The sequence below is a fragment of the Flavobacterium sp. UBA7663 genome, from assembly GCF_002483315.1.
GTDB lineage: Bacteria > Bacteroidota > Bacteroidia > Flavobacteriales > Flavobacteriaceae > Flavobacterium.
Window position 1 is genome coordinate 1 of sequence record NZ_DLHR01000001.1, and the last position, 57,671, is coordinate 57,671.

General features: G+C 31.7%; 64 protein-coding genes and 1 other RNA gene. 27 read left to right on the forward strand and 38 right to left on the reverse strand.

Annotated features, from left to right (window positions below; all coding sequences use genetic code 11):
• Positions 1 to 50 precede the first annotated feature (50 nt).
• Positions 51 to 890 (reverse strand): site-specific integrase, encoded by an 840-nt coding sequence (locus B2741_RS00005; protein ID WP_291134106.1) that lies wholly within the window; start codon positions 888 to 890, stop codon positions 51 to 53.
• A 246-nt stretch (positions 891 to 1,136) separates the two neighbouring features.
• Positions 1,137 to 1,534, reverse strand: a transfer-messenger RNA (tmRNA) gene (ssrA, locus tag B2741_RS00010).
• A gap of 153 nt (positions 1,535 to 1,687) precedes the next feature.
• Between ssrA and B2741_RS00015 the strand changes: the two genes are divergently transcribed.
• Together B2741_RS00015 and B2741_RS00020 are read left to right on the forward strand one after the other, a co-directional pair.
• A complete protein-coding gene (locus B2741_RS00015; protein WP_291134109.1) occupies positions 1,688 to 2,911 on the forward strand; it encodes an NAD(P)-dependent oxidoreductase in 1,224 nt (407 codons plus the stop codon).
• Between the two features lie 76 nt (positions 2,912 to 2,987).
• Positions 2,988 to 4,643, forward strand: a complete 1,656-nt coding sequence (locus B2741_RS00020; RefSeq protein WP_291134111.1) for an MFS transporter — start codon at positions 2,988 to 2,990, stop codon at positions 4,641 to 4,643.
• Between the two features lie 69 nt (positions 4,644 to 4,712).
• On the opposite strand, the gene creD is transcribed toward B2741_RS00020, so the two are convergent.
• From creD to B2741_RS00055, 7 genes are read right to left on the reverse strand one after another with little or no spacing between them, the layout of a single operon-like run.
• Positions 4,713 to 6,008, reverse strand: coding sequence for a cell envelope integrity protein CreD (gene creD / locus B2741_RS00025; protein ID WP_291134114.1), 1,296 nt, complete (start codon positions 6,006 to 6,008; stop codon positions 4,713 to 4,715).
• A 35-nt stretch (positions 6,009 to 6,043) separates the two neighbouring features.
• Entirely contained in the window at positions 6,044 to 6,343 is a 300-nt protein-coding gene (locus tag B2741_RS00030) for a hypothetical protein (protein WP_291134117.1), read from the reverse strand.
• Positions 6,325 to 6,450, reverse strand: a complete 126-nt coding sequence (locus B2741_RS00035; RefSeq protein ID WP_291134120.1) for a hypothetical protein — start codon at positions 6,448 to 6,450, stop codon at positions 6,325 to 6,327. Before B2741_RS00035 ends, B2741_RS00030 begins: the two co-directional genes overlap by 19 nt.
• Position 6,451: 1 nt before the next feature.
• A complete protein-coding gene (locus tag B2741_RS00040) occupies positions 6,452 to 6,907 on the reverse strand; it encodes a hypothetical protein (protein ID WP_291134123.1) in 456 nt (151 codons plus the stop codon).
• A gap of 57 nt (positions 6,908 to 6,964) precedes the next feature.
• A complete protein-coding gene (locus B2741_RS00045; RefSeq protein ID WP_262318167.1) occupies positions 6,965 to 7,261 on the reverse strand; it encodes a winged helix-turn-helix domain-containing protein in 297 nt (98 codons plus the stop codon).
• Between the two features lie 16 nt (positions 7,262 to 7,277).
• Positions 7,278 to 7,904 (reverse strand): YiiX family permuted papain-like enzyme, encoded by a 627-nt coding sequence (locus B2741_RS00050; RefSeq protein WP_291134126.1) that lies wholly within the window; start codon positions 7,902 to 7,904, stop codon positions 7,278 to 7,280.
• Between the two features lies 1 nt (position 7,905).
• Positions 7,906 to 8,529 carry a hypothetical protein gene (locus tag B2741_RS00055; RefSeq protein ID WP_291134129.1) on the reverse strand — a complete coding sequence of 208 codons (624 nt, stop codon included), beginning with the start codon at positions 8,527 to 8,529 and terminating at the stop codon, positions 7,906 to 7,908.
• An 11-nt stretch (positions 8,530 to 8,540) separates the two neighbouring features.
• On the opposite strand from B2741_RS00055, the gene B2741_RS00060 reads away from it, so the two are divergent.
• The 21 genes from B2741_RS00060 (at position 8,541) to hisIE (ending at position 31,064) form a co-directional block, all read left to right on the forward strand.
• Positions 8,541 to 8,966, forward strand: a complete 426-nt coding sequence (locus tag B2741_RS00060; RefSeq protein ID WP_291134132.1) for a DUF1801 domain-containing protein — start codon at positions 8,541 to 8,543, stop codon at positions 8,964 to 8,966.
• Between the two features lie 130 nt (positions 8,967 to 9,096).
• Positions 9,097 to 11,055, forward strand: coding sequence for an LTA synthase family protein (locus B2741_RS00065; protein ID WP_291134135.1), 1,959 nt, complete (start codon positions 9,097 to 9,099; stop codon positions 11,053 to 11,055).
• Between the two features lie 135 nt (positions 11,056 to 11,190).
• Complete coding sequence (locus tag B2741_RS00070) at positions 11,191 to 11,628, forward strand: thioredoxin family protein (RefSeq protein WP_262318571.1); 438 nt, start codon at positions 11,191 to 11,193, stop codon at positions 11,626 to 11,628.
• Positions 11,625 to 12,608: an FAD:protein FMN transferase gene (locus B2741_RS00075; protein ID WP_291134140.1), complete on the forward strand. Its 984-nt coding sequence runs from the start codon at positions 11,625 to 11,627 to the stop codon at positions 12,606 to 12,608. The genes B2741_RS00070 and B2741_RS00075 overlap by 4 nt, the downstream gene beginning before the upstream one ends.
• Positions 12,609 to 12,818 carry a DUF4266 domain-containing protein gene (locus tag B2741_RS00080; protein ID WP_262318573.1) on the forward strand — a complete coding sequence of 70 codons (210 nt, stop codon included), beginning with the start codon at positions 12,609 to 12,611 and terminating at the stop codon, positions 12,816 to 12,818.
• A gap of 9 nt (positions 12,819 to 12,827) precedes the next feature.
• Positions 12,828 to 14,150, forward strand: coding sequence for a DUF3570 domain-containing protein (locus B2741_RS00085; protein ID WP_291134143.1), 1,323 nt, complete (start codon positions 12,828 to 12,830; stop codon positions 14,148 to 14,150).
• Between the two features lie 11 nt (positions 14,151 to 14,161).
• Entirely contained in the window at positions 14,162 to 14,827 is a 666-nt protein-coding gene (locus B2741_RS00090; RefSeq protein ID WP_291134147.1) for a response regulator transcription factor, read from the forward strand.
• Between the two features lies 1 nt (position 14,828).
• Positions 14,829 to 15,713 (forward strand): cation diffusion facilitator family transporter, encoded by an 885-nt coding sequence (locus B2741_RS00095; RefSeq protein ID WP_291134149.1) that lies wholly within the window; start codon positions 14,829 to 14,831, stop codon positions 15,711 to 15,713.
• Between the two features lie 2 nt (positions 15,714 to 15,715).
• Positions 15,716 to 17,104: a sensor histidine kinase gene (locus tag B2741_RS00100; RefSeq protein ID WP_291134152.1), complete on the forward strand. Its 1,389-nt coding sequence runs from the start codon at positions 15,716 to 15,718 to the stop codon at positions 17,102 to 17,104.
• Positions 17,105 to 17,186: 82 nt separating this feature from the next.
• Complete coding sequence (locus B2741_RS00105; RefSeq protein ID WP_291134155.1) at positions 17,187 to 17,561, forward strand: hypothetical protein; 375 nt, start codon at positions 17,187 to 17,189, stop codon at positions 17,559 to 17,561.
• 91 nt (positions 17,562 to 17,652) lie between these two features.
• Positions 17,653 to 21,990, forward strand: coding sequence for a CusA/CzcA family heavy metal efflux RND transporter (locus B2741_RS00110; protein ID WP_291134158.1), 4,338 nt, complete (start codon positions 17,653 to 17,655; stop codon positions 21,988 to 21,990).
• A gap of 7 nt (positions 21,991 to 21,997) precedes the next feature.
• Positions 21,998 to 23,110 carry an efflux RND transporter periplasmic adaptor subunit gene (locus B2741_RS00115; RefSeq protein ID WP_291134160.1) on the forward strand — a complete coding sequence of 371 codons (1,113 nt, stop codon included), beginning with the start codon at positions 21,998 to 22,000 and terminating at the stop codon, positions 23,108 to 23,110.
• A 12-nt stretch (positions 23,111 to 23,122) separates the two neighbouring features.
• Positions 23,123 to 23,623, forward strand: a complete 501-nt coding sequence (locus B2741_RS00120; RefSeq protein ID WP_291134163.1) for a hypothetical protein — start codon at positions 23,123 to 23,125, stop codon at positions 23,621 to 23,623.
• A 253-nt stretch (positions 23,624 to 23,876) separates the two neighbouring features.
• Positions 23,877 to 24,734, forward strand: a complete 858-nt coding sequence (gene hisG / locus B2741_RS00125; RefSeq protein ID WP_291134166.1) for an ATP phosphoribosyltransferase — start codon at positions 23,877 to 23,879, stop codon at positions 24,732 to 24,734.
• A 35-nt stretch (positions 24,735 to 24,769) separates the two neighbouring features.
• The gene (gene hisD, locus B2741_RS00130) at positions 24,770 to 26,044 is read left to right on the forward strand and encodes a histidinol dehydrogenase (protein WP_291134168.1); all 1,275 of its coding nucleotides are present in this window, start codon (positions 24,770 to 24,772) and stop codon (positions 26,042 to 26,044) included.
• Entirely contained in the window at positions 26,041 to 27,090 is a 1,050-nt protein-coding gene (gene hisC / locus B2741_RS00135) for a histidinol-phosphate transaminase (RefSeq protein WP_414655290.1), read from the forward strand. The genes hisD and hisC overlap by 4 nt, the downstream gene beginning before the upstream one ends.
• Positions 27,083 to 28,219 (forward strand): bifunctional histidinol-phosphatase/imidazoleglycerol-phosphate dehydratase HisB, encoded by a 1,137-nt coding sequence (hisB, locus tag B2741_RS00140; RefSeq protein WP_291134174.1) that lies wholly within the window; start codon positions 27,083 to 27,085, stop codon positions 28,217 to 28,219. Before hisC ends, hisB begins: the two co-directional genes overlap by 8 nt.
• A complete protein-coding gene (gene hisH, locus B2741_RS00145; protein WP_291134176.1) occupies positions 28,219 to 28,800 on the forward strand; it encodes an imidazole glycerol phosphate synthase subunit HisH in 582 nt (193 codons plus the stop codon). Before hisB ends, hisH begins: the two co-directional genes overlap by 1 nt.
• Positions 28,801 to 28,889: 89 nt before the next feature.
• Positions 28,890 to 29,612, forward strand: a complete 723-nt coding sequence (hisA, locus tag B2741_RS00150; RefSeq protein ID WP_291134179.1) for a 1-(5-phosphoribosyl)-5-[(5-phosphoribosylamino)methylideneamino]imidazole-4-carboxamide isomerase — start codon at positions 28,890 to 28,892, stop codon at positions 29,610 to 29,612.
• 28 nt (positions 29,613 to 29,640) lie between these two features.
• Positions 29,641 to 30,396, forward strand: a complete 756-nt coding sequence (gene hisF, locus B2741_RS00155) for an imidazole glycerol phosphate synthase subunit HisF (RefSeq protein ID WP_291134182.1) — start codon at positions 29,641 to 29,643, stop codon at positions 30,394 to 30,396.
• A gap of 68 nt (positions 30,397 to 30,464) precedes the next feature.
• Entirely contained in the window at positions 30,465 to 31,064 is a 600-nt protein-coding gene (hisIE, locus tag B2741_RS00160) for a bifunctional phosphoribosyl-AMP cyclohydrolase/phosphoribosyl-ATP diphosphatase HisIE (RefSeq protein ID WP_291134184.1), read from the forward strand.
• Between the two features lie 5 nt (positions 31,065 to 31,069).
• On the opposite strand, the gene B2741_RS00165 is transcribed toward hisIE, so the two are convergent.
• Entirely contained in the window at positions 31,070 to 31,486 is a 417-nt protein-coding gene (locus B2741_RS00165; protein WP_291134186.1) for a hypothetical protein, read from the reverse strand.
• A gap of 92 nt (positions 31,487 to 31,578) precedes the next feature.
• Between B2741_RS00165 and B2741_RS00170 the strand changes: the two genes are divergently transcribed.
• Both B2741_RS00170 and B2741_RS00175 read left to right on the forward strand, forming a co-directional pair.
• The gene (locus tag B2741_RS00170) at positions 31,579 to 31,968 is read left to right on the forward strand and encodes an acyl-CoA thioesterase (protein ID WP_291134188.1); all 390 of its coding nucleotides are present in this window, start codon (positions 31,579 to 31,581) and stop codon (positions 31,966 to 31,968) included.
• A 73-nt stretch (positions 31,969 to 32,041) separates the two neighbouring features.
• Positions 32,042 to 32,707, forward strand: coding sequence for a DUF2461 domain-containing protein (locus B2741_RS00175; protein WP_291134190.1), 666 nt, complete (start codon positions 32,042 to 32,044; stop codon positions 32,705 to 32,707).
• Here the strand turns inward: B2741_RS00175 and B2741_RS00180 are convergent.
• The 20 genes from B2741_RS00180 to B2741_RS00275 form a co-directional block, all read right to left on the reverse strand.
• Positions 32,704 to 33,090, reverse strand: a complete 387-nt coding sequence (locus B2741_RS00180) for a glyoxalase (protein WP_291134192.1) — start codon at positions 33,088 to 33,090, stop codon at positions 32,704 to 32,706. The two genes, B2741_RS00175 and B2741_RS00180, sit on opposite strands and share 4 nt — an antisense overlap.
• Before the next feature lie 89 nt (positions 33,091 to 33,179).
• Positions 33,180 to 34,418: an OmpA family protein gene (locus tag B2741_RS00185; protein WP_291134195.1), complete on the reverse strand. Its 1,239-nt coding sequence runs from the start codon at positions 34,416 to 34,418 to the stop codon at positions 33,180 to 33,182.
• Between the two features lie 80 nt (positions 34,419 to 34,498).
• The gene (locus B2741_RS00190; protein WP_291134198.1) at positions 34,499 to 35,740 is read right to left on the reverse strand and encodes a mechanosensitive ion channel family protein; all 1,242 of its coding nucleotides are present in this window, start codon (positions 35,738 to 35,740) and stop codon (positions 34,499 to 34,501) included.
• 3 nt (positions 35,741 to 35,743) lie between these two features.
• Positions 35,744 to 36,028: a DUF3817 domain-containing protein gene (locus B2741_RS00195; protein WP_291134200.1), complete on the reverse strand. Its 285-nt coding sequence runs from the start codon at positions 36,026 to 36,028 to the stop codon at positions 35,744 to 35,746.
• A complete protein-coding gene (locus tag B2741_RS00200) occupies positions 36,025 to 36,633 on the reverse strand; it encodes a YqaA family protein (RefSeq protein WP_291134203.1) in 609 nt (202 codons plus the stop codon). Before B2741_RS00200 ends, B2741_RS00195 begins: the two co-directional genes overlap by 4 nt.
• Positions 36,634 to 36,751: 118 nt before the next feature.
• On the reverse strand, positions 36,752 to 37,120 hold the full coding sequence (locus B2741_RS00205) for a hypothetical protein (protein WP_291134205.1): 369 nt from the start codon (positions 37,118 to 37,120) through the stop codon (positions 36,752 to 36,754).
• A gap of 225 nt (positions 37,121 to 37,345) precedes the next feature.
• Positions 37,346 to 37,771, reverse strand: a complete 426-nt coding sequence (locus tag B2741_RS00210) for a hypothetical protein (protein WP_291108219.1) — start codon at positions 37,769 to 37,771, stop codon at positions 37,346 to 37,348.
• 320 nt (positions 37,772 to 38,091) lie between these two features.
• Positions 38,092 to 38,469 carry a hypothetical protein gene (locus B2741_RS00215; protein WP_291134209.1) on the reverse strand — a complete coding sequence of 126 codons (378 nt, stop codon included), beginning with the start codon at positions 38,467 to 38,469 and terminating at the stop codon, positions 38,092 to 38,094.
• A gap of 4 nt (positions 38,470 to 38,473) precedes the next feature.
• Positions 38,474 to 38,995 (reverse strand): hypothetical protein, encoded by a 522-nt coding sequence (locus B2741_RS00220; protein WP_291134211.1) that lies wholly within the window; start codon positions 38,993 to 38,995, stop codon positions 38,474 to 38,476.
• Positions 38,995 to 39,099: an LPXTG cell wall anchor domain-containing protein gene (locus B2741_RS00225; RefSeq protein ID WP_291108222.1), complete on the reverse strand. Its 105-nt coding sequence runs from the start codon at positions 39,097 to 39,099 to the stop codon at positions 38,995 to 38,997. Before B2741_RS00225 ends, B2741_RS00220 begins: the two co-directional genes overlap by 1 nt.
• Positions 39,100 to 39,101: 2 nt before the next feature.
• Entirely contained in the window at positions 39,102 to 39,683 is a 582-nt protein-coding gene (locus tag B2741_RS00230) for a hypothetical protein (protein ID WP_291108224.1), read from the reverse strand.
• Entirely contained in the window at positions 39,673 to 39,816 is a 144-nt protein-coding gene (locus B2741_RS00235; RefSeq protein WP_291108226.1) for a hypothetical protein, read from the reverse strand. The genes B2741_RS00230 and B2741_RS00235 overlap by 11 nt, the downstream gene beginning before the upstream one ends.
• 46 nt (positions 39,817 to 39,862) lie before the next feature.
• Positions 39,863 to 40,078 carry a hypothetical protein gene (locus B2741_RS00240; protein ID WP_291134213.1) on the reverse strand — a complete coding sequence of 72 codons (216 nt, stop codon included), beginning with the start codon at positions 40,076 to 40,078 and terminating at the stop codon, positions 39,863 to 39,865.
• Complete coding sequence (locus tag B2741_RS00245; RefSeq protein WP_291108231.1) at positions 40,078 to 40,281, reverse strand: hypothetical protein; 204 nt, start codon at positions 40,279 to 40,281, stop codon at positions 40,078 to 40,080. Before B2741_RS00245 ends, B2741_RS00240 begins: the two co-directional genes overlap by 1 nt.
• The gene (locus tag B2741_RS00250) at positions 40,281 to 40,733 is read right to left on the reverse strand and encodes a hypothetical protein (RefSeq protein WP_291108232.1); all 453 of its coding nucleotides are present in this window, start codon (positions 40,731 to 40,733) and stop codon (positions 40,281 to 40,283) included. Before B2741_RS00250 ends, B2741_RS00245 begins: the two co-directional genes overlap by 1 nt.
• Before the next feature lie 14 nt (positions 40,734 to 40,747).
• Positions 40,748 to 41,503 (reverse strand): hypothetical protein, encoded by a 756-nt coding sequence (locus B2741_RS00255; protein WP_291134215.1) that lies wholly within the window; start codon positions 41,501 to 41,503, stop codon positions 40,748 to 40,750.
• A 110-nt stretch (positions 41,504 to 41,613) separates the two neighbouring features.
• Positions 41,614 to 41,781, reverse strand: a complete 168-nt coding sequence (locus B2741_RS00260; protein WP_291134218.1) for a hypothetical protein — start codon at positions 41,779 to 41,781, stop codon at positions 41,614 to 41,616.
• A 52-nt stretch (positions 41,782 to 41,833) separates the two neighbouring features.
• Positions 41,834 to 42,013 (reverse strand): hypothetical protein, encoded by a 180-nt coding sequence (locus B2741_RS00265; protein ID WP_291134221.1) that lies wholly within the window; start codon positions 42,011 to 42,013, stop codon positions 41,834 to 41,836.
• Between the two features lie 45 nt (positions 42,014 to 42,058).
• On the reverse strand, positions 42,059 to 42,259 hold the full coding sequence (locus B2741_RS00270; RefSeq protein ID WP_291134223.1) for a hypothetical protein: 201 nt from the start codon (positions 42,257 to 42,259) through the stop codon (positions 42,059 to 42,061).
• Entirely contained in the window at positions 42,253 to 43,380 is a 1,128-nt protein-coding gene (locus tag B2741_RS00275) for a hypothetical protein (RefSeq protein ID WP_291134226.1), read from the reverse strand. Before B2741_RS00275 ends, B2741_RS00270 begins: the two co-directional genes overlap by 7 nt.
• 132 nt (positions 43,381 to 43,512) lie before the next feature.
• On the opposite strand from B2741_RS00275, the gene B2741_RS00280 reads away from it, so the two are divergent.
• Together B2741_RS00280 and B2741_RS00285 are read left to right on the forward strand one after the other, a co-directional pair.
• Entirely contained in the window at positions 43,513 to 45,432 is a 1,920-nt protein-coding gene (locus tag B2741_RS00280; protein WP_291134229.1) for a DUF294 nucleotidyltransferase-like domain-containing protein, read from the forward strand.
• Between the two features lies 1 nt (position 45,433).
• Entirely contained in the window at positions 45,434 to 46,042 is a 609-nt protein-coding gene (locus B2741_RS00285) for a 3'-5' exonuclease (protein WP_291134231.1), read from the forward strand.
• A gap of 61 nt (positions 46,043 to 46,103) precedes the next feature.
• Here B2741_RS00285 and acs read toward each other — a convergent pair whose 3' ends face one another.
• The 8 genes from acs to B2741_RS00330 all read right to left on the reverse strand — a co-directional run bounded on the left by acs (position 46,104) and on the right by B2741_RS00330 (position 57,563).
• A complete protein-coding gene (gene acs / locus B2741_RS00290) occupies positions 46,104 to 48,011 on the reverse strand; it encodes an acetate--CoA ligase (protein WP_291134233.1) in 1,908 nt (635 codons plus the stop codon).
• Between the two features lie 225 nt (positions 48,012 to 48,236).
• On the reverse strand, positions 48,237 to 50,138 hold the full coding sequence (locus B2741_RS00295) for an acetate--CoA ligase (protein ID WP_291134276.1): 1,902 nt from the start codon (positions 50,136 to 50,138) through the stop codon (positions 48,237 to 48,239).
• Positions 50,139 to 50,391: 253 nt separating this feature from the next.
• Positions 50,392 to 50,754: a response regulator transcription factor gene (locus B2741_RS00300; RefSeq protein WP_291134235.1), complete on the reverse strand. Its 363-nt coding sequence runs from the start codon at positions 50,752 to 50,754 to the stop codon at positions 50,392 to 50,394.
• Entirely contained in the window at positions 50,751 to 53,453 is a 2,703-nt protein-coding gene (locus tag B2741_RS00305; RefSeq protein ID WP_291134238.1) for an ATP-binding protein, read from the reverse strand. Before B2741_RS00305 ends, B2741_RS00300 begins: the two co-directional genes overlap by 4 nt.
• 286 nt (positions 53,454 to 53,739) lie before the next feature.
• Positions 53,740 to 55,488, reverse strand: coding sequence for a sodium:solute symporter family protein (locus B2741_RS00315; RefSeq protein ID WP_291134242.1), 1,749 nt, complete (start codon positions 55,486 to 55,488; stop codon positions 53,740 to 53,742).
• Positions 55,489 to 55,512: 24 nt separating this feature from the next.
• Positions 55,513 to 55,773, reverse strand: coding sequence for a DUF4212 domain-containing protein (locus B2741_RS00320; RefSeq protein WP_262318614.1), 261 nt, complete (start codon positions 55,771 to 55,773; stop codon positions 55,513 to 55,515).
• 24 nt (positions 55,774 to 55,797) lie between these two features.
• A complete protein-coding gene (locus B2741_RS00325; RefSeq protein WP_291134245.1) occupies positions 55,798 to 57,045 on the reverse strand; it encodes a hypothetical protein in 1,248 nt (415 codons plus the stop codon).
• Between the two features lie 98 nt (positions 57,046 to 57,143).
• Positions 57,144 to 57,563: an IS1/IS1595 family N-terminal zinc-binding domain-containing protein gene (locus B2741_RS00330; RefSeq protein WP_264549721.1), complete on the reverse strand. Its 420-nt coding sequence runs from the start codon at positions 57,561 to 57,563 to the stop codon at positions 57,144 to 57,146.
• Positions 57,564 to 57,671: the final 108 nt, after the last annotated feature.

A 57,671-nucleotide genomic window follows, 5' to 3' on the forward strand; every position in this document is an offset into this window, starting at 1 on the left:
TTTGAATTGGAATCAGGTGGTCACTTTAAATTGGAATTGGGTTGTCAATATCACTGGAATTTGCAATCTATGCCAATTACAATATTAGATTTTGTTAAATTGAAGACATCAATGTACGCAAGTCCAGTGAAACATGAGAATATAAACATATCGCGAACTAACTCTAATCGTTTTATTTTAAATTCTTTATTAAGCAAAGATTCAATTTCATCTTCTGATAAATAAGTTCTTTCAATTTCTTTTACTTTACCTTTATAATTTAAGAAAGGGTCTTTTTCAATCCAACCATTTACATAACACTGCTTAACTATTTTGCCAAAGTTTCTAATGTATTTTATGGTTGAATTATTATTGCAGTTTTTAGTGTTTCTCAAGTAGAAATCAAAATCGTTGATGAAAGCAATATCTACTTGTTTTATAGAAATATCATTAAGGTTATATTGATATTTTAAAAAATCTTTAGTGTGGCTTAACGCTGTTTCATACTTCTTATAAGTGTTTATTGCGAATTCTTTTCCAATTAGTTCTTTCATTCGTTTGTTATGGTCTTCAAAAATAACCATTAGTTTACGCTGTCTTTCCTCAACTCCTAAGAATTTATTTTTGAATGTTTGAGCATTAATTTCCAAGTTATTGTTTACCATCCATTTTTCAGTTTCATATGCTTTTGCATTTAAAATGTCTAGGTAACTATTAATTAGTCTAGCTTCTTCAGAATTACCTTTTATTTTACCTGCTGAGGTATTCCATTTTGATTTTTCTACAAACTTAGATGTGCTTAATTCAATACGAGTGCCGTTAATTGTTATTCTTTGATAAATGGGAAGTAAGCCATTTTTTGAAGCTTTAGAACTTTTCACGTAGAAAAGTATAGACATTTTGTGTTTCATTTTGTGGTGACTTTAATGTTATTCAAATTAATTATTTAATCCTTATTTGTCAAGATGTTCATCTTTTGAACTGCTTGCTATCATTGGTTTTGTGAGAAATTCGGTTACCCTAATTTTAATTTTTTTCGGGTAACCGATTTTACCACCAATGGTTTGAGATTTAATAGATAATTTGAATAGTACCAAAAACAAAAAAGCCTGTAAATCATACGATTTACAGGCTTTTAGTCTGTTTTGAATTTGTTTTAGTGGAGTCGGAGAGAATCGAACTCTCGTCCAAACAAGCAATCAAAAAGCTTTCTACACGCTTAGTTTCTTCTTGAATTTTCGACCAAAAGCAAGGCTAGAAACTGCCACTTTTAGCTTAGCTTTATCAGTGTCAAGAAGGATTTAAAGCATTACCTTCTCTAGGTTTACTTTTACGGTTCTCCTAAACCAACCGCCATAAACCAAGGCTTTTGAGGAGAATCCAGCTTTCCTACCTAGTAGGAACTTGGCAAATCTTACTATAATTCAGATTAAGCAGCTAAAGCGTAATTATTTTCGCCGTTTATAGGTTTGTACATTTGGATTTACGAGCTAAACATACAATGCTCGACGTGCTTACTAATCAATTCCACTCGCTGTCAAAACCAGTCGACCCCATGTGTAATAAGTAGTGTTTTTGAATAATGTTTTACTCAAAAAGTGAGCCAAAAATACTACCAATTTTTCAATAAAAAAACTATTGTGCAAACTAAAGTAAAAAGTTATATTTGTAACATTAAATCAATATTCAGTTATAAATACTGTTGACTATGAAGTTTGGAATCATCAAAGAAAGAAAAAATCCACCGGATAGAAGAGTAGTTTTTACTCCAGAAGAGTTAGTACGCTTACAATCAGAACATCCAGAAGCAGAAATAAAAGTGGAAAGTTCAGATATCAGAATTTTCTCTGATGACCAATATCGTAATTTAGGACTTAATGTCACTACCGATTTATCAGATTGTGACGTGCTTTTTGGAGTAAAAGAAGTGCCAGTAGATGCTTTAATTCCAAATAAAAAATACTTTTTCTTTTCGCATACGATCAAAAAACAGCCATACAACCGCAAATTGTTAAAAGCTATTTTAGATAAAAATATCGAATTATACGATCATGAAACTATCGTAGATGCTACCAATCACAGATTAATTGGCTTTGGTCGTTATGCTGGTTTAGTAGGGGCTTTTAATGGATTCAGAGGATTCGGAATCAAATATGATTTATTCACTTTACCAAAAGCAGAAACCTTAAGTGGTAAAGAAGATTTAATCGCACGTTTAAAACGCCAAACGCTTCCAAATATTAAAATTGTACTTACAGGTCACGGAAAAGTAGGAATGGGAGCAAAAGAAATTTTAGATGGAATTAAAATCAAGCAAGTTAATGTTGACGACTTTTTAAATAAAAACTATACAGAGCCTGTTTACACTCAAATCGACGTATTGGATTATAACAAACGTATTGATGGTCAGGTTTTAGATAATACTGATTTTTATAAAAACCCACAAGATTACATTTCTAATTTTGAACGTTTTACGAAAGTTGCTGATATGTACATCGCTGGACATTTTCACGGAAACGGTTCGCCAGATATTTTAACTCGTGAAATGCTTCGTGCTGCTGATAATAAAATTCAAGTAGTTGCCGATATTTCTTGTGATGTAGATGGACCAGTAGCTTGTACAATTAAAGCATCAACAATTGCAGATCCATTTTTTGGATATTTACCAAGCGAACACAAAGAAGTTTCGTATACACATCCGGCTTCTATCATGGTGATGTCAGTTGATAATTTACCTTGTGAATTACCTAAAGACGCTAGTGAAGGTTTTGGCGAAATGTTTATGAAACATGTAATTCCAGCTTTCTTCAACGGAGATAAAGACGGAATTCTTCAAAGAGCCAAAATTACAGAAAAAGGTCAACTTACAGAACGTTTTAAATATCTACAAGATTACGTTGACGAAAAACAAGAAGCTATAGCTACTAATTAATAAAAAGCCCGATGTGAATCGGGTTTTTTGTTTTTATAATAAAACGTATATATTTGTTAAAACTAATCAAAAACTAATGAGCAATCAAATCAAAACCAATTATCCTGCATTATATACACTAATTACAGTGTTTTTCTTTTGGGGATTTATCGCAGCTGGAAACAGTATTTTTATTCCTTTTTGTAAAAGTTATTTCTCACTAGATCAATTTCAATCACAGTTGGTTGATTTTGCTTTTTATACCGCTTATTACATAGGAGCCTTATTATTGTTTGCTTTGGGTGATTTGTCTGGAAAAGATATCGTAGGAAAATGGGGTTATAAGAAAAGTATTGTTTACGGATTATTATTTTCGGCTCTAGGAGCTGGCGCCATGATTATTGCCGTTGAAGCAAGTGTTTACGCCGGAATGTTAGTAGGATTATTTATAGTAGCTTTAGGTTTTTCATTGCAACAAACTGCAGCCAATCCTTTTGCTATTTTATTAGGTGATCCAAAAACGGGAGCGAGTAGAGTAAATCTTGGAGGCGGAATCAATTCTTTTGGAACTACGATAGGTCCTATTATTGTGGCATTAGCATTATTTGGTACAGCTGCATCCGTTTCAGACGAACAGATTAAAACATTAGAACTTAATAAAGTAGTATTACTATATGTTGGAGTAGGCTTATTATTTGTAGCTGCTGCAGCTTTATTTTGGTTTTCAAAAAAAGTACCTAGCGGAATTGCAAACGAACCAATGGAAAAGGCTAATAAAGCATTAAGAACATTAGTTATTATGACAGTTTTATTAGCTGCTTGTTTTGTGCCTATTTTTAAAACCTATCAATTAGATACAACTAATTATTCTCCAGCTGATTTTTCAGATTTAGAACAATACAGAATGCTTTGGCTTTCAGGTGCTTTATTAGTAGTTGTAGGTGGTTTGATGTTTTCTTACACATCCGCAAAAAAGAAATCGGAAGGTTGGGGAGCAATGCAATATCCTCAATTGGTTTTAGGAATGTTAGCGATATTTACCTATGTTGGAGTAGAAGTTGCTGTTGGAAGTAATTTAGGTGAATTATTAAAATTAGATGAATTTGGAGGTTTACAATCTTCAGAAATTGCACCTTACATTTCAATGTATTGGGGAAGTTTAATGATTGGAAGATGGGCAGGAGCTATCAGTGTTTTCAATTTGCAAGGAATGAAGAAAACATTAGCTTTACTTATTATACCAATTATCGCATTCGGAATTATTTTAGGAGTGAATATCATTTCTGGAAAAGATATGAAACCCTTGTATTGGTATATCGTTTGTGTGATTATTCAAATTATAGCTTTCTTTTTGAGTAAAGATAAACCGGCAAGAACCTTAATGATTTTTGGAACTTTTGGTGTAATTGCTATGTTAATTGGATTATTTAGCACAGGAACAATTGCTATTTATGCCTTTTTATCTGGTGGATTGGCTTGTAGTATTATGTGGCCTTCTATTTTTAGTTTGTCAATTATTGGATTAGGAAAATATACTTCGCAAGGTTCAGCTTTCTTGGTAATGATGATTTTAGGTGGTGGAATTATTCCTCCCTTACAAGGAAAATTATCTGATATTATAGGAATTCACCAATCGTATATTGTAGCGGTTGTTTGTTTCGCTTATTTGACTTTATTTGCTGTATTAGTAAAAGGTATTTTGAAAAAACAAAACATCGATGTAGATGCTATTGAAGCGGAGGGAAGTCATTAGAAATATAAAGTAAAAAGAACAAAGTATAGAACTCCGTCAGAATTTAAAACTCTGACGGAGTTCTGTTTTTTATTTATTCCATTCAATCTTTCTCGAGAAATACATCACAGCAGCTAATATTAAGAACAATCCAATGCTGCCAACTAACAACGCATAATCTTCTAATTGGATAATTACATAAATAAAAGTATATAAAACACTCAACGAAGCTCCAATGAACATTGGGAATTTTTTATCCTTTAAAATGGAAATCGAATAAAGCGAAATCATAATGATTACCGATGCTCCAGCAATCAAGTAAGCAAATGAAAACGTACTGTGTTCAGTAATCGAAATCAATAAGGTATAAAACATAATCAAAGCAATTCCAATCATTGAATATTGAAAAATATGAATGTTGATTTTACTTATCGACTGAATTAAAAAGAAAATCAAAAACGTTAATCCAATAACTAAAAAACCATATTTAGAAGCACGTTCGTTTTGTTGATATTCGTCAACTGGCGTAATGAAATCTACTGCAAAAGCGTATTTTCCTAATTCAGGTAAAACTTCAAAATAGTTTTGTGCAAACGGACGATTGAAGTGTAATATTTTCCAATTAGCTTCAAAACCGTTATCTGTAATTTCTCTTGAAATAGGTGAGAAGTTTCCGTTAAAGTTCGGCGAATTCCAATTAGAGGTTATCTTGGCATCAGTAGTTTTTCCAATCGGAACCATTTTTACTTGCTTACTTCCATTGAACGAAATGGTAAAGTTGTATTTTGCTTCGTTTTGAATATTTTGGTAATTAAAATAATTGGTTTCTAGGCTTTCAATGCTATCATTCGAACTGCTTGCTACCGATTCAAAAGCCAAATTCTGATTCCCAATTTTCATTTTTACTTCATCTTTCAGACTTTTCAAGTTGGTAGTACGAATTAAAATTTTAGCACGATTCCAATAAATATTTTCAGCAGGAATTCCTTTTGAAGCGAAATTTGGATTGGTATAATTTCCATCAAATTGCATTTTGGTGGTAAACACATTCGATTTGTAAATACTTCTTTCCAAAGGTTTTACCATGGTAACTTCGGTTTTGTTGTTCAAGGTTTCTGGAAAGAAATAGGCATAATTATTAGCACCCGACATTGGGTCTTTGTAAGGTACTTTTAAAATTGGTCCGTAAAAATAAACGGAATTTCCCCATTTGGAAGTGGTTTCGGTAATGACTTCTTTTTGACGTTGACTTCTCTCTACAATTAATTCTTGCACTAAAGCAAGCGGAATGATTAATACTATGGTTAGAATCCCAACCATAATCATTTTAGCGGTTGTGGTTTGAAAGAACGGTACTTTTGGTTCTTGTTGAAATTGTGTTTCCATGATGTTTGATTTATAATTTTATTAAGTTAATGTGTTTAAAGAGTTGAGATTACAATTAGAAAGTAGACGAATGAGATAGGTACATTAGCAAATAGAATTAATGCTTGTCTTTCGATTTTATGCCTACTTTGAATCTCAGTAAACCAATCAATTATAAGTTTCAAAAACATTAATCCGTTTACAAGAAATGCAATCAATACATAATAAATTCCGATTACTATTATTATATCCGATTTTTTAAATATAAAATGAAGTAATAATAATACTGTACCAATTCCAAACGATACAATTGCCATTTGAATAGCAAGAGGAAGCTTTAAAAAATCTTTTTCCATGTGGTTTTTATTTTTGTTTTAGCCTCAGTACTGATGTTTTTTGTGATTTCAATTCCGATAAAGAATAAAATTCCGATCGTCATACTAATGTTAATGAGTTTGTTCATGTTATTGAATATTAAATGTTTGTTGAATAGTTGAAAGCGGCATTGAAAGCATTTTAAAAAAGTCTAAATCATAAAACTGATGTGCTTTTTTACCTCTTTTATAATTATTGTAAAAGCTTTTATATTCAAAAGGGTAGAAGAGTATACCAGTACCAATCACAATAAAAACAAACGGACTTCTTTTTCCATTTCCTAATAATATAAATTGCATATCAATTTCATCTTTAACTGAAATTCCTGTATTGGTCAACACATGAAAAACATCATGTTCTTCCAAAGTAGCTTGAATATTGAAATTGTATTTTAGCAAAAAACAACCATAATGAAATCCCAAACTGTCTTGAGGAAGTTTTAGAAAATCTTGAAATGAAATATCCCAAGCTTTAGTTTGTTTAAACAAAAACTGATAAGGAACTTTGATGATTCGGTACAAGGTTTCAATTATGATTTCTTTCATTTTTTATTAAATTTAAAAGTACTTTGAATTTCAAAGTAAATAGATAAAAAAATAGATTTAACTTTTTTTGATTAATTTTTCAAGCGCCTCGATGTGAGAAGTAAAAGCAATTCTTCCTTCTTTTGTAGCACTATATTTTGTGTTGGGCTTTTTGCCAATAAACTGTTTCTCAATTTGAATGTAATTTTCTAATTCTAATGCTTTAGTATGCGAAGCTAAGTTGCCATCGGTTACGCCTAAAAGTTCCTTTAGCATATTAAAATCAGCACTTTCATTGACCATCAATATCGACATAATCCCCAAACGAATTCGGTGATCAAAGGCCTTGTTAATATTTTGGATGATGTTAAGCATGATTTAGTTTAAAAGGTTAATAGTTATCGAATATAGTTTCAACCATATTTGATTCATATAATTGAGAAGGCGCAACAACTGCCTCGTTATAAGGAATTTTATTACCATATCTTTCCTTCATAATACTTTTTACAATCGGACTATCGAGATTAAAATCCTTAAGTTTTTTGGTTTTACATAATTCAATATTAGCTCCACTTTTATAAATTTTCCAAACCAATTCAGAACAATATATTTTATCATCACTCCATTCAAAGTATAAATCATAATCTTTGTTATTCATTGATTTTCCGTAAGACTTCATTTTTAGTAAAACTTCATTAGTCAATATTTTATCTGAGTTTCTTAATCTTTTTACAGCATATTTAGCATCTTTTCCATGAGAAATCCAATCTTCAAGCAAAGTCATTTTAACAGGTTGAACCGCTTCATATACGTAAGTTTTACCATTTTCAATAAAGATGATTCCACAATGAGAAAATTTTGAATTAGTTGCAATTTTAACTGCTTCACATTGTTTAGATTGTGAAGTTTGAAAAATGATATCACCATTTTGAAAAGCAACTTCTTTACTATTGATTTCTTTACAATTAAATGAAATAAAAATTAAACCAAAGAAAAGCGATACAATTAGATTTTTCATCTTATTTTCTCTCGTATTTAAAATACATTAAACTTCCATATAAAATGTGGCAACCTCCAAAACCTAATGCCCAGAATAATAATCCATAACCTAAGAACCAAGTCGATAATAAGCCTAAAGCTATCATAGTAATTCCTAAATAACGAACATCTCCCAAAGTATATTTACTTGCATTTACGCAAGCTAATCCGTAGAATATCAAAGTTAATGGAGCAACTAAACCCAACATGTTTTTTTCGATTAAAAAGATAATTAAAAATCCACCAGTTGCCAAAGGAATCATAAAGTTGATAACCAATCTTTTTGAAGCGGTATTCCATACATTTTCATGACTTTTTCTCGCTTTACTGATACTTAAAACAATCCCAGTTACAATTGACAACACCAAAACGGATGTTGCTATTATCAATAATCGAATTACAGCAGCTTCAGAAATGATTAAATCACGATAAGCACCCATTGTTGAAGTATCAAAGTAAATGGTTTTATAAGCTAACCATGCTCCAATTAAAGCATAAATACCGGCTAAAATTCCCGATAAACCACTCAAAGATATGAAACGTGATGATTTGTTCATCAAATTTTTGATTTCGGTAATGTCGTTAAGATATTTCTCGTTTTTCATTTTAAAGTACTTTGAAATACAAAGTAAATAATAAATATTTTGTTGACCAAACATTTTTTGCATTATTTTTGAAAAAATCATTTTTAATGAAACCTACAGAAGCATATATACTCCGTCAACCTGAACTATATCAATCAATGATGCTACATGTATTAGCAGTAGTAGAGCAGGAGCTTTCGCAATCTGAATTGCTTTTTAAATGGGGCATTCCGTATGTTTATTATAACAAAAAACCATTTTGTTATTTGGCACCCAATCTTAAAAAAGGCTTTTTGGATGTTGGGTTTGCCAAAGGTTTTCAGTTAAAAAGGAATCAAGCAACTTTAATTGATGAAAAGAGAAACACAGTAAAATCCTTGCGTTATTTTTCTATTGAAGAAATAGATAATACTGTTTTAATTGATGTTATTTCAGAAGCGAAATTACTCTATAAATGATTTCAATTAATATCAAAGGCAAAACTATTTACTTAAAACACTTTAGTTTAAGCAAAATTTAAGAAGCAATTAAGCCATACTTAAGATAAATTAAATCACTTAAATTCAACTTTGTATAAAATTAGTTTTTATGCAAGTTGTCTCATTTTTTTCAAAAAGATATAGTCTTCTATTTGGATTTTCAAGTTGGTATTTATTGTTTTCGTTGCTACTTAGAATAATTTTTTTGGTTTGGCAATTAAATGATATAGAGCTTTCTGTATTTAGTTTAGCTAAAATTTTAGGAGTTGGATTGTTTTATGACTTTGGTGTGCTGTCGTTTTTGTTTGTGATTAGCACCTTTTATATTTTATTAATTCCTCAAAAATGGATAGGTAGTAAGCTAGATAAACTTCTAATTCATTCAGGTTTATCTTTAACATTGCTCATTTTTGTTTTTACTTTTTTTGCCGAAATCACATTTTGGGAAGAATTCAAATGCAGATTTAATTTTGTTGCGGTAGATTATTTAATTTACACATTTGAAGTCGTACAAAACATTCACGAGTCGTATCCATTATATATATTAATTCCATCAATGCTTTTGATAACTGGAGTTATTTTTTTCTATTTCTGGAAAAAACAGTTTTTCATTGAAACATTTAGCTCTAGAATTTCTTTCAAAAAACGAATAATTTCTTTTTGGGTATCTATAATTGTGATGTCTTTTTACACATTATTCATTACTAATTCAAATGCAGAATGGTCAACAAATCGTTACAATAATGAAATTTCTAAAGCTGGAATTTACTCTTTCTTTGCAGAATTAAGAAATAATAAATTAGATTTTAAAACATTCTATACCTCAATTTCCGACGAAGAAGCATTTAAAATTGTTAGAACAAACTTACAAGAAGAAAATGCAAGATTTATAGCAAATGACTTTTCAATAAAACGAAAAATAACAGATAGTTTAGACACGAATAAAAAGCCAAACGTAGTTTTTATTTTGATTGAAAGTATGAGCGGAAGTTTTATGAGTGAATTTGGGAACGAAGAAAAAATCACACCATTTTTAGACAGCATTGCCAACGAAAGTTTATTCTTTAAAAATCTATATGCAACGGGAAATAGAACTGTTAGAGGTATGGAAGCGGTAACCTTATCAATTCCACCAACACCAGGTCAAAGTATTGTAAAAAGACCAAATAATGCTAATTTATATACGATTTCAAATGTATTTAAAAGCAAAAATTATCAATGTAATTTCTTTTATGGTGGTGATGGTTATTTTGACAACATGAATGCCTTTTATGGCGGAAATGGTTTTGATATCTATGATAGAGGTAGAGGTAGCATTTTAAGTGATGCAATTAAAACTACACGTCATAATATTGAAGATAATGAGGTTACATTTGAAAATGCTTGGGGAATTTGTGACGAAGATATTTACAATAAAATGATTAAAGTTGCAGATGAATATCATCAAAAAAACAAACCTTTTTTAAATTTTATCATGACAACATCAAACCACAGACCTTATACCTATCCAAATAATAAAATTGATATTCCTTCAGGAACTGGTAGAAATGGTGCTGTAAAATACTCCGATTATGCATTGCAACAAATGTTTGCCAAAGCAAAAAACAAGCCTTGGTTTAAAAATACAATTTTTGTTTTTGTAGCAGATCATTGTGCAAGTAGCGCTGGAAAAGACGAAATTGATGTCAAAAATTATCAAATTCCAGCAATTATTTATGGACAAAATTTAATTCAACCTCAAAAGGTAACAAAATTATGTAGTCAAATAGATGTTTTTCCAACACTTTTTGGTCAATTGCATTGGAATTATACGTCAAACTTTTTTGGAACAGATGTTTTATCAAATAGTTATAAAGAAAGAGCTTTAATGGGAACATATTTAAAATTAGCTCAAAAAAGCAATAATAATATTACCATTTTATCAAACCAAAAAAAGAGTGCAAATTATAAATGGAATCCAATTTCTAATCAATTGTTTATATCACCTATAAGTAAATCAAAACTTTATGAAACAATTGCATGGTATGAAACTGCTGATTATCTATATTTGAATAATAAATTGAAGTAAACTTAATTTTTACTTAAACCCGAAACACGAATGCAATATGTAATCATTTTTGCTGTTATTTTGTAATAGTATTAAAGTAAAAATTATAAAAGCTATTCTCCCTATATAGTTAATGAATTAAAAAGCATGAAAAAGATGAAAAAAATCGCAATAATAACTTTCGTTTTCTTATCCAGTTTTAGTTTTGCTCAAGAATGGCAAACTAATTTTGAAGAAGCAAAAAAAATAGCAACCGAACAAGATAAAAATGTAGTAATCGTTTTTTCAGGTTCAGATTGGTGTGCTCCATGTATCAAATTAGATAAAAATATTTGGCAATCAGAAGCTTTTAAAAAAGAGGCAAAAGAAGAATGGGTTTTAGTTAAAGCCAATTTTCCAAGAAAAAAAGCCAATGAATTACCAAAAGAGCAAACGGAACATAACAGAAAATTAGCCGAAAAATATAATGTAGAAGGCAGTTTTCCATTGGTTGTAGTTTTGGATAAAAATGGAAAAGTATTAGGAAAAATGGGATTCAAGAACGTTTCTCCTGAAGAATATATCAAAATGATTCACGCATTAGAGAAAAAATGAGAGTAGTAACAATTCTTTTATTTGCTTTAGCAACAAGTAGTTCATTTGGTCAACAAATTTTTAAGAAAAAACAAAATTTGTTAGGAAGTCCATTTGAAATTACGGTTGTCGCTACAGATTCAATTCAGGGAAATCAATACACTGATTTGGCCATAGCCGAAGTAAAACGAATTGAAAATTTAATTTCTGATTGGATTCCGACGACTCAAATTTCAAAAGTGAATCAAAATGCTGGAATTACACCAGTTAAAGTAGATAAAGAAGTATATGATTTGGTTGAAAGAGCTACAAAAATTTCAAAATTAACTTCAGGAGCATTTGATATTAGCTATGCATCAATGGATAAAATTTGGAAATTTGACGGAAGCATGAAGGAAATGCCATCTCCAGAAGCTATTAAAAAATCGGTTGAAAGAGTTGGTTATCAAAACATAATTCTAAATCCAAAAGACACCACAATTTTCCTTAAAAACAAAGGAATGAAGTTAGGTCTTGGAGGAATTGGTCAAGGTTATATAGCAGATAAGATTAAAGTTTTACTTCAAGAAAAAGGGTGTAAAAGTGGAATAGTCAATGTTTCAGGTGATATAAATACTTGGGGGAAACAACCTAATGGTGACCTTTGGACTGTTGGAATTGTTAATCCGATGAACAAAAACAAAGTATTTGCCACGTTTCCATTAGATGATAGTGCGGTTGAAACTTCAGGAAGTTATGAAAAGTTTGTTACGTTCAACGGAAAACGCTATTCGCACATTATTGATCCAAGAACAGGTTATCCAGCAAGCGGAATTGTAAGTGTGTCTGTTTTTTCAAAACAAACTGAATTAGCAGATGCTTTAGCCACTGGAATTTTCGTTTTAGGAGTAGAAGTTGGTTTAGATTTAATCAATCAATTAAACGGAATAGGTTGTATTATTGTTGATGATAAAGGCACAATTCACATATCAAAAAATATAGACATTAAAAAATATCAGTAAATGAAAAAGATAATTTTAGTTGTAATAGTTGTTTTTTCAGCTATTTCATGCAACACCGTTAAAGAGTACGATAAACAATATATCAATGATCCAGAAATGAAACTTTCTGCCAGAAGTTCAGAGCGTTTTGAAACCACTTTTCAAGTGTATCGCGAAGCTGCTTCAGGAGCAAATGGTGGAAAAACAGGTGGTGGCTGTGGATGTAATTAATTGAGAAAAATGAAAAATAAAATAACCCTACTATTTGCATTTTGTTCGCTAATTGGTTTTTCTCAAGAGAAAGATTCAACTGAAGTAGCGTATAAAAAACGTGTTTTGGAATCTATCGAGGTAGATTTTTTAATGAGTTATTATAAACAAGATGGAATACACTCTGCTGTTTCTGGTGGAAAAGGTATGGAAGAATTAACAAATCTTACCCCAACATTTGTGGTAGCAATTCCATTAAATGATGATGACGTATTAACCGTTGATGCTGGAATTTCAGCTTATTCTTCAGCTTCTTCTGGAAATATTAATCCGTTTGATAGCAATACACCAAGTCCGTGGCAAGCGAGTTCTGGTGCTTCGTCACAAGATGTATTAACGTCTTTGGTTTTAAATTACAGTCACAGTTCTGATGATAGAAACACGATTTGGAACGGTCACATCTCGGGTTCAATGGAATACGATTATTCATCCATTGGTTTTGGTGGTGGTGTTTCAAGATTATTCAACGGAAAAAATTCTGAAGTTTCAGTTGCTGCAAATGTTTATTTAGATACCTGGAAGCCTATCTACCCAAAAGAATTACAAGATTTTGTGGATTATGGCGGAATGAATGGTGGAATTTATGACGATTTCGTAATTACACCAGGTCAAGTTTCATCAGAAGTTTATAATCCTACTAATTTCAAAGAACACGATCAAAAAAACAGAAATTCATTTGCCTTGAGTTTTGGCTTTTCGCAAGTGGTAACTAAAAAAATACAAGGTTCGTTTTTCTTAGATGTTTTATATCAAAATGGTTTGCTTTCAACACCATATCAACGTGTTTATTTTGCTGACAAAGGCGATTTCTTTATAAATGAATTCCAATTAGCAGACGATATTGAGCGTTTACCAGATTCGAGATTTAAATTACCAATTGGTACACGATGGAATTTCTATTTGAATGAAAAATTAACGTTGAGAACTTATTATCGTTATTATTTTGATAATTGGGATATTACATCTCACACGCTTAATATTGAATTGCCTTATAAATTAACTGAGAAATTTACCGTAATTCCAATGTACCGCTACTATTCGCAACAAAAATCAAAATATTTTGCGCCATATGAAGGTCATGTTTCAACAGATGAATATTATACTTCTGATTATGATTTGTCGACTTTTAATGCACATCAATATGGAATTGGGATTAGTTATACTGACATTTTTACCAATGCAAAAATTTGGAAATTTGGACTAAAAAATATCGATTTACGATTTAATCATTACGACAGAAACGATGGTTTGAGTGCTAATATTGTTAGTTTTGGTATCAAATTCGTACAATAACAATACAAACTATGCATATTCTAATTATTGAAGATGAAAAAGGAATTGTAGATTTTCTAAAACAAGGTTTAGAAGAGGAGAATTATACCGTTTCTACAGCTTTGGATGGTGCTGAAGGTTTAAAAAAAGCATTAGAACTTCCGGTAGATTTAGTCTTATTAGATTGGATGCTACCAAAAATGCAAGGAATCGAAGTATGCAAAAATATTCGAAATGAAAAATCAAATTTGCCTATTATTTTTTTAACGGCTAAAGACACGGTTCAAGAAACTATCGAAGGATTAAAGGCTGGTGCAAATGATTATATCAAAAAACCATTTTCGTTTGAAGAACTTTTAGAACGAATTAAAATTCATTTTAGAGCAAAAGACGAAGCAAAAATATTAACTTTGGGTAATATTACAATTGATAAATCTAAATTTCAGGTTTTAGTAGATAATAACGAAATTTCATTGACACAGCGCGAATTTGAATTATTAGAATATCTAATAAAAAACAAAGGAACCGTTTGTACAAGAAATAAAATCATTGAAGATGTTTGGGACATTCATTTTGAATACGACACAGGTGTTATCGATGTTTTTATGAATGCAATTCGAAAAAAACTAAACTTAACCAAAGATCAAGACTTAATTAAAACCATTAGAGGAGTAGGATATATCGCAAACGATAATTAGCATGTCAAAAACCGAAACAGCTGTAAAAGCCACTTATTTTAGCATTATTGGAAACACTTTATTAGCTTTAATAAAAGGAATTACAGGCTATTTTGGAAATTCATACGCAATGATTGCTGATGCAATTGAATCAACTGCTGATATTTTTGCTTCGTTTTTAGTGCTTTTCGGTATCAAATATTCTAATCGCCCTGCAGATGAAAATCATCCGTATGGTCATGGTAGAGCAGAACCTTTAATTACATTTTTAGTTGTTGGGTTTTTAATCACTTCGGCAACAGTTATTGCTTACGAAAGTTTTCATAACATTGGAACACCACACGAATTACCAAAACCATTCACACTTTTTGTTTTAGGAGCTATTATTTTGTGGAAAGAAATTTCGTTTCAAATTGTAATGAAAAAAAGCATTGAAACCAATAGTAGTTCGTTAAAAGCAGATGCTTGGCATCATAGAAGTGACGCTATTACATCGGTTGCAGCGTTCATAGGAATTTCTATTGCGTTGTATTTTGGAAAAGGCTACGAATCTGCCGATGATTGGGCGGCTTTGTTGGCTTCATTTTTAATTTTGTATAATTCCTATAAAATTTTCAGACCCGCATTAGGTGAAATTATGGACGAACATTTGTATCATGATTTAGAAGCCGAAATAAAAAGAATTTCTCAAACAGTTTCGGGTGTAATTTGCATAGAAAAATGCTTTATCAGAAAAGCCGGAATGAAATACCACGTGGATTTGCATGTAATGGTTGATGGTAATAAATCAGTAAAAGAAGGTCATGATATTGCACATATTTTGAAAGATACACTACGAGAACAATTAATGGAATTAGGCCATGTTTTAATACATATTGAACCTAATTTTGAATCTATCGAACGCTAATTATGTTATCTTTTTCATTTAAAAATAGAATTGCTTTTAACTACATTGTAAGTGGTTCAATTCTTATTGCTATAGTTTTTCTGTTTATTTATAATATTGTAAAATTTAGCGTTAATAAGCACGTTAATGAAGAAATTCAAGAAGAATTATATAAACATTTAGATGATGTCTCTACCGATTCTAATGATACCTATTTAATTCAGGTGGATCAATGGCGAGCAAGAGAACACAATTCTATCAGTGTGAATCCTGTTTTTGTTGAATTTTATGATAATAACAAAGAAATAATTGATAAATCGCCAAATCTAAAAAGTTCGAACCTAAAACTTTTTCCAGATAGTAACAACGAATTTATCGATACCAAGTTAAATAATATTCCAGTTAGACAAATTCAAACTGCAATTATAAATAACAATCAAATTGTTGGTTATTTAGTAGTTGCGATGTCTTTAGAAGACTTTGAAATTGTTCAGATTTTGAAGAATATTTTATTAGTTACATTTCCAATAATACTTATTTTACTTTTCTTAATTGCTCGATTTTTCGCAGGAAGAAGTATTAAACCTGTTCGAACAATTATTGAAACTTCAAGCCAAATTACTAAAGATAATTTACAAACTCGAATTCCATTACCTCAAAACAAAGACGAGCTATACGTTTTATCCGAAAACATAAATAATCTACTAAGTCGTATCGAAAATGCTATTGACCGTGAAAAACAATTCACTTCCGATGCTTCACATGAATTAAGAACACCGTTAGCCGTGATTAAAGGAACAATGGAAGTTCTAATTAGAAAGCCAAGAAATCAGCAAGAATATGAAGAAAAAATTCAATTTTGTATTTCTGAAGTAAATCGATTAAATCATATGGTAGATCAATTGTTACTTTTGGCTCGTTTTGAAAATCAGAAGCAAAATGTAAAGCAAGAAACTATATATTTAAACGCTTTAATTTTAGATAATTTAACTCGTTTTTCTGAGAAATCAGAAAATAAAAAACTTAAAATAAAAGCTGAATTTACCGAAGATTATTACTTGATTTCTGATAATTATTTGGTTTCAATCATCATTAGTAATTTAATTTCAAATGCAATAAAATACTCCAATCCTAATGGTGAAATTGCAATTGAATTAGGAAAAAAGAATGATGAAGTTACTTTTTCAATTACCGATTACGGTGTTGGAATTGCTAAAAATGATTTGGACAAAATTTTCAATTCATTCTATCGTTCTGATGTTTCTAATCATCCAGAAATTAAAGGAACGGGGTTAGGTTTGTCTATTGTAAAACGACTTTGCGATTTATTGAAACTTGAAATTGCTGTTGAAAGTAACTTAAGTCAAGGTACCACTTTTATTTTAAGTTTCCCTTTAGCCAAACTTAAGTAGCTCTTAAGTTTTTTCCTATTTATATTCTTTACATTTGTATTGTAGTTTTTAGTATTTTTATGAACTGCTCAAATTGTATAAAATGAACAAATTAATTGCCTATTTCCTAATTTCAGTATTTATGTGTGCCAACACATCGATAGGGCAATTATTGAAAGTTCCAAACTTAATAGAACATTACAACGAGCATAAAAATGAATTAACTTCAGATTCAATTTCATTTATTGATTATATTGTTTCGCATTATTCTAAAAACGCCGAGAATAATCATGATCACGAAGATTTACCCTTTAAAACATTGGATAATTCGTCAAGTGCATTATTTGCATTTTCTATAATTACCTATCAAATTCAAGTTGTAAAGTCTTTAATTTCTACTCAAAAGAAATTCTTTTATAATAAATCTTTTAAATCCAATTTGATTGCTTCAATTTGGTTACCGCCTAAATTATTCTAATATTTTGTTTTAATAATTGATTCATTTATAATGATTCAGTTGTGTTTATCTAAAAAGATAAGTACTATTTTTAATTATAAAATTTACTAAAATGTTAGAAAAAATTATAGCCTTTAGTTTAAAGAATAAACTTATTGTCCTTTTGTTTACGCTTGGTGTTGTAGGATTTGGTTTGTTCTCTGTTTTCCAAATTTCTATTGGAGCTGTACCAGATGTTACTAATAACCAAGTACAAGTAATTACAACGTCTCGCAATCTTTCTACACAAGATATCGAACAATACATTACCTATCCTGTTGAAATTGAAATGGCGAATTTGCCAGGTGTAACTGAAATTCGTTCAATTTCAAAATTCGGATTATCTGTGGTAACGATTGTTTTTGAAGACGAAATCGGAACCTATTTGCCAAGACAATTAATAGCTGAAAAAATTAAAACTGCTACCGAAAAAATTCCAGAAGGTTTTGGAACACCGGAAATGGGACCAATTACAACTGGTTTAGGCGAAATCTATCAATATACTTTAGAAGTAAAACCTGAATTTAAAAATCAATACACAGTTACCGATTTGCGTACGATTCAAGATTGGGTCGTAAAAAGACAATTATCTGGAATCAAAGGTGTAGTTGAAATCAATACTTGGGGTGGCTTTTTAAAACAATATGAAATCGCTATAAATCCAGCAAGTTTAAAGGCAATGAACATTTCTACTACTGATGTGTTTACGGCTTTAGAAAAAAATAATAGTATTGCCGGTGGTTCATATATTGAAAAAACCAATCAAAGTTATTTCATTCGTGGCGAAGGAAAAGTAAATTCCGTCCAAGATATTGAAAACATTGTCGTTAAAAACGATTCTGGTTTACCAATATACATTAAAGACATCGCCAAAGTACAATTTGGTCATGCCAATCGTTTTGGTGCGATTACAGGAAATGGAGAAGGTGAGAAGGTTTTAGGTCAAGTAATGATGCTAAAAGGCGGAAACTCAAAACAAGTAATTGAAGATGTAAAAGAAAGAGTTGCAGAAATTGAAAAAACATTACCAGAAGGTGTTTACATCAACGGATTTTTAGAACGAAGTGAATTAGTAGGAAAAACAACGTTTACAGTTGCAGAAAACCTAATTTTAGGTTGTTTAATCGTAATTTTTGTTGTGGTTTTATTACTCGGAAATTGGCGTTCAGGATTGGTTGTTGCATCAGTAATTCCGCTCTGTTTATTATTTGCCATTTCCTTCATGAATATTTTCGGAATTGATGCCAATTTAATGAGCTTAGGGGCGATAGATTTCGGAATCATCATCGACGGAGCCGTAATTATCGTAGAATTTATTGCTTTTCAAATTGCGCATAAATCCAGACATTTAGTCGGTTTAGCGAAAGAAGATCGTCAGTTAGAAATTGACCAAATTACCTATAAAAGTGCTTCAAAAATGATGAATTCGGCTATTTTTGGGCAGTTAATCATTCTTATTGTATTTATTCCAATTCTTTCCTTATCAGGTGTCGAAGGAAAAATGTTTAAACCTATGGCAATGACATTTAGTTTTGCTTTAGTTGGCGCGATGTTATTCTGTTTTACTTACGTTCCTGTTGCGGCTTCATTGTTTTTAAAACCGCAAGAAGAAAACCCAAAATCAATTTCAAATCGGTTAATTAATAAATTGAATTCTTGGTATTTACCTGTGATTACTTGGGCTTTAGGCAATACTAAAAAAGTACTTTACGGAGCTGTTGGTTTATTATTTTTAGCTGTTGGATTGTTTGCAACCATGGGAGGTGAATTCATTCCAACATTAGACGAAGGTGATTTCGTAATTCAACCTGTTTTAAAAACAGGAACATCACTTTCTAAAACCATTGAAACTACTACCAAAATTGAAAAAATAATTCTTAAAAATTTTCCAGAAGTTTCTCAAGTAGTCAGTAGAATTGGTGCTGCCGAAGTGCCAACCGATCCAATGAGTATGGAAGAGAGTGATATTATCGTAAAATTAAAACCAAAATCAGAATGGGTTTCTGCCGATTCTAAAGATGAATTAGCTGATAAAATCAAAGCGGCTTTAGAAGAGAAAATTCCAAACATGGAAATCGAATTTACGCAACCTATCGAAATGCGTTTCAACGAATTAATTTCAGGTTCTCGTTCTGATGTGGCAATTAAAATTTTTGGTGAAGATTTAGATATTTTAGCCAAAAAAGCACACGAAATCGAAAAAGCAATTAAAAATGTGGAAGGCGCATCGGATATTATCATCGAAAAAACGGAAGGTTTGCCTCAAATGTTTGTGCAATACGACCGAAGTAAAATTGCTCGTTATGGACTAAATATTGCCGATTTAAACGAAATGATTGCTTTAGGTTTCGCTGGGAAAACCGTTGGAAATGTATTTGAAGGCGAAAAACGTTTTGATATGGTCATTCGATTAGATAAAACCAACAGAACCGATATTGAAGACTTACGAAATTTATATGTTTCCACTCCAAATGGAGAGCAAATTCCGTTAAGAGAATTAGCTGCTATTGAATATACAGAAGGTCCAGCTAAAATTTCAAGAGACAATACCAATCGAAGAATTATTGTGGGAATCAACGTAAGAAACCGCGATTTACAAAGTGTTGTGGATGATGTGCAGCAAATTATTGATGCTAAAATTGATTTACCAACAGGCTATCGCGTTACTTATGGTGGTCAATTTGAAAACTTACAAAGTGCCAAAGCCCGATTGTTAATTGCGGTACCAATTGCCTTATTTTTAATATTTATTTTGTTGCATTTTGCCTTTGGATCCATCAAAGAAGCGTTAATGGTGTATTCTGCAATTCCTTTATCAGCAGTAGGTGGGGTGTTATTTTTGTGGATGCGAGATTTACCTTTTAGTATTTCAGCAGGCGTTGGATTTATTGCATTATTCGGAATTGCAGTGCTAAACGGAATTGTACTAATTGAACATTTTAAAGAATTGAAACACAGTGGCATGAAAGATATGAATGAACTCATTTTAAAAGGAACCACCGATAGACTTCGACCAGTTTTATTAACCGCCGCTGCAGCTGCTTTAGGGTTTTTACCAATGGCAATTTCATCATCGGCTGGAGCAGAGGTACAACGCCCATTAGCTACCGTAGTTATTGGTGGATTATTCACTGCAACACTGTTAACCATGATTGTATTGCCTATTTTATTCAAAGTTTTTGATGAGAAAGAATTCAAAAAACCAAAATTCAAAAAACATGTAAGCGGAACTTATATTTTACTATTTTTATTTGCAACAAGCTTTGGTTTTGCTCAAGAAAATAATACGGAATTAGATTCAATTATGGCTAAAGCATTACAAAACAATAAATTAGTAAAAGCTGGACAATTGCAAATCGACAAAGCAAATGCAAACGTAAAAACGGCTTATTCTTTTGATAAAACGAATGTGTATTACAGTTATGATCAAAATAATTTAGCCACAAATAACGAACCCTTAAAAGTATTTGGAGTACAGCAATCATTTGCTTTTCCAACGGTTTATGGTGCTCAAAAAAAGGTCTATAAAGCTGAATTAGAAAGTCAAAAGGCTTCTTTCGAATTGCAAAAAAACAAACTCAAATTTGAAGTTTCAAAAATATATCATCAAATTGTATATGTGCAACATAAAGAAAAATTGTACTGCTATTTAGATAGTTTGTACCAAAATTTCTCTAAAGCAAGCGACAGAAGATTTGAATTAGGCGAAACCAATTACTTGGAAAAAATAACCGCTGAAGCTAAATTTAGACAAATTAGAACCAAACTTTCGCAATTAGATAAAGAGAAAAAAGCACAATTAGAATTATTGCAAGCTTTAGTGCAGTCTGAGGGAAAAATTAGTGTAAAAACAGATGAAATTAAACCAATAAATACTATATTAAATACTTCAAGTAAAGAATTTTATAGCTCTTATTTAGAAAGTATTACAAAAAAATATAAATCTAATGAACAACTCCAGAAACAGCATTGGTTACCCGATTTAAATGTGGAATATTTTCAAGGAAGAAATAGCGGAATTTCGCAATCTTTATATGGATTTCAAGTAGGTGTTGCTGTTCCAATATTGTTTAATGGAAATGTTGCCAAATCGAAAGTAGCTAAGTTAGAAACTCAAGCTTGGGAAGAACAAAAACAACATGAGTTAATTAAAATTGATGCACACATCAACCAGAAAAACAGCGAATTAGAGCAATATAACCAAGCCATCGATTACTATAATCAATACGGAAAGAAAGTTTCTCAGGAAATCATTAAAGTTGCTAACATGAGTTACAAACATGGTGAAATTGATTTTTTTCAATTCATACAAAGTTTAGAAAATGCAACCACAATTCAGGTTGATTATTTAGATGCCGTAAACCAATTCAATAAGACACAATTAGACTTACAATATATTAATTTACAATAAATTAGAGATGAAAAAAATATTTTACATAGCAACAATAACAACTCTTTTATTTTCATGCAAACAAGATGTCGCAGAAGAAAAAGTAGTTGATGACGGATTGATTACGGTAACTGAAGCCCAATTTCAATCGTCAAAAATGGAAATAGGTTCACCAATGGAACAAGATTTCGAAGTTACAGTAAAATCCTCTGGGAAAATTGATGTTCCACCACAATATAGAGCTAAAGTAACTACATTTTTAGGCGGTTATGTAAAAGCTACCAAATTATTAGTGGGTGATAAAGTTGCAAAAGGACAAGCTCTAATTACCTTAGAAAACACCGATTATCTGGATTTACAAAAGGATTATGTAGAAGTTGCCGAACAAATTAACTATTTGAAATCCGAATTTGAACGTCAGAAAACATTGTACAATGAAAAAATCACTTCACAAAAAAACTATCTAAAAGCAGAAAGTGATTACCGACAAGCAAAAGGAATGTATCAAGGCTTACGCGAAAAATTAGTGTTGTTAAACATCAATCCAGCTAATGTTGAGCGTGGAAAATTTACTTCACAAATTACAATTTCGGCACCCATTTCCGGAGATGTAACAGTGATGAATGCAAATGTTGGCATGTTTATGTCACCTTCCGATGTAATTTTAGAAATTGTGGATACCAATTATTTACACCTGAATTTAAGCATTTTTGAAAAAGATATTTTACATGTAAAACAAGGTCAAAAAATCACTTTTAAAGTACCCGAAGCAAGTAAAGAACAATTCAGTTCTAACGTACAATTAGTCGGAAAATCGATAGAAAGTAAGGACAGAACTATTTCGGTTTTTGGTACACTATCACCAGAAATAAAAGGAAAATTGTTATCTGGAATGTTTGTAGAAGCTAACATAATTACAGATGCTAAAAAAGGATTTGGAGTTCCATCTGATGCTATCATTACAGAAAATGACAAACATTATGTTTTGGTTTTAAACAGTAAAACAACTGAATATAAATTTAAAAAAGTTGCTGTTACGGTAGGTGAAAAATCAGAAAAATTCATTGAAATTATGCCTGATGATAATGTTAATACTGAAACAAAATTACTAACAAAAGGAGTATTCGAATTAACTAATTAAAAAATAGAAATTATGAATGACGCACATTTACACATGGTTTTCAACCATTTTCCTATTATTGGATTATTCTTTGGAATAGGAATTTTAGCATTCGGAATCATCAAAAAACAAACAATTTTGATCAACACAGCTTATGTCATTTTTATATTTTGCATGATTATGGCAAAAGCAACTATGATGACAGGAGAAGGAGCAGAAGAAATTGTTGAAGAATTAGGTGTTTCACACGAAATCATTCATGAACATGAAGAAATTGCAGAAACCTTCATGAAAGTACTTTATGTTATAGGAATTCTTTCCATTTTAGGCCTAGTTGCCAATTTTAAAAAACATGCAAAAGCACCAATTGTTTCTTATGTTGTTTTAGTTTTAGCAATTGGTGCTGCAGTTTTGTCTAAGTCAGTAGGAACTTCAGGTGGCGAAATACGTCATACCGAAATCAGAGAAAATGCCAATATTAACAATGCTTCAACTGAAAGTAATGAAGAAGGATTGGATAATGATGATCACTAAACAAAATATAATTTTTTAAAAAGTTTTGTTTATTCGAAAATTAAGTCGTTACATTTGCATTGTTAAAATAACAGAAATTATGTTTTTAAATCAATTACATCATCATCATCATACCTCCGCTCAAGCGAAGTAGTGATGCTATGTAATTATACCATATAAACTATTAACCCGTTTGAGTGCATCAAGCGGGTTTTTTGTTGTTAAGCATTTTTTACAAATCCCTTGGTGTACTTTTTTAAAACAAAAATTAAAAATGAACACATTAAAAATTGCTATTCAAAAATCAGGTCGCCTTCACGATGAAAGTATTCAAATCTTAAAAGATTGTGGAATTTCTGTATATAATGGAAACGATCAACTCAAAGTTACTGCTTCCAATTTTCCATTAGAAGTCTATTATTTACGAAATTCTGATATTCCTCAATATTTGATTGATGGCGTTGTTGATATTGCCATTGTTGGTGATAACTTATTGGTAGAAAAAGGGCAAAACATTCAAATTGCAGAGAAATTAGGTTTTTCCAAATGTAAAGTTTCGGTAGCGGTTCCAAAGAATTTCAACTACAATTCTATTCAAGATTTAAACGGATTACGTGTTGCCACTTCATATCCAAAAACGGTTGTGGATTACTTTTCTTCGAAAGGAATTTCTGTAGACATTCACCAAATCTCAGGTTCGGTTGAAATTGCCCCAAACATCGGACTTTCAGATGCGATTGTAGATATCGTTTCTAGTGGAAGTACTTTGTTTAAAAACGGTTTAAAAGAAGTGGAAGTGATCTTAAAAAGTGAAGCCGTTTTAGCGGTTTCACCTCAAATTTCTAATGAAGCAACGCAACTATTAGCCAAGTTACAATTCCGAATTCAATCCGTTCTACGTTCTAGAAAATCAAAATATATTTTAATGAATGTTCCCAATGAAAAAATCGTTGATATCAGCAAAATTCTTCCTGTTTTAAAAAGCCCAACCGTTATGCCATTAGCCGAAGAGGGATGGAGTAGTGTGCATTCTGTAATTGACGAAGATAAATTTTGGGAAGTCATTGACCAACTTAGAGAAGCTGGAGCTGAAGGTATTTTGGTTTGCCCAATTGAGAAAATGGTCCTTTAAAAGAAAAAAGAGAATAGAATTAAGAATATAGACTTATGAAAAAAATATATAACCCACAACCCGAAACTTGGTCAGAAATTTGCAAAAGACCAACCCAAACGTTCTCTGATGTAGAAGAAACGGTTAAGCAAATCTTTAAAGAAGTACAACAAAAAGGCGACAAAGCCATAGCAAAATATGCATCTTTCTTTGATGGCGTGACTTTGGAGAACATTCAAGTGACTTCAGAAGAAATTGAAACCGCAAAAAATGAAGTTTCTGATCAACTAAAAGAAGCAATTCAATTAGCCAAATCAAACATTGAACAATTTCATTCAGCCCAAAAAACGGATAAAATAGTTGTTGAAACTACCATCGGAGTTACCTGTTGGCAAGAAAAAAGACCGATTCAAAAAGTTGGTTTATACATTCCAGGCGGAACAGCTCCGTTATTTTCAACGGTTTTAATGTTGGCCGTTCCAGCTAAATTAGCAGGTTGTCAAGAAATTGTTTTGTGTTCGCCATCGGATAAAAATGGAAAAATAAATTCTGCAATTCTATATGCTGCTGATTTGTGTGGTGTAACTAAAATCTATAAAGTAGGTGGAATTCAAGCTATTGCTGGTATGACTTTTGGAACAGAAACGATTCCGCAAGTATATAAAATCTTCGGACCTGGTAATCAATTTGTAACAATTGCGAAACAATTTGCTTCTCAAAACGGTGTGGCTATTGATATGCCTGCAGGTCCAAGTGAATTACTAGTATATGCAGATGAAACCGCAATTCCAAGTTTCATAGCTTCTGATTTGCTAAGTCAAGCCGAACACGGAAAAGATAGCCAAGTGATTTTGGTTACTACGAATAAAAACATTTTAAACGATGTAGAAGAAGAAGTGTACAAACAATTAAAAGAACTGCCAAGACAAGAAATCGCTCAAGTAGCAATTAATAATTCCAAATTAATCTTCGTTGAAACCGAAAAAACTGCTTTATCGTTTATTAATGAGTACGGCCCAGAGCATTTTATTGTATGTTCTAAGAATGAAGATTATTTCGTTGACGGCATTCAAAACGCAGGTTCGATTTTCATTGGAAACTATACTCCAGAAAGCGCTGGTGATTATGCTTCTGGAACTAACCATACGCTGCCAACAAATGGTTATTCCAAAAGTTATAGTGGTGTAAATTTAGATAGTTTCTTAAAAGCGATGACCTTTCAAAAAATATCAAATGAAGGTATTCAAAACATCGGAAAAGCAATTGAAACAATGGCGGAAGCCGAAGGTTTACAAGCACACAAAAATGCAGTTACATTAAGATTAAAATAAGAGCTATGAATTTAGAAAACCTAGTCCGAGAAAACGTAAAAAAACTGAGTCCCTATTCCTCAGCGCGCGACGAATTTGAACAGTTTACCAAACCAATGATTTATTTAGACGCTAATGAAAATCCATTTTCAAACGGAATAAATCGTTATCCTGATCCACAACAAAAAGACTTGAAAGCTGCAATTGCTGATAAAAAAGATATTTATGTGGAAAATATTTTATTAGGAAATGGTAGTGATGAAGTGTTAGATTTGATTTTCAGAGCGTTTTGTGAACCAAATCAAGATAACATCATCACATTGCCGCCAACGTATGGAATGTATGGTGTTTTAGCCAATATCAATGCAATTGAAAACCGTGAAGTGTTGCTAAATGAAGAATTTCAGCCGAATGTTGATGCTATTTTGAATACTGTGGATAAGAATACAAAAATCATTTTTTTGTGTTCGCCCAATAATCCAACTGGAAATTCATTTGCTGACGAAACTATCATCAAAATTTTGAATAATTTCAAGGGTTTAGTTGTTCTAGATGAAGCATATATTGATTTTTCTGCTAACAAAAGTTGGTTGGATGAATTGAAAGATTTTCCAAATTTAATCATTACTCAAACCTTATCAAAAGCTTATGCTATGGCAGGTTTACGAATTGGAATTTTGTACGCTTCAAAGCCTATTATTGCAGTACTAAACAAAATAAAGCCACCATATAATGTAAATATTCTTTCACAAGAAACTGCTGAAAAAAAATTATTGCAAAGCACGCTGAAAGCACAAGTAAGAAAAATTTTGGTAGAAAAAGAAAAACTCATAGTTGCTTTAAAATCAACTAAATTTATAGAAAAAATATTTCCTTCCGATGCTAATTTTATTTTGATTAAAGTAGATGATGCAAATTATCGCTATCAACAATTTTTAGATAATGGAGTAGTGGTTCGCAACAGAAGTAATCAACCTTTATGTGAAAATTGTTTGCGTATTACGATTGGAAATAAAGAAGAAAACGAACGAGTAATTGAACTATTAAAATCTTTCAACAATGCCTAAAAAAGTATTATTCATCGACCGCGATGGAACAATTATAAAAGAAACTATCGACGAACAAATTGATGGTTTTGATAAAATGATTTTTTACCCAAAATGCCTTTCCTTCTTGAGTAAAATTGCCAATGAATTAGATTATGAATTGGTGATGATTACTAATCAAGATGGTTTAGGGACTGAAAAATTTCCCGAAGAAACGTTTTGGCCAGTTCACAATTTTATCATGAAAACCTTTGAAAATGAAGGTGTCATTTTTGAAAAAGTTTTTATAGATAAATCATTTCCAAGTGAAAATAAAAATACCAGAAAACCGGGAACAGGTTTGTTAACTTCTTATTTTTCTAATGAATATGATTTACAAAATTCATTTGTAATTGGCGATCGACTTACCGATGTGGAATTGGCTAAAAATTTAGGTTCAAAAGCTATTTTTATAAACGATGAAACCCATTTAGGGACCACTGAAATATCTGTCAAACAAGAAGAATTACAATCAATAATTGCTCTGGAAACAAACGATTGGCAACAGATTTATGAGTTTTTGAAACTAAAAAACAGAACCGCTTCCATTTCCCGAAAAACCAATGAAACAGCTATTGACATCACTTTAAATTTAGACGGAACTGGAAAAAGTAACATCAATACCGGAATTTCTTTTTTCGATCACATGTTAGATCAAATTGCGCGTCACGGACAAATGGATTTAGATATCCAAGTCAAAGGCGATTTAGAAGTCGATGAGCACCACACAATAGAAGACACTGCGATTGCTTTAGGAGAAGTTTTTGCAAAAGCGTTAGGCAACAAACTAGGCATCGAACGTTACGGATTTTGTTTACCAATGGATGATTGTTTGGCTCAAGTAACAATCGATTTTGGTGGAAGAAACTGGTTAGTTTGGGAAGCTGAATTCAAACGTGAAATGATTGGTCAAATGCCTACTGAAATGTTTTTTCACTTCTTCAAATCATTCACAGATGGTGCCAAAGCTAATCTTAATATCAAAGCAGAAGGCACAAATGAACACCATAAAATCGAAGCCATTTTCAAAGCTTTCGCCAAAGCCATAAAAGCTGCTGTAAAACGTGATGCAGAAAAAATGATTTTACCAAGTACAAAAGGAATGTTGTAATGAAAATAGCTATAATTGATTACGGTGCCGGAAATGTGCAAAGTGTTTTATTCGCTTTGGAACGACTTGGTTTTGAAGGAACTGTCACCAACGATTGGAACACTATAAAATCCGCTGAAAAAGTTGTTTTTCCTGGTGTAGGTGAGGCGAGTAGTGCAATGAAAATGTTGCAAGAAAGTGGTTTAGATGTTTTGATTCCAACCTTAAAACAACCGGTTTTAGGAATTTGTTTGGGCATGCAATTGATGTGTAAACATTCGGAAGAAGGTAACACGAATGGATTAGGAATTTTTAATGTCAATGTTGTCAAATTTTCAAACGAGGTTAAAGTGCCTCAAATGGGTTGGAATACGATTTACAATCTGCAATCGCCATTGTTTGAAGGAATTAAAGAAAACGAATTCATGTATTTGGTGCACAGTTTTTATGCACCACTGTCTGAAAACACTATTGCTACAACAAATTACCAACAAGAATATAGCACAGCATTACAACGTGATAATTTCTTTGGAGCACAATTCCACCCAGAGAAAAGCGGAACATTCGGAGCACAAATTTTGAAAAACTTTTTAAACCTTTAATTTTAAAAATAGGAACACAGATTTAAGAAATAAGAAAAATTTTAATAATTTCTTCAATTTTAACTATCTGTGTTCCAAAAAAATGTAAAATGAGAATAATCCCAGCCATAGACATCATCGACGGAAAATGTGTCCGACTTTCCAAAGGAGATTACGATACGAAGAAAATATACAATGAAAACCCATTAGAAGTAGCCAAATCATTTGAAGCACATGGAATTCAGTATTTGCATTTAGTCGATTTAGATGGAGCAAAATCAAGCCAAATTGTGAATTATAAAGTATTGGAACAAATTGCTTCCAAAACGAGTTTAAAAATCGACTTTGGTGGTGGTTTGAAATCAGATGCGGATTTGAAAATTGCTTTTGAAAGTGGTACCAATCAAATCACAGGAGGAAGTATTGCCATCAAAAAACCAGAAGTTTTTAAGAGTTGGATTCAGCGATACGGGGCAGATAAAATCATTTTAGGAGCCGATGCAATGAATGAAAAAGTGGCTATTTCAGGGTGGTTAGAAGAATCAAAAGAAGAAGTTATTCCTTTTATTCAAGGTTATCAAAAGGAAGGAATCCAATATGTAATTTGTACTGATATATCTAAAGACGGTATGTTAGAAGGCCCAAGTTTTGAATTGTATCAAAGAATTTTAGAACAAACCCAAGGTTTAAAACTAATCGCTTCTGGAGGTATTTCCTCTTTCGATGAATTACCAAAATTAGCTGAATTAGGATGTGAAGGAACTATTATTGGAAAAGCCATTTATGAAGGTAGAATTACTTTGAAGCAATTGGAAAACTACATTTTGTCTTAATACTTAATACTCAAATCTTAATACTACAATGCTTACAAAAAGAATTATTCCCTGCTTAGATATCAAAAACGGAAGGACCGTGAAAGGTGTTAATTTTGTGGATTTAAAAGATGCTGGTGATCCAGTAGAACTGGCAAAAAAATACGCTGAAACCGGTGCAGACGAACTAGTTTTCCTTGATATTTCAGCCACAGAAGAACGTCGCGCGACATTAATCGACTTGGTTCGAAAAGTTGCTGCTGCGATAAATATTCCGTTTACTGTTGGTGGTGGGATTTCATCTGTTGCTGATGTTGATGTTTTGCTTCGCAATGGTGCGGATAAAATTTCGATTAACTCTTCAGCCTTTAAAAATCCTGATTTGATAAACGAAATTGCTGCAAAATATGGAAGTCAGTGTATAGTAGTTGCCATTGATGCCAAACAAATCGATGGTGATTGGATAGTTCATTTAGTTGGTGGAAAAGTTCCAACGGAATTAAATTTATTCAATTGGGCAAAAGAAGTGGAACAACGTGGTGCTGGAGAAATTCTATTCACTTCTATGAGTAATGACGGAACCAAAAACGGATTTGCCAATGAAGCCTTAGCCCAATTATCCGAAATCGTAAACATTCCAATCATCGCTTCTGGTGGCGCTGGAACTATGGAACACTTTGCTGATACATTTATCAATGGAAAAGCTGATGCCGCTTTAGCAGCTAGTGTTTTTCACTACCAAGAAATCGAAATTCCAGAATTAAAACAGTTTTTAAAGAATCAAAATATTGCAATTAGATTGTAAAATTAAACACATAGACACATAGAAATATTTAAAAAACTATGTGACTATGTGTTTCAAAATCAATAACCATGAAAGTAAACTTCAACAAAACCCCAGATAACCTTATCCCAGCCATCATTCAAGACAGCGAAACCAAAAATGTTTTAATGTTAGGCTATATGAATCAAGTAGCTCTTGACCAAACATTGGCAACTAATAAAGTAACTTTTTTCAGTCGTACGAAAAACCGATTATGGACAAAAGGCGAGGAGAGTGGTAACTTCTTAGAATTAATTTCTATTAAAGAAGATTGTGATAACGATACACTTTTAGTGAAAGTAAAACCAGCAGGCCCAACTTGTCATACAGGTTTAGATACATGTTGGCAAGAATCTAATAATCAGGAATTTGGGTATTTATCAAAATTAGAAAATACTATTGCAAAACGTAAAGAAAATGCTGATGCGGAAAAGAGTTATGTTGCCTCATTATTTGCAAAAGGCATTAACAAAATTGCTCAAAAAGTAGGTGAAGAAGCCGTTGAAGTAGTTATTGAAGCCAAAGACAACAACGACGATTTGTTCTTATCCGAAAGTGCCGATTTATTGTTTCACTACTTAATTTTATTGCAAGCGAAAGGTTTTCAGTTGCAAGATGTAGTGGAAGTTTTGAAAGGAAGAGAGAAGTAAGGTTCTTATAGTTTGGTTAAAAGCCAAATTCCTTGAGATGTGTTTTCAAAAGTACCAAATTCATCTGTTATTGTTTCAATAATAAACCAATTTCCATAGATTGAATTATTTTGCTCATCAACAATACCTTCGTGTTCAATTTCTAAAGAACCGCTTTCATAATTGATTGTAGTTGAATGTTCAACGATGATAGGTCTTTTCGGATATTTTTTGACAAAAGAAATAAAACCATCTTCAATAAATCCTTTTATTGTTGCTTCTAATTTTACAGAAAAAACAGAACCATCTTCTACAATTTCTCCCGTAAAAGAACCATTTACATCAGTTATGGAAGCTTTAATATGTACACGTTGTCCAAAATAGGGTAAATCATAACCACTACCATATTCATAAAAACCTTGCCAATTGCCCGTTAGATTCATTATATTTTTATTTTAGCTCTCACAAAAAATACAGTACCTCAAATATATCCAAATTTCTCCAAAAATTCTTACCTTTAAAATAAAAATTCAAGATGCGATTCCATACAAGAAAATGGGTTAAACCCGAAGATTTGAATGCCAACGGAACGTTATTCGGTGGTAAATTATTGGCTTGGATAGATGAAGAAGCTGCTTTGTATTCGATTGTGCAATTGGAAAACCCTAAAGTGGTAACCAAGTTTATGAGTGAAATTAATTTCATGAGCGCCGCCAAACAAGGCGATATTGTGGAAATTGGTTTAGATGTGGCGCAATTTGGAAAATCATCGTTAGTATTGAAATGTGAAGTTCGTAATATGATGACACGTGAAAAAATCATCACGATTGATAACATTACGATGGTGAATTTAGATGAAAATGGAAAACCAAAACCACATGGTAAAACCCAAATCGAATTTATAGAAGACCGTTTAAAAAAATAATTGTTTCTAAAAACACATAGTCACATAGATTAAAATAAAACTATTGTGTCTATGTGTTTAAACCTAAAAAAATATGCTGCAAAAATCAACCTTAGAATTTTTAACAAAACTTAAAGAAAACAACGACCGCGATTGGTTTGCGGCTAATAAAAAAGCCTTTGAAACCGAACAAAAGCTAGCCAAAACATTTTTTATATCGTTAGGCGAGCAGTTGGGAAAAATAGATAGTATTGAACGCATTCAAATTTTTAGAATTTATCGCGATGTGCGGTTTTCAAAAGATAAAGCACCTTATAAAAATCATTTCAGCGTTGGGTTTACCCGAAACAAACCCATGCTTCGTGGTGGCTACTATTTGCATATTGAACCTGGAGGAAGTTTTGTAGGTGGCGGTTTTTGGGAACCAAATGCTGCGGATTTGAATCGTATTCGTAAAGAATTTGAAATGGATGATGAAGAAATCAGAGCGATTATTGCTGATGAAACATTCAAGAAGTTTTTTGGAGAGTTAAAAGGCGAGGAGTTAAAAACAGCTCCAAAAGGTTTCGATAAAACGCATCCAGCGATTGATTTGATTCGTAAAAAGCAATATTTACTCACTCGAAGTTTTTCGGACAAAGAAGTGTTGGCTCCTAATTTTCAAGAAGAAGTTTTAGTTACTTTTCAAGCCATGCGACCTTTCTTCGATTATATGAGCGAAGTATTAAGCACCGATTTGAATGGAGAATCGATTTATTAAATAATCTGAATTTGACTTTTTAAGCGTTCAATTAGTAAATTCATCATTCTTTTGTTTAAGTTAGATGAATTTTGAATGTATTCTTTGTATTCCGAAACGGTAAACATTCCGAAAACAATTCCTTTTAATGAATTTCGGAACTTGATATCGCGCTGGATAGCATTTTCAATATAATTTTCTTTCTTTTCGGGAGAAAGAGTGAAATAAACGCTTTTTTGTTTGACAGCATAATTTCTAAAAACTTCAATAAACAATTCATTTTGGAATTTCAAAATAGGTCGCAATGTCTGATTTTGAAACTTTTCTTCGGAACTCGATTGATCAGTAATCGTGCCAATACTTGCTCCTCTAATTTCTAAAAGCGATTCGTCTTTCGTTTTCATAATAAAGTGAATTAGTTTGTATTAAAGTTAAAAAAAATAACCTCCAATTTCTTGAAGGTTATTTTAAGTTATTAAGAATCAGTTGTTAATTACTTCAATTTGAAAATTACTTTTCTTACCAATCTTCTTGCATCAGCAGAAGAAGCATCAACTGAAGCATCTTCTCCTTGACCTGCAACGGTTAATCTTGAAGCATTAATTCCTGCTTTTGTAATTACATCTTTTACGAAATTTGCTCTTGAAGCAGAAAGTGTTTTATTGTATTCAGATTTTCCAATTTCATCTGCATATCCAACGATTTCAACACTTGAATTTGGATTTGATTTTAAGTATTGTGTAACAAAATTGATTGCACTGTATGAATCAGCCGTTGGTTGAGAAGAATTAAAGTCAAATAAAACCGTAATGTAACCACCATTAATCATGTCTTCAATAGATTGACCTTGTGTAGGAGTAACTTTAGTTTTACCATCTACATAAGCTTCAACTTTGTCGTCTATACCATTATTATTTCCGTCAATAGTTCTTCCTTTTGTATCAACAATTGCATTTTGAGCTGAATTTTTTTCTTCATCTAAATAATCTGCAACACCATCTTTATCAGTATCTAAAAGTTTTGTTTCTAATTCAGTAACTCTTCTTTCTAATTCGTCTAATTTAGAGTTTGAAGTATCCCAATCTGCGTGTTTTCCATGTTTACCTAAATATATAGATAAACCAATACTAGCGTTATATATAGTACTATTAAAACCCCTGTCTTCTTTAACAGCTGGTTCTTCAATACCATCAAAAGTATATTGTTGGTTTACATTGTTTATCATAGAGAAGTCAGCATTTAAAGCCACTCTATTAGATAATTTGAATTGTGCTGTTAATCCTAATATAAAATTAGTCATGTCATCATTTCCATCAAAATTATCATTCGTCATGAATGAAAATCCTACACCTGAATGCGCTTGAAGATTTATTGTATTAGTCCAATCTTCAAAATTTAAAACTCTACCTAAGTTTACAACACCTTGAATACTTGTTCTGTAGTATTTGCCTTCAAATTCAAAACTCTCTGAATCATTTTTAAATGAATCTAAACCAAAGTCTAGTTTTAAACCAAATTTATTATTCATCATATAACGAACACCTAAATCTCCGTGTATAAAATTGGTATTACTTGAATAATAATTCGTTGAAAATGGAGCGGTTGGTTTGCTAAATCCCGCATTAACATCGATTGACCATTTGTTAAATTCAGAAGAAGTGGTTTTAGTTTCTTGAGCGTTAATTTCTGGTATTGCAACTAATAGTGTTGCTATAAAAATAATTTTCTTCATTGTTATCATTATTTGGGCGGTAAAAATAGTCTTTTATGGATTATTTTACAATTTATGTAAGATATGTTTGTTTAAATAAACTAATTATTATTTTTCTGATTGGTAATGGATTCGAAAATTTCTAAATCAAAATGTGCAACTGAAGCCATGATGTGGTCAAAAATATCTGCCATAATGTGTTCGTAATTTAGCCAAGTTTTGTCTTTTGAAAAACAGTAAATTTCTAAGGGAATTCCTTTTTCTGTGGGTTGCAAATGACGCACCATTAAATGCATATCTTTATTAATTCCTGGATGTGATTGAATGTATTGATTAATGTATTTTCTAAACAAACCTAAATTAGTTAGATTTCTTCCATTTACAATTACTGATTTATCGATTCCGTTGTTAGTGTTATATTTGTCAATATCTGCTTGTCGATGATCAATATAAGCTGTTAAATGTTGAATTTTCTTAAAGTTTTCTAATTCTTCAGATTGAATGAATCGAACTGAATTTGCTTTAATCAAAATATAGCGTTTAATTCTTCTTCCATCAGAATCTAACATACCACGCCAGTTTTTAAAACTATCCGATATTAAGCTGTAGGTTGGAATAGTAGTCGTTGTATTATCAAAATTTCGAACTTTAACAGTTGCTAAATTAATTTCAATAACATCACCATCGGCACCAAATTTATCCATTGTAATCCAATCGCCAATACGAACCATATCATTCACAGAAACCGAAATACTGGCAACAAAACCAAGAATTGTATCTTTAAAAATTAGGAAAATTAAGGCTGAAATGGCTCCGAAAGTGGTTACTAATGTTTTTACATTGGTATCAAACATTATCAATACAAAGGATGTAATTCCAAAAATCCATAAAACAATCATAATTACTTGAATGTAACTATCAATTGGTTTGTCGCTAAATCTTGGTTTTTGCTTTAAATAATCTTTCAACGCATTGAAAATACTTCGTGTAATCCAAAGTGAAAGTATAATGATGTAAATTTTCACTCCTTTTTCAAAAAAATCTTCCCAATACGTGAATTTTTTGAGAATTACCGGAACTGTTTTATATATAAAAAGAAGCGGCAGTAAATGAGCTAAATACTTTGCGGTTTTATTAGCAACTAAAAAATCATCAAAAGATGATTTAGTTTTTGCCGCAACAATAGCTAGAATAATAATAAATACCTTTTTGAATATAAAATCTAAAATATAGGATACAGCAACTAAAATAACAATATTTACTCCCAAATTTAAATAAGAAGAAACATCATCACTAAAATTGAGACTTTTGAATATGTCGTATGCCCAGTTAAAAATTTTCAAGTTTTATGCTTCTTTTGGTTGTAAATATTTTTTGTCAATATAAAAAGTTGCAAATGGAAATAAAGATGCTAAACAAATGATGGCAAATTCTTTAATTGTCCATTTTTGAGAATTTTTATTCAAAATTGCAAAAGCAATATACAACATAAAAAGAACGCCGTGAGCCATTCCTATGTTTTTTACATAAATAGGATCACCAGCAATATATTTCATTGGCATTGCAAAAAAGTATAATGCAAGAGTAGAAATTCCTTCTAAAAGAGCAATTGATCTAAATGATTTCATCATGATAAAGCAGAATATATTACAAATCCATAAATTATGAATCGGAAGAAACGTAGTAAAGCAAACAAAAAGAAATGTTTTCTTGAAAAGTTAATCATTCCAGCCGCTAAACAAGCAATAGCAAAAGGCAATGGAAGTAAAGCACCAACGGCAATTAAAAATCCTCCCCATTTTTGCATATTAATAATGTGTTTCGACATTTTTCCATATAAATACTTATTAATTGAAGGAATTGCCACGATTGCCATTCCCATAAAATAAGCAATTACACCACCTAAATAGGATAGAAAAGCTAAAATAGATAAGTAGAGTAGTGGTGATTCGGTATTTTTTGTCCAGGCAATAAAAATATCGGGTGGAATTAATCCTAAAACACTTTCAGAGGCAAGAAATATACCAAATATGAATAAATCACTGAAGTTTTGCGTTATATATAGCAAGGCTTCATTCAGATTAATAACTTTATAATTAACATAGAAAAGTATAGCAACAATAATAGCTGTTGGCAATATAGCGCCTTTAACACCTTGCCAAATGAAAGAATAGAAACCAGTATATTTATAGTATTGATGTAGTAGTTTTACTCTTGATTTTTTTACTTTAGACATTGGGAATTTTAATTTTAAACAAAATTAGTTGGTTTGTTGTAATAATAGCGTTAAGAAAAACAAAAAAATCGGTAAAAAATATCTACCGATTTGCATTATGTAAAATAGAATTTAGAACTTAGTAAGCTAAAAACGCTTTGTTATATTCTTTTAAGTCTAAAACATTATTTTTCTTTTCTAAATCAGTTAATAATGAAAGGAAATAATTGAAACTTTCTACATTATTTTCGTCTGAAATTTTCACTTCTAATTCAGTATCTTTACTGTCAATTGGTTCATCATCTGGAATACCAATAAAAAATCCATTGTTATTTTCTAAATGTTCGTAGGCTAAACGTAAAGCTTTAGTTTCAACTGGATTATTTAGTTCTAAGGTAATCTCTCTAAGTTTTTTTAAATCTGTTACAATTTCAGAAACTTCAAAATTATCTTTAAATAATTCTTTCTGAATCTTTTCGATTAATTTAAGGGCTTGTCTATTTTCCATGATTCATAATAATATAGTTAGCAAAACTAAACTTTTTCATAGTTTTACACAAACGTTTTGAGTAGTATTTTAACAAATTTTGAAGTAATTTAAATTTGACCTATAATATACAACATGTAAAATTGTATAGTTAGAAAAATGTATTATATTTGCACTCATATATCTGAATTATATACAGCGAATAGGGAGGTGCGACTAACACCGATGAACTATTCGCTTTTTTTATTAATTTACTTTTGCAGTTGCTTTATAAACTTCATCTTTATTAACGTAAATCCAGTATGTACAATCTTCAACGTTGCATGATGATATAGTTAAAAATTTGTTTGAACCGTTAATTTTTAAAGTTCCTGTAGTTGTGTACTCAATATTAGCAATGTTATTATTAATAATATATTCAATTGTTGAAGTAGGATAAATTATAATAGTAACGGTTTTATTACCAATAGTAAAGTTTGAAAGAGAATAAGAGGTAGAACTATTTTTCTCATAGTATCTAACAATGTTTTCAGTAAAAACAAAGTCTTCATCTAATGACTGAATATACTTTAAATTGTCATATTCTGAAAAAGAAATTTTTTCATTTTTAACAGAAGTTTGCGAAAATGAAAATGAAGTTAGAAAAATAAAAATAAAAGAATAAATTTTCATAATAATTTAAATTAAAATTAGCAATCGCCTACCGGGCTCCTTTGCGGAAATAAATTAAAAAGGACAATTTTTAATTTATTTAAGGAACGCCTATCGGCTGTTTTTTTTTATTTTGCCTGTCACGAACCAGCTACAAAATTATCATTTTGCTTAACGCTGGAGGCTTGATAGAGTAGAAAAAGGAAAACCTATACAATTTCTCGTATAGGTTCTTTATTGTGGATTGTATATAAAATTAAAGGCTTGCATATATCTGAACTCTATTTTGAGAGGTGCGACTAACACCGTTTCATCGACAAATATACATAAATTTTTAAATTTTATGGAATTATGTAAAAATAACTATCTTTTTTTCTAAAATCGCCCTCATACAACCAATCCAAATCGTGCATTTCTTTACCGTAAAAATACACTTCTTTTAAACTTAAATTTGTGAAAAACAAACTTTCAGCATTAACTTGATGCAATTGATTTTTTTCGTTGAAAATAGCCAATACAAATAAGTCATCTGGAAGAATAGCACTATGAATAGTGTAAACTTGTTTTTCTAAATAAACCAATTCAAATTTAGTAAGTTCAACAAAAACAATTTTTTTGTTTCTGTTGATCGCCATTAATTTAAAAGTATTTTTAGTTAAATCTAATTTAGGTAAATACTTTAATGTTTCATAGCTTAATTGAACTAATCGCTTACTCATATGATTAATTTAAAGTTAATTTAGCTTGTACTCTTTTAAGTTCGGCTTCATCTAACAACGCAAATAAATCATCTGTTAAAACTCTGTTGTTTGTGTAAACTTCGTTATACAGGCGTTTTAGATAATTGAAATTGTAACGTTGATAAATAAGTGTATCCGCTACTTTTTTGTCATTCTCTGTCCAACCTCGTGGGTCTAACCAGCTCCACCAAGAATTCTTATCGCTGTATTTTGTACCCAAATCATGAGCCAATTGTTTAGCTGCACTTTGAACATCTTTACGAGTAGTAATTTTGTCCGCTTTATTCTGTGCAATAACAGGATTTTGATTTTGAATATAATTTACATTGTTTTGGTTTTCTTGATTTTCTACATCTATTTCAGTTTCTAAACCTTTGAATTTATTATACTGGCGAATAATGAAACGAGCCAAAGGGAAGAATAAAATAATGCCTATAATAATATAAAGCCACTTTTTCCAATTGAATGGAGTAGTGGCTTTTTTTGTGATTTTCTTTTTGTACATTATTTTTTGTATTTTTTATACAAGAAAAATGCGCCAGTAATAGAAACTAAACCAACTAAACCAATAATGATTTTAGTTTTGTGTTTTGTCCAAAATTCTTTCATTTTTAAAAATATTTTTTGCAATGTGGACACTGCGTTAGAACTTTTTTTTTTACATCGATTTCAGAGAAAATTGAACCGTACCACTTTTTAAACATGTCAATAACATATTTCTTTTTTACTACACCGTCTTTTGCAAAGATTGGATTTTGTTTAGCAATTAGTGACGCGCTTAAACCTTTAGTCTGAAAAATAAAGTCATCATCTTTACCGACAGCAAGCGGAAAGAATGTTACCAAATAAGTATCTACAAAACTTTCAGGAACTTTTTTAGTAGTTCTTATGACTTCTCTGTAGTATTCCTTAACTACGTTCATTTGTTCTGAAAATGACATTTTTGCCAAATCAGAAAGTAAGTAACGTTTACCGTTAATAGTTTTGTAGTTTACACCAGCTTTATCCCTTGTAAATTGAATAAGACCGACAGAACCAATACTATTAGTTTTTGAAGGACTAAATGTTTTACCACTTTCAAAGTACATAACCGCAAGTAACCAGTTTGGGTTAATATCCAAATCATTACAAACTTCTATTACTTTGTCAATTTGTGCTTGAGATAGTAATTTTGTGAATTTACTACTTATCATTGTTGACTTCCTTGTTTTGTTTGTTTTCGATTTTTTCAAATTGCTCAATAGAGTAACCGATAATATCGAAAATAACCGTTAAATATGCGCCATATTTCAACGCAAATCGTAATCCGTTTAAAAATCCTTTCATAATAATAAAAGTGTTTTAAAACGCCTAAAATAATAGGCGTTTGATTTTACATTGAAGAGTGAGATGGTTTTTTCTTTACTAATGTAATTTTAACCCAAAATTCAACTCCGTCTTTTTGTGCCTGTGATGGTTCAACTTTATAAAGTTTACCGCCTAATTCAACATAACCGCTTGAAAATCCTGTACCTTTTTTGTCTTTACAGCCAATTAACTGATAAGGGTTACCAAATTTATCTGTTGAAATTCTACTTTGTCCAGCCATTACTCTTGTGTGTTTTGATTAGATAATACTTCTTTTTGCTCTTGTGGTGCTTTTGGTTTTTTTAACATTTTGAACAATGTTACCACACCGATTACTAATTGAATTAGTAATTTACCGACCTCAATCATTGGAGTCCCGTCGGTTGGAACTTGACTGACACCTTCAACAAAGCCGATGCCAGTCAATCCTATTACTGCTTTCATTATCTTCTGCGGTAAGTAGGTCTTTTTGAACCTAACATTTTTACGAAAACAAAAACTACAGTAACTGTACCTAAAATACCGCCTACAAGTTTTAACCAATTTTTTTTCAACCAAGCGTTAGCAGTATTATCTACTAAAGTTGAACCAATTTGACCAGCTTGTGGAGTTCCAGCAAGAACGTTTCCAGCACCTGTAAGTGCACCGCCTAATGCACCGTTAGCAATATCCTTGATACCAACGTTTGCACGTTGTAATGTAGCATTGTATTCTGCTTGTGCTTGTGCATCTGCTTGTGCTTGTGCTTTTTCTTGCTTTTGTGCTTCATGGCTTGCTTGCATACCGCTTACAATACCTGTGGGGTCGAACGCTGCACCAACTTTAACCAAGTTTTTAAAACTGATTTGTTTTGTTGCTTTCTTTACGAAACCGCCAATTTTTTTGAAAAATCCCATTTCTTAAATAAAGATTATTTGATTAAACCCATAGCAAGTAATTCAACATCTTTACGCATAAAGAATTTGACTACACTGCCTTCATTTTTTCTCACGTTGATATTTACAATACCTTTCAATGGTAATTGAATAAAACCAACAAAATTTGGTAAAACTTTACCGTCATTACGAACGTATGCAACTGGGTCAATGTCTTGTGAAATTGCTCTAATTTCACGCATTGAATGTTTAGTTACTACTCCGTTATCGTGTGTAAAATTTAATTCTGTAATAGTTGCATCATCATCGATAATAGCAATATCAAAATTTCTTACATTGACATCGTAGTTTGTTTGTTCGTCCGCAATGCTTTTTTCTTCATACATGTAGACATCATCAGAAGTAACTGGACTTTCAATACCGTCAAAAATGTATTTTTTCATAGGGTCAAGATTTTTCAAAGCAAGTTTTAACTTGTCATTTGGACCCATAACTAATGCTCCCATTTCAGTTAATTCAATAACTGCAACTGTTTTGAAGCTTTCAGGATTTGTAGCAGGAAAAGAACCAATAGCGTCATCTCCATAAGTTGAAGCTAATAGGAATCTTTTTAAACTTACAAAACCCTGTGTGATTTCAAGATTAGAACCGCCGTTTCTTTCGACTTGAATACTAATCAATTCGTCGCCGATTTCGTCTACGGTCTTGTCAGAAAAGAAAGCTAAACTTTCAATCCCTTTTTGTAATTCCGCTTTAGCATCTGCAACGCCTGTGGTTTCAATAATGTTCATACTATTTTTTATTTAATTAAAAATTTATATGGCAAATGTGAGAAATGAAAAAAGGCACAATTATTGAATTGTACCTTATATGTAGTATTTTTGTATAGAATATGTAGTATTTATGCTATTTTGAAATACTTTTTAAAATGACAAAATAGGACTTTTGGAGCACCCGTACTTTCTTTAATATCTTGTAAGTACTTTTTAGCGGTTCTGTCGTCTGAAACGTCTAACAAAGTCTTAATGTCTTTGTATGTTAAAATTCTAAATTCTGAAATTGTTGCCATAACATGGAAGTTTTTAGGTTAGAATAGAGGGGGTGCAACCCCTCTATTTGTTTTAAAAAATTAGTAATTGTCCGTTGTTTTCTATTCGTGGTTCTTTTACTGGAAATTCTTTGTTTTTGAATATTAGTTCTTGGCCATTAGAAAGGACATAAACATAATCAGTAATTTTTTGGGATTTTGCTGAATGACTAACAATTAAACCCCTGTCTTTTTTTGCTTTTTTTGTACTCATTTTTTTGTGCTTTGGTTAAAGTTTTTTTTAACTGGGGTGGGGGTATCAGTAACCCCCACCGAGACCTTTAGAAATTTCGATAGAATTTTTTAGATTTTTTATTTGTAGTTCTAATAAATTTACTTTTAATGTGTAAGACCAAGGTTTAAAATTTGTAGGATTATTCCTAAACTCTAAACGTAGTAATTTTAATTCAGCTTTAAGAAATTTTAAACGTGCTTTTGGAATTTTAAGATATTTTACCATAAATTTTGCATTTTAATAAATTGGTTAGTAATTGAATTTTGTTCTAATTGTTTGGTTAAATATTCAGTATCAAAAGTGATATCTATTAAATTTAAAATCTTCTTTTTAGAGAGTGCTTTTTGAACTTTGCAATCAAATAAAGTAAGTGGTTCCTGAAGCGTTAATTTATCTGCACCAAGTTCTACGAGTTTATGCATATAATAACTAATAATTTTATCTGTAGGACTTAAATCGGTAGATACAGAAAATTGCTTTTTTTCGTAATAATATTTTAACTGAACGTTGCAAATAGTAGTTAATTCAGTTTGTGAAATTGAAAGGATATCATTTAAAGTTGATAATTGATTTTCAGGATTTACAAGTTTCTTTTTGCGCAAATTTTGTTTTACTGCATTGTTTTTTATTGTGATTTCTTTTCTAATAATATTGTCAATAGATAGACCGTAACGTAATTGAGGGAATAAATACTTATTATAAAAATCAGCGGAATTAGTGAGCAATTCTTCTGTTTTGTTGTAAAATTTACAAAAGGGAGAGCCAATTTTCGCAGAATCTCTATTACTGAATTCGATACCATAATTTTTGTCGTTTTTGAATGTTTCTTTACGTGGATAGAGTGTAACTTCATGTTGTTTTGAAGCTTTAACCATTTTTTTTAAGTATTGTAAACTTTGTTTATATGGTTCAAAATCAAGGTTGTAATTTATACAAATATCAATATCATTACATATAGAATTTAATGCAGTATCAAGGTCAAAACGTATGATTTGACGAGTATTGATATAATCGACAATCATTTGTAAATTGTCAATGTTGATGCCTTCAAAGTATCTACCGAATAACATTTTTGAGGTCAATGTTAAACGTATTAGTTCTGTAGTTTCTTTTTTGATTATATTTGGCGGAAATACGACACGATTAAAACGAAAATTAATGCCATTATCTTTGATTAAAATTGGCTTTGGTGGGTTTAAATCTTCGATAATTTGGCCAGTTTCAGGATAATAAACTTGATATTCTGAAATTAAACGCTCATCAATAACCTGAATTTTATCTAATGGTAGATAAATAGTTAAAGAATCTATTAACCCGACATTTAAGGGTATTGGGTTAAACTTCATAACTAATTGGTTTTAAATTAGTTGATAAAGTGTTTGAACTATAATATACATTATGTAAAATAGAAAATTTAAACAATTACTTCTATAAGCCAAACAAACTTTGTATCTTCGTTTAATAAATTAACAGAGTTTATGAAAAACCCTATTGCCGAACGCATCACCGATTTTTTAAAGCATTATCCGCCCTTTTCAAGTTTATCCTATCTAAACTTGTTAGAGATTGCTAAAACTTGTCAAGTAATTTACTTAGAAAAAAATCAAACTCTATTTAAAATTAATGATGCAACCCATTCTTTTTTTTATGTAGTGGCTTCTGGTGCTGTTGGTTTATCTGTAACTTCAGATGCAGATGATGTTTTAATTGATAAATGTGATGAAGGCGATATTTTAGGTTTACGTCCATTTTTTGCTAAGAATAATTATTTAATGACAGCAAAAGCTCGTGAAGAAAGTATTATTTATGCTATTCCTATAGAAACATTTAAACCTTATGTAATTGCAAATCCAGAGGTTTTAAGCTTCTTATTAGAAAGTTTTGCATCCAATACTAGAAATCCTTATGATAAAAACAACAAAGGAAAATTAGTTTCTGAAAACGTTATTTACAATGATCAGAGCTCAGAAATTCAGTATTATCAGCCTATAAAATATACTTCAAATCCGATAACGGCTTCTCCTAATGATATTGTGAAATTTGTAGCACAAACTATGTCGAGTAGCAAAATTGGTAGTATGATTATTCATGAAAATAGAAAACCAATCGGAATTGTTACTGATAAAGATTTGCGATCTAAAATAGCAACCGGACTTTATTCTATAGATGTAACGATTGATAAAATCATGTCTTCTCCAGTAATTACTGTAGCTGACAACTTATCCATTGCTGAAGCTCAAATTATCATGCTAAAGAATAATGTATCGCATTTATGTGTTACAAAAGATGGTTCTACCGATTCTGAAATTACTGGAATTATTACCGAACACGATATTGTGGTGGCTCAGGCAAACAATCCAGGTGTGCTTTTAAAACAATCAAAACGTGCTCAAAAATCAGCTGATTTAAAAGAAGTTAGAGAGAAATTAGCTGATTTGATTCAGCATTCGTTAGATAAGAATGTACCTATTAATCATATTGGTTCTATTGTTGGCGAAATTAATTTAGCAATTACCAAACGCGCTATCGAATTAGCTATTGAGAAAATAGGAACTCCTCCTCCAGCCCAGTTTGCTTGGATGAACATTGGAAGTCAAGGCAGAAAAGAACAACTTTTACTAACAGATCAAGACAATGCTATTGTTTTTGAAGATGTTCCAGAAGATAAATACGATACTGTTAAACAATATTTTATCGAATTAGCTGAAAAAGTAACCAAAACGCTTAATAAAGTTGGTTACGAATATTGTCCTGCCGAAATGATGGCTAGCAATCCGCTTTGGTGTAAATCGGTTAGCGATTGGCAAAACCAATTTAAAGGTTGGATTACAGCTCCTGGAGAAAAAGGGATTCTGATGTGTACCATTTTCTTCGATTACGATTTTGTGTACGGAAATGAAACTTTAGTAGATGCTATTACCAAAACAATTCACGAAGAAACTCATGAAAATCAGTTGTTTTTTGCCTATTTAGGTGCTGATGCATTGAAAAATCCGCCACCATTAGGGTTTTTCCGTCAGTTTTTAGTAGAAAGCGATGGTGAACACAAAGATACTTTTGATTTAAAAGGAAGAGCTTTAATGCCTTTGATTGACGCTGCTCGAATTTTATCCTTGAGCAAAGGAATTAAAAATACAGCCAATACCATTTCGAGATATGCAAAATTAGCTGAATTAGAACCACAAAACGCTCCTATTTATGAAGCTTGTGGCGACGCTTTTGCTGAATTATTAAAGTTTAGAACTGAAGAAGGTTTGAAAAACGAATCAGACGGTAGGTATTTGAATTTAAGTGAGTTATCAAAGTTAGATAAAGTAAAACTTAAAAACGATTTCCAACCAATTAACGATATTCAAGAAGTTATTAAAAACCGATTCCAATTAACTTATTTTACGTAATATGAAGTTCAATTGGTTTAAAAAAATAGTAAAAGATTATCCTAAATTTTGGGAAACTTACCTAAATTACTTTAATGAAAATCAAAGTAAAGAAAAGCGTTATGTAGTTTTTGATTGCGAAACCACAGGATTGGATTATAAATCGGATAGAATTTTATCTATCGGTGCAGTTGCTATCCAAAACAACCAAATTATTGTAGGCGATTTTATGGAAGTCTTTTTGCAACAAGACGTTTTCAAACCAGAATCGGTGCCAATTCATGGTATTTTAAGAGAAGGAAAAGAAGAAAAAATCGTAGAAGCCGAAGCTGTAATACGTTTTTTAGATTTTATTAAAGATGCAACATTAGTTGGACATCATGTAGATTTTGATATTGAAATGATTAATCAAGCATTGAATCGTTTGGATGTTGGAAAATTACAAAATCAAGCTATGGATACTGATATTATGTATCAGAAATTAAAATACTTACCACAAGAACAACACAGCTCGTTAGATGAATTATGTGATATTTATAAAATAAAAAAATCAGATCGACACACCGCTAGTGGCGATGCGTTTATAACAGGTTTACTATTTTTAAAGTTGAAGAGAAAATTAGAGATTTAATCAAATTAAACAAAAAACTGCTCCATTGCTGAAGCAGTTTTTAACCAATAAAACTAAAAAACTAAAGTTTGCCATTTTTAATTTCTTCCACTATTTCAGGATTTAATAAAGTTGAGATGTCTCCAAAGTTAGAGAAGTCTCCTTCAGCAATCTTTCTTAATATTCTGCGCATGATTTTACCCGAACGCGTTTTTGGTAAACCACTCACAAACTGAATTTTATCTAATTTTGCAATAGGGCCAATTTGGTCAGAAATCTGTTGATTAATCTCTTTTGCAAGATTATTTTTATCACGACTTTCTCCTGTTTCTTTCAGAATTACAAATCCATATAATGCATTTCCTTTGATATCATGTGGGAAGCCTACAATTGCACTTTCTGCTACTGCTGGATGTTCATTGATGGCATCTTCAATTGGAGCCGTTCCTAAATTATGTCCAGAAACAATTATTACATCATCTACTCTACCCGTAATTCTATAATACCCTACTTCATCGCGTAAAGCTCCATCTCCTGTGAAATATTTTCCAGGAAAAGCGGTGAAATAAGTTTCTTTATAACGTTGGTGATCACCCCAAATGGTTCTCGCCATGGATGGCCATGGGAATTTAATACACAAAGCTCCCGTAACTTGATTTCCTTCAATTTCATTTCGCAATTCATCCATTAAAACTGGCTGAATTCCTGGCAATGGTAATGAAGCATACGTAGGTTTTGTAGGTGTTACAAACGGAATTGGTGAAATCATAATTCCTCCTGTTTCAGTTTGCCACCATGTGTCTACTAATGGACAGCGCTTTCCTCCTACGTGGTCGTTATACCAGTGCCAAGCTTCTTCATTAATTGGCTCACCTACAGAACCAATTACTTTTAGAGAACTTAGTGGGAATTTTTGAACATAATCCAAACTCTCTTTTGCTAAAGCACGAATGGCTGTTGGAGCTGTATAAAATTGTGTAACTTTATGTTTTTCAATTACTTCCCAAAAACGACTAAAATCTGGGTAAGATGGAACACCTTCAAAAATTACGGTTGTAGCACCGTTTAAAAGTGGCCCGTATAAAATATAAGAGTGACCTGTAATCCAACCAATATCTGCTGTACACCAATACACATCATTTTCTTCATAATTGAAAACGTTTTTAAAGGTGTAAGCTGTGTAAACCATGTAACCAGCGGTTGAATGAACCATTCCTTTTGGTTTTCCAGTTGAACCCGAAGTGTATAAAATAAATAATGGATCTTCTGCATCCATTATTTCAGCGACATTGTTTCCAATAGCAGCATCCATTAAAGGTTGTAACCACAAATCTCTGCCTTCTTTCATGGTAACTTCCGTATTGGTTCTATTAACTACTAAAACAGTCTCAACACAAGGACATTTTTCTAAAGCTTCATCAACAATTCCTTTCAAATCAATTGATTTATTACCTCTATAACTTCCGTCAGAAGTAATTACCATTTTGCATTCACTATCATTAATACGACTAGCAACCGCTGAAGATGAAAAACCAGCGAAAACAACTGAATGTATAGCTCCAATTCGAGCACAAGCTAAAACGGCTACCGCTAATTCTGGAATCATTGGCAAATAAATACAAACTCTATCGCCTTTTTTAATGCCTTGTTCACGCAAAACATTTGCCATTTTAGACACACGAACGTATAATTCGTTATATGTAATATGTTGCGCTTCTTCGCCCGGATTGTTTGGTTCGAAAATAATAGCGGTTTTATCACCTCTTTTTGCTAAATGTCTGTCGATGCAGTTTTTAGTGATGTTTACTTTTGCGTTTAAAAACCATTTAAAGTTGGCTTCTTGCATATCTACTTCAAAAACTTTGTCCCATTTTTGGTACCAAGTAAAGTTTTCATCGGCAATACGATCCCAAAATTTTCTTGGTTCGCGTACCGATTTCTTATACATTTTAAAGTAGTTTTCTAAATCGTGTATTTTATAATAACTCATTTTTTAGTTTATTTTTAATTGATAGTGTAAATATAACCAATCTATTTTTTGAATTTCATATTATTTTGCTAAATTACTATATATAGTGTATTCCAAAAAATTAAACACATAGGCACATAGATTTAAGATAAACAAATGTGTAGGCGTTACACTAAATTTAGTTAACATAGGAAATCTGTAAGTATCAGCGTTTCGATTTATCGAATCTGTATTATCCGCGTGCTTTTACTTAAAACACCCAATTTTATCGTGTTGTAAAACGTCTCGGATTTCATCGATAATTGCCTCATCGTCGATAGTAGAAGGAACTTGAAAGTTTTCACCATCGGCAATGCTTCGCATCATTTTACGAAGTATTTTACCTGAACGGGTTTTAGGTAAGCGTTGTACCAAAACTACATCACGTAACGATGCTACAGCTCCAATTTGTTCTCTTACTAATTTAACAACTTCGTGTTGCAGTTGGAAATGTTCAATATCTTCTCCCGATTTTGCAACAACCAATGCTAATGGAATTTGACCTTTTAATTCGTCATTAATTCCGATTACAGCACATTCTGCAACGGAGTGATGTGAAGCTACAATTTCTTCCATTTCAGCAGTTGAAAGGCGGTGACCAGCAACGTTTATGACATCATCTACTCTACCTGTAATGAAAATATAATCTTCATCATCTTTAAATCCACCATCTCCAGAGAAATAGTAGCCTGGAAATTTATTCAAATAACCCGCTTTGAAACGTTCGTTATCTTTCCATAAATCCAATAAAGTTCCAGGAGGTAATGGCAATTTGATCACCACATAACCTTCTTCATTTGGACCTAATTCTTGTCCGTTTTCTCCAAAAATTCTGATATCGTAACCCGTAACAGCTTTTCCTGCCGAACCTGGTTTTATAGGTAAATACTCCACTCCCATCATATTTGCAATCATGGGCCAACCCGATTCGGTTTGCCACCAATGGTCGATTGCTGGAACTGGAATATGTTCGCGATACCATTCTAAAGTTGCTACATCACAACGTTCTCCTGCTAAGAATTGAATTCGTAAACAAGATAAATCATATTGTTTGATGAATTCGCCATTTGGATCTTCTTTTTTAATAGCTCTGATGGCTGTTGGTGCGGTAAACATTACGCTAACTTTATGTTCGGCAATTACGCGCCAAAAGGTACTTGCATCTGGTGTACGAATTGGTTTTCCTTCAAAAAGAATGGTTGTGTTTCGATTTATTAATGGTCCATAAACGATATAACTATGTCCTACAACCCAACCCACATCGGAAGCAGCCCAAAATACTTCACCTTCTTTTGCATCGTAAATATGTTGCATTGAAAATTTAAGTGCCGTAGCATAACCTCCTGTATCTCTGACGATTCCTTTTGGTTTTCCTGTTGTACCTGAAGTGTATAAAATATACAAAGGATGTGTTGAATTCACAGAAACGCATTCAGCTTCCTCGGAACCATAAACTAAGGCATCATAATCAACATCGTATTTTTTAAAGGGTACTCTTGCCCCTAATTTTCTATTGAAAACGATTACCTTTTCTGGTTTGTGATTGGCTAATTCAATAGCTTCATCAACTAAAGGTTTGTAAGCAATTAATCGATCGATTTCAATTCCTGAAGAAGCGGTAATAATGGCTTTAGGTTCGCAATCATCAATACGAATAGCTAATTCATGCGGTGCAAAACCTCCAAAAACTACCGAATGTGTTACTCCTATTCGCGCACAAGCCAACATAGCAAAGGCTGCTTGTGGAATCATTGGCATATAAATTACAGCAGTATCGCCTTTTTCTAATCCAAGCGAAAGTAAACCGCCAGCTAATTTGGCAACTTCGGTTTTAACTTCGTTAAATGTATACTTTTTTACAGTTTGTGTAACGGGTGAGTCATAAATAATAGCAACTTGCTCTCCAAAGCCATCTTCTATGTGTTTATCAACTGCTAGATAACATGCATTAAGCTCTCCGTCTGCAAACCACAATGGATAATCGTTCGAATCGTTAGACAAAATAGTTTTTGGGTTTGAAAACCAAGCAATGTTTTGTGATTGCTCTTTCCAGAAATCTACTGCGGATTCGTTACTTTTTTTATAAAATTCGTAATAATTCATTTGAATAATTCGGTTTGTGTTATTTTTTCTTTAGTAAATTTAAAGAATAAAATAATGCCAAATGAATTAATCTTGCTAAATAGGTATAGATAAAGAAATAAGAATTTAGAACATAGAAATTAGAAAAATAACAGATATCTAATTGAAAACAGATTTGCGTTAGGGATTGAAGCTTTGTTTGAGCTCTTAATTAAAATTTTTAAGAATTTTAATTAAAGCGAGTGCGTAAAGCCCGACCCTTGTGGTAACGCTCAAATATTTACCCAAACAACTCCTCCACTTTCTCTACCACTTTCTTAATTGAAAATGGCTTGGTCATGTAGGCATCGGCACCAAGAGCCATCCCTTTTTCAATGTCACTTTCTTTGTTTTTAGCGGATAAGAACAAGACTTTAGTGTGTTTTAGATTTTCGTCTTTTCTAATTTGTTCTAAAGTGGCAAATCCGTCTACCATGGGCATCATGATATCTAAAATAATCACATCAGGAAAATTACTTTTTAAAATATCCAATGCTTCTTGCCCGTCACGAGCTATAAATACTTCGTAATTGCTTTTTTTGAAGGTATATTCAAGCGTCATTACAATGTTTGGTTCGTCGTCTACAATTAAAATCTTCTTCATAAATCTGTATTTTCAATATTTTTTATCGGTAAAGTAAAAGAAATACATGCGCCTTTTATACTTGGTTCTACCCAAATTTTACCTTTGTGATGTTCTATAATTTGTTTGCAAATTGCCAATCCTAATCCGCTACCAACGGGTTTTTTGAAATTCTGATTGGAAGCTTGATAAAATTTGTCAAATATAACTTCAAAATCGTTAGGATTAATGCCTTTTCCGTTATCTTGAACAGAAGTTATTACAAAATTATCCTTCTTTTTTACTTGAATCGTTATTAAACCTTCACTTTCGGGGCAAAATTTAATGGCATTTGACAACAAATTCGTAACTACTTGAATGATTCGATCTTCATCATAATATGCAAAAATAGTATCTTTACTTTCTACATAAATACTGATTTTCTTGTTTTTAATCAATTGTTGTAAAGGTTCAATCGAATGTTCAATGGTAGCAATTAAGTTGTTTAGACTTGGATGAATGGTTTGTTTCCCTGTTTCAAATTTTTCTAAATCTAAAATTTTATCAATCAAACGATTCAAACGATCAGATTCGGAAATGATATTTTGTAGAAATTGTTTTTTTAACTCTTCCGGAATTTCGTCGTCATCGTGCAAAATTTCGCTTGCAGCACGAATAGCGGTAATTGGTGTACGAAGTTCGTGTGTAACAGTGTCTAAAAATTCGTCTTTTTGGATGTCTTTTCGAACCAAGGTTTCATTTGCTTTTTGAAGTTGCGAAGTAATTTCTTTTAACTCATTAGAAGTTTCCAGCAGCTTTTTATTGGTTATAATGTTTTCTTTGGATTCTTCTAAGATTTTCAGTACTTCAGGAAGCGTTACTTTTTCTTCTTTTACCACACTTGAAATTAAAATTCTAGCCGAAGCTGTTCCAATGTGTCCCGTTAATAAATTTTCGGCAAATTTAACTAACCGAGCATCTGCAAGCTCTTGATTTTTATCCACATTATATTTTACGTTGAAAATATTTAAAGCCCGTTTGGTTCGTTCTTCACCTAAAAACCGAACTAAAACTTTTTCAATATCACTAGTATAAGCGGTTCCTTTCCAAACGAATGCATTTTCATGATTGGTGCTATATTTTTCGATGTCAACGTACATTTCGGCATAATTGCGTTCGCGGTAATTTCCTTTAAAGCTCACAGAAACCGCAAAATAAGTTAATGAATTAAACAACATACTCCAAAACAAAGCATGTGGCACAGGTTGCAAATAATCCAAACCAAAAAGTTGGAAGGGTTTTAATAAGCCAATTTTCATAAAACCTTCCGAAATAAAAGAACTTTCGTTGTTGGTTAGTCCAATAGCATATGGCAATAATAAGGTATAAATACAGATTAGAAATCCAATTAAAATTCCATAAATAGCTCCCATTCTTGAACCTCTGCGCCAGAAAATTGCTCCGAAAAATGCTGGTGCTAATTGGGCAATAATTACAAACGAAATTAATCCGATGGAAACCAAACTGTAATCTAATGCGAAGAATCTGTAAATAAAATAGGCAACAATAATTAATGAAAAAATTCCTATTTTACGAATATTGACAATTTTTTTGTTATTGATAACTTGTTCCTCACTACGTAATTTTCCTAAAAAAGTATATGGAATTAATAAGTTGTTACTCAACATGGTAGATAAACTTATGCTCGAAACTACAATCATGGAAATGGCTGCCGAAAATCCGCCTAAAAACACTAAAACAGTTAATGTGGTATTATTGAAATATTGAGGGATTAGTAACGAATACGTGTCGGCATTAGCGTCAGTTCCTTCAAATAAGACATTTCCGCCCCAAGCAATTGGATAAACAAAAATATTAAAAAGCAATAAGTACAAAGGAAACAACCAAATAGCAGTTTTTATGTGACGTTCTCTATTGTTTTCAACCACTGACATTTGAAATTGTCTTGGTAACAAAAAGATTGCAAAAAGTGAAACCATACTTAGAAAAAACCAATTTAGACCTTGTTCTAATCCGCCAATGGTATTTTTCTCTTTAAAATTCTCTAAAAGAGAAGCTTTTGCATATATATCATCGTAACCATCGAAAACAAAGTAGGTTACATAAACTCCAATAATGATAAAAAAGACTAATTTTAGTACGCTTTCTAGGGCAACAGCGGTAACAATCCCTTTTCTTTTTTCGGATGCGTCTACATAACGCGTTCCGTAATAAGATGCAAAAAGTGCTAAAGCAATCGCAACATAAGTTGTGGTATCATCAAAAATGTAAGAACTTGTATTTGTTTGAGTTACAATATGAAACGTTTCCGAAATTGCTTTTAGTTGCAATGCAATATAGGGTAAAACTCCTGCCAAGCAAACAACAGTTACAATAGCTCCTAAAAAACGACTATTACCGTAACGAAGCGAAATAAAATCGGCAATACTTGAAATTTTATTCACACGAGAAATGCGAATGATTTTATTCAAAATAATAATCCAAGCCGGTATAATGATTATTGGTCCGATGTAAATAGGCAAATATCCTAAACCAGAATTCGCTGCAACACCTATACTTCCATAATACGTCCAAGCAGTACAATACACGGCTAATGATAAAGAATAGATGTATGAATTATTAGTCCATTTGACATTTTCTTTTTTTTCTGCCCAATGTGCTATAAAAAAAAGAATACCCAAATAGCCTAATAAAATAAGTAAAAGAACTGCACTATTCATAATAACGTTGTACTACAATCCAAGACATTAAAATCGAAAATAACCAAGCCGAAAAGACATAAATATAAATGATAGGAAATCCTAAAAAACTTTCGGAACTATCAAATAATAATACTATTGGCAAGTTGAGAGCCAAAAGCAATAGAAATGATAAAACTACTAATTTTTGTTGATGTCTTTTTTTCATTGAGAATTGTAGGTATATTTTATATTAACTTTTTAAAAATACAAACTCTGTTCTTGAAAAACAAGAACAGAGTTGTAAAATAATTTATTTTCTATGAAATTAGTGAGCAGCTCCTGCTTCTGCAGCACCAGAAGGTATACGGATATTTTCTACAATATCTTGCACTTCTTGTGGTGGCGCTGGTGTAAACTTACTTACTAATAAAGCAACAATAAAGTTTGCAATCATAGCAACTGTTCCAAATCCTTCTGGAGAAATTCCAAACCACCATTCCGATTTGTCTGGCATATCACCAATCCAACCTAGTTTGAATTTCGCCATATAGTATAACATTAATGCCATACCAACAACCATACCTGCAACAGCTCCTTCTTTGTTCATTTTTTTATTGAAAATACCCAAAATAATAGCAGGGAAGAATGAAGCAGCGGCTAATCCGAAAGCCAATGCTACAACGGCGGCCACGAAACCTGGAGGATTAATTCCGAAATATCCTGCAATAATTACAGCTACAGCGGCAGAAATACGAGCAGTCCATAATTCTCCTTTTTCAGAAATATTTGGGTTAACCATTTTCTTGATTAAATCGTGAGAAACAGCCGCAGAAATTACTAACAATAAACCAGCAGCAGTTGAAAGTGCAGCAGCTAAAGCTCCAGCAGCAACCAATGCAATAACCCAGTTAGGTAATTTTGCAATTTCAGGATTTGCTAATACCATGATATCATTATCGATATACAATTCGTTAGCACTTTCAGCATTTGGTTGGTCTTTTTGTGGTTTACCATCTTTCAATACAAAAGCATCTCCTTTTACATATTGAATTTTTCCATCAGCATTTTTATCATTATAGATTAAAAGACCAGTTTTTTCCCAGTTTTTAAACCATTGAGGCATGTCTGCATAATTTTTATTACTAACTGTTTCGATTAAGTTAGTTCTTGCAAAAACAGATACTGCAGGAGCTGTTGTATATAAAATCACAATAAATACTAATGCTAATCCAGCAGATTTACGTGCGTCTTTTACATTTTTAACGGTAAAGAAACGAACAATTACGTGAGGTAATCCAGCAGTTCCAACCATTAAAGCTAAGGTAATTGCTAAAACGTCAATCATCGATTTTGAACCATCTGTATATTCAGTAAAACCTAATTCTGTAGACAAACCATTTAACTTATCAAGTAAATAAGTATCTGTTCCGACTACAGTTCCTCCCATTCCTAATTGTGGAATTGGATTACCTGTCATTTGTATTGAAATGAAGATTGCTGGCACCATGAAAGCGAAAATCAATACACAGTATTGTGCTACTTGCGTATAAGTAATACCTTTCATCCCTCCTAAAACCGCGTAGAATAAAACGATTACCATTCCAATGATTACACCGGTGTTAATTTCAACTTCTAAGAATCTTGAAAATACAACTCCTACTCCACGCATTTGACCCGCTACATATGTAAATGATACAATCAAAGCACAGAAAACAGCTACCGAACGTGCAGTTTTTGAGTAGTATCGATCTCCAATAAAATCAGGCACCGTGAATTTTCCGAATTTTCTTAAATAAGGAGCTAAAAGTAATGCTAAAAGTACATAACCTCCGGTCCAACCCATTAAGTAAACCGCTCCATCATAACCTGCAAAAGAAATAATTCCTGCCATTGAAATAAACGATGCGGCAGACATCCAATCGGCAGCAGTTGCCATACCATTAGCTAATGGAGAAACTCCTCCACCAGCTACATAAAACTCTTTAGTAGAACCCGCTCTTGTCCAAATAGCAATTCCAATGTAGATTGCAAACGTAATTCCTACAATAATATATGTCCAAATTTTTACATCCATGATTATAAATTTTTATCTTATTAATTAATCGTTATCAAAACCATATTTTTTATCTAATTTGTTCATTAAACGAACGTAGACAAAAATTAAGATTACGAAAACATACATTGATCCTTGTTGGGCAAACCAAAATCCAAGTGGAAATCCACCTAATTTGATTGTGTTTAATTGGTCTACAAATAGAATTCCTGCTCCATACGAGCATAGAAACCAAATGCTTAAAAGAATTAGAAGGTATCTTAAATTTTCCTTCCAATAAGCCGTAGCGTGTTTTTGATCACTCATTGTTTATTAGTTTTTGATTGTTTGTTAAAATGAATAGGCACATGAAATCATTGCTCTAAAATTACCAACATCTGTAGTGTTTCCACCAATCGATGCATCTGATTCTAAATCACCCCATGTAGCAGCAGTATACTCTAACTCTGGTGTAATTCTAAATTTATTTTGTTTGAAATCAACTCTTGCTGCAGCTCTCCAAACATTATCAACACCTCTTGTTCCAGAAGTTCCTCTCATGTATAATGCAGTTGCACCATCTTTTCCTGTTCCATCGTTTTTAGTATATCCAAAAAAGAATCCAGGTGCAGTTTTCGCATTATTACTAGCAATATCTAACCACAATGATGTTGTTTTTGTTGCTTCATATTTTTCAACTTGTCCTGGTGTTGTATATCCAGCAAAACCACCAAGCATTACTAAATTATACATATTTTCACCTGTAATTCCGTAAGCCTTGATGTGAAATTTATCATTATTGTATTTGAAATATCCTACAAATGATAAACTATTTACTTTTTCATCTGACACTAAACCATTAGAAACCGTTAAAGGTTGTAAAGATTTAAATTCAGCTCCTAAACCTGCAATCCAATTTTTGTTTTTGAATTGAAATTGTCCGTGAAATGTTGGAATTGATGAATTAATTGAAGCAGAATTTTGGGTTCCCCCAGTTGCGGTTGCGGTTGTAAATTCTCTTTCTTTGTACGCGGTTAACGCAAATGAAATATTATTTGAAAGACTATGTTTAACTCTAATTTGTGATGCCCAACCAAATGGGTTAAATAAAATACCTGTACTAAAGTTTGCTACTCCAGGAAAAACTTCAGGAATAAACGTTGGATACCAAGTTTGTCCCATTGTAACAGTAGTTTTAGACCATTCTAAACTTGCAAAAGCATGTCTTAATCTAAATTGACCAATAGAACCTTCCGTATTACCAAAGAAATCGCCCTCTAATGTACCTGAAGTTTTAGCTCCCCAAACATTTGGTCCTTTTGCTTTAACACCTAATCTTGAAACTACAGATAAAAAATTTGAAGCACCTGCATCGTTAATATCTTTTCCGTTAGCATCTAAAACTTCATCTAAAGGATATAGGTTTAAATTATATTCCCTTACTTGAGCTGATTTTCTTGTATCCCAAATATAATCAGTTCGAACGAAACCATAAAGATTTACGTCCCACTCCTTTTCTGCAGGTGCAGTTGCTGGAGTTGTTTGAGAATATCCCGAAAAGGATAAAGCTACAAACGATGCAATTAATACTTTTTTCATAATTTAAGTTTTGGTTAGTTGTGCATTTCTGCATGACCAAATTCTAAAATTATGTTAACGAAAAAAATTGTAATATATAATTTTGTAAAATGGTATAGTTAATCTTTAAAACGTTCCCATTTAATAAGCATAAACTTATCACCAAGCTCTGTTATAATCATACCTGCACCAGACAATCTATCTTTATTTTGAAGGTATTCAACCAGCTCATTGTGCTTGAAAATCTTATAAGTTGGATGATAATTTGGATGTGGCGGTTTTTTGATTTTAAACTCTTTCACCCAATTGCTAATCGATACGTGCGAAACTCCTAAAATACGCTCAATTTCTCTAAAACTTAAACCTTCTAAATACAGTTGTAATGCTTTAGTTACATAGTAATCATCTATCTTTTTACCTAATTTGTTGACAGTGAAATAATAATTACAAGATTTACACAAATACCTTTGTCTATCTTTGATTACACCACTTTTTACAATTGAATCGCTTTGGCATTTGGGACATGCTAAAATCTCCATATATATAATTTTTGCATAAATATACTAATTTTGCAAAATATACAAAAATATTGTTCGTAATTTTTCAAATATATTTTTTTACATATCACAATTATTTTGAATAAAAAT

Coding starts and splice junctions, on each gene's coding strand:
- B2741_RS00005 (WP_291134106.1), bottom strand. CDS start 890: ATGAAACACAAAATGTCTATACTTTTCTACGTGAAAAGTTCTAAAGCT.
- B2741_RS00015 (WP_291134109.1), top strand. CDS start 1,688: ATGAAGTTTGGAATCATCAAAGAAAGAAAAAATCCACCGGATAGAAGA.
- B2741_RS00020 (WP_291134111.1), top strand. CDS start 2,988: ATGAGCAATCAAATCAAAACCAATTATCCTGCATTATATACACTAATT.
- creD (WP_291134114.1), bottom strand. CDS start 6,008: ATGGAAACACAATTTCAACAAGAACCAAAAGTACCGTTCTTTCAAACC.
- B2741_RS00030 (WP_291134117.1), bottom strand. CDS start 6,343: ATGGAAAAAGATTTTTTAAAGCTTCCTCTTGCTATTCAAATGGCAATT.
- B2741_RS00035 (WP_291134120.1), bottom strand. CDS start 6,450: ATGAACAAACTCATTAACATTAGTATGACGATCGGAATTTTATTCTTT.
- B2741_RS00040 (WP_291134123.1), bottom strand. CDS start 6,907: ATGAAAGAAATCATAATTGAAACCTTGTACCGAATCATCAAAGTTCCT.
- B2741_RS00045 (WP_262318167.1), bottom strand. CDS start 7,261: ATGCTTAACATCATCCAAAATATTAACAAGGCCTTTGATCACCGAATT.
- B2741_RS00050 (WP_291134126.1), bottom strand. CDS start 7,904: ATGAAAAATCTAATTGTATCGCTTTTCTTTGGTTTAATTTTTATTTCA.
- B2741_RS00055 (WP_291134129.1), bottom strand. CDS start 8,529: ATGAAAAACGAGAAATATCTTAACGACATTACCGAAATCAAAAATTTG.
- B2741_RS00065 (WP_291134135.1), top strand. CDS start 9,097: ATGCAAGTTGTCTCATTTTTTTCAAAAAGATATAGTCTTCTATTTGGA.
- B2741_RS00070 (WP_262318571.1), top strand. CDS start 11,191: ATGAAAAAAATCGCAATAATAACTTTCGTTTTCTTATCCAGTTTTAGT.
- B2741_RS00075 (WP_291134140.1), top strand. CDS start 11,625: ATGAGAGTAGTAACAATTCTTTTATTTGCTTTAGCAACAAGTAGTTCA.
- B2741_RS00080 (WP_262318573.1), top strand. CDS start 12,609: ATGAAAAAGATAATTTTAGTTGTAATAGTTGTTTTTTCAGCTATTTCA.
- B2741_RS00085 (WP_291134143.1), top strand. CDS start 12,828: ATGAAAAATAAAATAACCCTACTATTTGCATTTTGTTCGCTAATTGGT.
- B2741_RS00090 (WP_291134147.1), top strand. CDS start 14,162: ATGCATATTCTAATTATTGAAGATGAAAAAGGAATTGTAGATTTTCTA.
- B2741_RS00095 (WP_291134149.1), top strand. CDS start 14,829: ATGTCAAAAACCGAAACAGCTGTAAAAGCCACTTATTTTAGCATTATT.
- B2741_RS00100 (WP_291134152.1), top strand. CDS start 15,716: ATGTTATCTTTTTCATTTAAAAATAGAATTGCTTTTAACTACATTGTA.
- B2741_RS00105 (WP_291134155.1), top strand. CDS start 17,187: ATGAACAAATTAATTGCCTATTTCCTAATTTCAGTATTTATGTGTGCC.
- B2741_RS00110 (WP_291134158.1), top strand. CDS start 17,653: ATGTTAGAAAAAATTATAGCCTTTAGTTTAAAGAATAAACTTATTGTC.
- B2741_RS00115 (WP_291134160.1), top strand. CDS start 21,998: ATGAAAAAAATATTTTACATAGCAACAATAACAACTCTTTTATTTTCA.
- B2741_RS00120 (WP_291134163.1), top strand. CDS start 23,123: ATGAATGACGCACATTTACACATGGTTTTCAACCATTTTCCTATTATT.
- hisG (WP_291134166.1), top strand. CDS start 23,877: ATGAACACATTAAAAATTGCTATTCAAAAATCAGGTCGCCTTCACGAT.
- hisD (WP_291134168.1), top strand. CDS start 24,770: ATGAAAAAAATATATAACCCACAACCCGAAACTTGGTCAGAAATTTGC.
- hisB (WP_291134174.1), top strand. CDS start 27,083: ATGCCTAAAAAAGTATTATTCATCGACCGCGATGGAACAATTATAAAA.
- hisH (WP_291134176.1), top strand. CDS start 28,219: ATGAAAATAGCTATAATTGATTACGGTGCCGGAAATGTGCAAAGTGTT.
- hisA (WP_291134179.1), top strand. CDS start 28,890: ATGAGAATAATCCCAGCCATAGACATCATCGACGGAAAATGTGTCCGA.
- hisF (WP_291134182.1), top strand. CDS start 29,641: ATGCTTACAAAAAGAATTATTCCCTGCTTAGATATCAAAAACGGAAGG.
- hisIE (WP_291134184.1), top strand. CDS start 30,465: ATGAAAGTAAACTTCAACAAAACCCCAGATAACCTTATCCCAGCCATC.
- B2741_RS00165 (WP_291134186.1), bottom strand. CDS start 31,486: ATGAATCTAACGGGCAATTGGCAAGGTTTTTATGAATATGGTAGTGGT.
- B2741_RS00170 (WP_291134188.1), top strand. CDS start 31,579: ATGCGATTCCATACAAGAAAATGGGTTAAACCCGAAGATTTGAATGCC.
- B2741_RS00175 (WP_291134190.1), top strand. CDS start 32,042: ATGCTGCAAAAATCAACCTTAGAATTTTTAACAAAACTTAAAGAAAAC.
- B2741_RS00180 (WP_291134192.1), bottom strand. CDS start 33,090: ATGAAAACGAAAGACGAATCGCTTTTAGAAATTAGAGGAGCAAGTATT.
- B2741_RS00185 (WP_291134195.1), bottom strand. CDS start 34,418: ATGAAGAAAATTATTTTTATAGCAACACTATTAGTTGCAATACCAGAA.
- B2741_RS00195 (WP_291134200.1), bottom strand. CDS start 36,028: ATGATGAAATCATTTAGATCAATTGCTCTTTTAGAAGGAATTTCTACT.
- B2741_RS00200 (WP_291134203.1), bottom strand. CDS start 36,633: ATGTCTAAAGTAAAAAAATCAAGAGTAAAACTACTACATCAATACTAT.
- B2741_RS00205 (WP_291134205.1), bottom strand. CDS start 37,120: ATGGAAAATAGACAAGCCCTTAAATTAATCGAAAAGATTCAGAAAGAA.
- B2741_RS00210 (WP_291108219.1), bottom strand. CDS start 37,771: ATGAAAATTTATTCTTTTATTTTTATTTTTCTAACTTCATTTTCATTT.
- B2741_RS00215 (WP_291134209.1), bottom strand. CDS start 38,469: ATGAGTAAGCGATTAGTTCAATTAAGCTATGAAACATTAAAGTATTTA.
- B2741_RS00220 (WP_291134211.1), bottom strand. CDS start 38,995: ATGTACAAAAAGAAAATCACAAAAAAAGCCACTACTCCATTCAATTGG.
- B2741_RS00225 (WP_291108222.1), bottom strand. CDS start 39,099: ATGAAAGAATTTTGGACAAAACACAAAACTAAAATCATTATTGGTTTA.
- B2741_RS00230 (WP_291108224.1), bottom strand. CDS start 39,683: ATGATAAGTAGTAAATTCACAAAATTACTATCTCAAGCACAAATTGAC.
- B2741_RS00235 (WP_291108226.1), bottom strand. CDS start 39,816: ATGAAAGGATTTTTAAACGGATTACGATTTGCGTTGAAATATGGCGCA.
- B2741_RS00240 (WP_291134213.1), bottom strand. CDS start 40,078: ATGGCTGGACAAAGTAGAATTTCAACAGATAAATTTGGTAACCCTTAT.
- B2741_RS00245 (WP_291108231.1), bottom strand. CDS start 40,281: ATGAAAGCAGTAATAGGATTGACTGGCATCGGCTTTGTTGAAGGTGTC.
- B2741_RS00250 (WP_291108232.1), bottom strand. CDS start 40,733: ATGGGATTTTTCAAAAAAATTGGCGGTTTCGTAAAGAAAGCAACAAAA.
- B2741_RS00255 (WP_291134215.1), bottom strand. CDS start 41,503: ATGAACATTATTGAAACCACAGGCGTTGCAGATGCTAAAGCGGAATTA.
- B2741_RS00260 (WP_291134218.1), bottom strand. CDS start 41,781: ATGGCAACAATTTCAGAATTTAGAATTTTAACATACAAAGACATTAAG.
- B2741_RS00265 (WP_291134221.1), bottom strand. CDS start 42,013: ATGAGTACAAAAAAAGCAAAAAAAGACAGGGGTTTAATTGTTAGTCAT.
- B2741_RS00270 (WP_291134223.1), bottom strand. CDS start 42,259: ATGGTAAAATATCTTAAAATTCCAAAAGCACGTTTAAAATTTCTTAAA.
- B2741_RS00275 (WP_291134226.1), bottom strand. CDS start 43,380: ATGAAGTTTAACCCAATACCCTTAAATGTCGGGTTAATAGATTCTTTA.
- B2741_RS00280 (WP_291134229.1), top strand. CDS start 43,513: ATGAAAAACCCTATTGCCGAACGCATCACCGATTTTTTAAAGCATTAT.
- B2741_RS00285 (WP_291134231.1), top strand. CDS start 45,434: ATGAAGTTCAATTGGTTTAAAAAAATAGTAAAAGATTATCCTAAATTT.
- acs (WP_291134233.1), bottom strand. CDS start 48,011: ATGAGTTATTATAAAATACACGATTTAGAAAACTACTTTAAAATGTAT.
- B2741_RS00300 (WP_291134235.1), bottom strand. CDS start 50,754: ATGAAGAAGATTTTAATTGTAGACGACGAACCAAACATTGTAATGACG.
- B2741_RS00305 (WP_291134238.1), bottom strand. CDS start 53,453: ATGAATAGTGCAGTTCTTTTACTTATTTTATTAGGCTATTTGGGTATT.
- B2741_RS00315 (WP_291134242.1), bottom strand. CDS start 55,488: ATGGATGTAAAAATTTGGACATATATTATTGTAGGAATTACGTTTGCA.
- B2741_RS00320 (WP_262318614.1), bottom strand. CDS start 55,773: ATGAGTGATCAAAAACACGCTACGGCTTATTGGAAGGAAAATTTAAGA.
- B2741_RS00325 (WP_291134245.1), bottom strand. CDS start 57,045: ATGAAAAAAGTATTAATTGCATCGTTTGTAGCTTTATCCTTTTCGGGA.
- B2741_RS00330 (WP_264549721.1), bottom strand. CDS start 57,563: ATGGAGATTTTAGCATGTCCCAAATGCCAAAGCGATTCAATTGTAAAA.